Source organism: Comamonas sp. A23, assembly GCF_004522605.1.
Classification (GTDB): domain Bacteria; phylum Pseudomonadota; class Gammaproteobacteria; order Burkholderiales; family Burkholderiaceae_C; genus Comamonas; species Comamonas thiooxydans.
The window spans coordinates 736309-793380 of record NZ_RSDT01000001.1; the positions used below are offsets into that span (position 1 = coordinate 736309).

The 57072-nt window shown below is 62.6% G+C and carries 53 protein-coding genes and 2 riboswitches (1 of these 55 only partly in view); of the genes, 28 read left to right on the top strand and 25 right to left on the bottom strand.

What is annotated here, in order from left to right:
- The first annotated feature begins 11 nt into the window (after window positions 1-11).
- The 19 genes from EIC84_RS03435 (at window position 12) to EIC84_RS03525 (ending at window position 18661) form a co-directional block, all read left to right on the top strand.
- A complete protein-coding gene (locus EIC84_RS03435; RefSeq protein ID WP_003067273.1) occupies window positions 12-1034 on the top strand; it encodes a hypothetical protein in 1023 nt (340 codons plus the stop codon).
- A 32-nt stretch (window positions 1035-1066) separates the two neighbouring features.
- Window positions 1067-2023, top strand: a complete 957-nt coding sequence (locus tag EIC84_RS03440) for a major capsid protein (protein WP_003067275.1) — start codon at window positions 1067-1069, stop codon at window positions 2021-2023.
- A 12-nt stretch (window positions 2024-2035) separates the two neighbouring features.
- Window positions 2036-2578, top strand: a complete 543-nt coding sequence (locus EIC84_RS25925; protein ID WP_003067277.1) for a hypothetical protein — start codon at window positions 2036-2038, stop codon at window positions 2576-2578.
- A 99-nt stretch (window positions 2579-2677) separates the two neighbouring features.
- Entirely contained in the window at window positions 2678-3070 is a 393-nt protein-coding gene (locus tag EIC84_RS03450) for a hypothetical protein (RefSeq protein ID WP_003067279.1), read from the top strand.
- A gap of 20 nt (window positions 3071-3090) precedes the next feature.
- Window positions 3091-3585, top strand: coding sequence for a gp436 family protein (locus EIC84_RS03455; protein WP_003067280.1), 495 nt, complete (start codon window positions 3091-3093; stop codon window positions 3583-3585).
- On the top strand, window positions 3585-4040 hold the full coding sequence (locus EIC84_RS03460) for a hypothetical protein (protein WP_003067283.1): 456 nt from the start codon (window positions 3585-3587) through the stop codon (window positions 4038-4040). The genes EIC84_RS03455 and EIC84_RS03460 overlap by 1 nt, the downstream gene beginning before the upstream one ends.
- A 17-nt stretch (window positions 4041-4057) precedes the next feature.
- Complete coding sequence (locus tag EIC84_RS03465) at window positions 4058-4861, top strand: hypothetical protein (RefSeq protein WP_003067285.1); 804 nt, start codon at window positions 4058-4060, stop codon at window positions 4859-4861.
- Between the two features lie 12 nt (window positions 4862-4873).
- A complete protein-coding gene (locus EIC84_RS03470; RefSeq protein ID WP_003067287.1) occupies window positions 4874-5647 on the top strand; it encodes a hypothetical protein in 774 nt (257 codons plus the stop codon).
- A gap of 14 nt (window positions 5648-5661) precedes the next feature.
- The gene (locus tag EIC84_RS03475) at window positions 5662-8304 is read left to right on the top strand and encodes a GDSL-type esterase/lipase family protein (RefSeq protein ID WP_003067289.1); all 2643 of its coding nucleotides are present in this window, start codon (window positions 5662-5664) and stop codon (window positions 8302-8304) included.
- Window positions 8305-9138 (top strand): hypothetical protein, encoded by an 834-nt coding sequence (locus EIC84_RS03480; protein ID WP_003067290.1) that lies wholly within the window; start codon window positions 8305-8307, stop codon window positions 9136-9138.
- 14 nt (window positions 9139-9152) lie between these two features.
- Window positions 9153-9611 (top strand): hypothetical protein, encoded by a 459-nt coding sequence (locus tag EIC84_RS03485; protein ID WP_003067292.1) that lies wholly within the window; start codon window positions 9153-9155, stop codon window positions 9609-9611.
- A gap of 169 nt (window positions 9612-9780) precedes the next feature.
- On the top strand, window positions 9781-13056 hold the full coding sequence (locus EIC84_RS03490) for a phage tail length tape measure family protein (protein WP_034362502.1): 3276 nt from the start codon (window positions 9781-9783) through the stop codon (window positions 13054-13056).
- Entirely contained in the window at window positions 13056-13430 is a 375-nt protein-coding gene (locus EIC84_RS03495; protein WP_003067296.1) for a hypothetical protein, read from the top strand. Before EIC84_RS03490 ends, EIC84_RS03495 begins: the two co-directional genes overlap by 1 nt.
- Window positions 13427-13903, top strand: a complete 477-nt coding sequence (locus EIC84_RS03500; protein WP_003067297.1) for a DUF1833 family protein — start codon at window positions 13427-13429, stop codon at window positions 13901-13903. The genes EIC84_RS03495 and EIC84_RS03500 overlap by 4 nt, the downstream gene beginning before the upstream one ends.
- On the top strand, window positions 13903-14280 hold the full coding sequence (locus EIC84_RS03505; RefSeq protein WP_003067298.1) for a hypothetical protein: 378 nt from the start codon (window positions 13903-13905) through the stop codon (window positions 14278-14280). Before EIC84_RS03500 ends, EIC84_RS03505 begins: the two co-directional genes overlap by 1 nt.
- A complete protein-coding gene (locus EIC84_RS03510) occupies window positions 14271-15134 on the top strand; it encodes a MoaD/ThiS family protein (protein ID WP_004340632.1) in 864 nt (287 codons plus the stop codon). The genes EIC84_RS03505 and EIC84_RS03510 overlap by 10 nt, the downstream gene beginning before the upstream one ends.
- 1 nt (window position 15135) lies before the next feature.
- Window positions 15136-17388, top strand: coding sequence for a phage tail protein (locus EIC84_RS03515; protein WP_004340635.1), 2253 nt, complete (start codon window positions 15136-15138; stop codon window positions 17386-17388).
- 206 nt (window positions 17389-17594) lie between these two features.
- Window positions 17595-18068, top strand: a complete 474-nt coding sequence (locus EIC84_RS03520) for a hypothetical protein (RefSeq protein WP_004340638.1) — start codon at window positions 17595-17597, stop codon at window positions 18066-18068.
- Between the two features lie 155 nt (window positions 18069-18223).
- The gene (locus EIC84_RS03525) at window positions 18224-18661 is read left to right on the top strand and encodes a universal stress protein (protein WP_003079494.1); all 438 of its coding nucleotides are present in this window, start codon (window positions 18224-18226) and stop codon (window positions 18659-18661) included.
- Window positions 18662-18727: 66 nt separating this feature from the next.
- Here the strand turns inward: EIC84_RS03525 and EIC84_RS03530 are convergent, their stop codons facing one another.
- From EIC84_RS03530 to EIC84_RS03605, 17 genes are all read right to left on the bottom strand, one after another.
- A complete protein-coding gene (locus EIC84_RS03530; protein WP_003079493.1) occupies window positions 18728-19285 on the bottom strand; it encodes a bacteriohemerythrin in 558 nt (185 codons plus the stop codon).
- An 85-nt stretch (window positions 19286-19370) separates the two neighbouring features.
- Window positions 19371-20354, bottom strand: a complete 984-nt coding sequence (locus EIC84_RS03535; protein WP_034362557.1) for a tripartite tricarboxylate transporter substrate binding protein — start codon at window positions 20352-20354, stop codon at window positions 19371-19373.
- 523 nt (window positions 20355-20877) lie between these two features.
- Window positions 20878-21642 carry an SDR family NAD(P)-dependent oxidoreductase gene (locus EIC84_RS03540; RefSeq protein WP_080554185.1) on the bottom strand — a complete coding sequence of 255 codons (765 nt, stop codon included), beginning with the start codon at window positions 21640-21642 and terminating at the stop codon, window positions 20878-20880.
- A 92-nt stretch (window positions 21643-21734) separates the two neighbouring features.
- Window positions 21735-22448 (bottom strand): ABC transporter ATP-binding protein, encoded by a 714-nt coding sequence (locus EIC84_RS03545; RefSeq protein WP_004340648.1) that lies wholly within the window; start codon window positions 22446-22448, stop codon window positions 21735-21737.
- Window positions 22448-23215, bottom strand: a complete 768-nt coding sequence (gene livG / locus EIC84_RS03550) for a high-affinity branched-chain amino acid ABC transporter ATP-binding protein LivG (RefSeq protein WP_003079486.1) — start codon at window positions 23213-23215, stop codon at window positions 22448-22450. The genes EIC84_RS03545 and livG overlap by 1 nt, the downstream gene beginning before the upstream one ends.
- A 55-nt stretch (window positions 23216-23270) precedes the next feature.
- A complete protein-coding gene (locus EIC84_RS03555; RefSeq protein ID WP_004340655.1) occupies window positions 23271-24509 on the bottom strand; it encodes a high-affinity branched-chain amino acid ABC transporter permease LivM in 1239 nt (412 codons plus the stop codon).
- A complete protein-coding gene (livH, locus tag EIC84_RS03560; protein WP_004340658.1) occupies window positions 24509-25432 on the bottom strand; it encodes a high-affinity branched-chain amino acid ABC transporter permease LivH in 924 nt (307 codons plus the stop codon). The genes EIC84_RS03555 and livH overlap by 1 nt, the downstream gene beginning before the upstream one ends.
- A 96-nt stretch (window positions 25433-25528) precedes the next feature.
- A complete protein-coding gene (locus EIC84_RS03565) occupies window positions 25529-26650 on the bottom strand; it encodes a branched-chain amino acid ABC transporter substrate-binding protein (RefSeq protein ID WP_004340660.1) in 1122 nt (373 codons plus the stop codon).
- Window positions 26651-27001: 351 nt separating this feature from the next.
- Entirely contained in the window at window positions 27002-27664 is a 663-nt protein-coding gene (locus tag EIC84_RS03570; RefSeq protein ID WP_034362509.1) for an RluA family pseudouridine synthase, read from the bottom strand.
- Between the two features lie 20 nt (window positions 27665-27684).
- Window positions 27685-29865: a PAS domain-containing sensor histidine kinase gene (locus EIC84_RS03575; RefSeq protein WP_034362511.1), complete on the bottom strand. Its 2181-nt coding sequence runs from the start codon at window positions 29863-29865 to the stop codon at window positions 27685-27687.
- Window positions 29852-30058, bottom strand: coding sequence for a hypothetical protein (locus EIC84_RS25930; protein ID WP_131361350.1), 207 nt, complete (start codon window positions 30056-30058; stop codon window positions 29852-29854). Before EIC84_RS25930 ends, EIC84_RS03575 begins: the two co-directional genes overlap by 14 nt.
- A 49-nt stretch (window positions 30059-30107) precedes the next feature.
- On the bottom strand, window positions 30108-33011 hold the full coding sequence (gene gcvP / locus EIC84_RS03580; protein ID WP_004340667.1) for an aminomethyl-transferring glycine dehydrogenase: 2904 nt from the start codon (window positions 33009-33011) through the stop codon (window positions 30108-30110).
- A 90-nt stretch (window positions 33012-33101) separates the two neighbouring features.
- Window positions 33102-33650 carry a MolR family transcriptional regulator gene (locus EIC84_RS03585; protein ID WP_034362513.1) on the bottom strand — a complete coding sequence of 183 codons (549 nt, stop codon included), beginning with the start codon at window positions 33648-33650 and terminating at the stop codon, window positions 33102-33104.
- Window positions 33651-33697: 47 nt separating this feature from the next.
- Complete coding sequence (gcvH, locus tag EIC84_RS03590) at window positions 33698-34072, bottom strand: glycine cleavage system protein GcvH (RefSeq protein WP_004340670.1); 375 nt, start codon at window positions 34070-34072, stop codon at window positions 33698-33700.
- A gap of 122 nt (window positions 34073-34194) precedes the next feature.
- A complete protein-coding gene (gcvT, locus tag EIC84_RS03595; RefSeq protein ID WP_004340671.1) occupies window positions 34195-35331 on the bottom strand; it encodes a glycine cleavage system aminomethyltransferase GcvT in 1137 nt (378 codons plus the stop codon).
- A 64-nt stretch (window positions 35332-35395) separates the two neighbouring features.
- Window positions 35396-35521: riboswitch (glycine riboswitch) on the bottom strand.
- A gap of 19 nt (window positions 35522-35540) precedes the next feature.
- Window positions 35541-35651, bottom strand: a riboswitch (glycine riboswitch).
- Window positions 35652-35739: 88 nt separating this feature from the next.
- The gene (locus tag EIC84_RS03600; protein ID WP_004340673.1) at window positions 35740-36330 is read right to left on the bottom strand and encodes a hypothetical protein; all 591 of its coding nucleotides are present in this window, start codon (window positions 36328-36330) and stop codon (window positions 35740-35742) included.
- A 13-nt stretch (window positions 36331-36343) separates the two neighbouring features.
- Window positions 36344-37426: an MBL fold metallo-hydrolase gene (locus EIC84_RS03605; RefSeq protein ID WP_004340676.1), complete on the bottom strand. Its 1083-nt coding sequence runs from the start codon at window positions 37424-37426 to the stop codon at window positions 36344-36346.
- Window positions 37427-37576: 150 nt separating this feature from the next.
- On the opposite strand from EIC84_RS03605, the gene EIC84_RS03610 reads away from it, so the two are divergent.
- Window positions 37577-37906, top strand: a complete 330-nt coding sequence (locus EIC84_RS03610) for a hypothetical protein (RefSeq protein ID WP_004340677.1) — start codon at window positions 37577-37579, stop codon at window positions 37904-37906.
- 68 nt (window positions 37907-37974) lie between these two features.
- Here EIC84_RS03610 and EIC84_RS03615 read toward each other — a convergent pair whose 3' ends face one another.
- The 5 genes from EIC84_RS03615 to EIC84_RS03635 all read right to left on the bottom strand — a co-directional run bounded on the left by EIC84_RS03615 (window position 37975) and on the right by EIC84_RS03635 (window position 43847).
- On the bottom strand, window positions 37975-39588 hold the full coding sequence (locus tag EIC84_RS03615; RefSeq protein WP_004340679.1) for a DHA2 family efflux MFS transporter permease subunit: 1614 nt from the start codon (window positions 39586-39588) through the stop codon (window positions 37975-37977).
- Window positions 39589-39603: 15 nt separating this feature from the next.
- The gene (locus EIC84_RS03620) at window positions 39604-40884 is read right to left on the bottom strand and encodes an HlyD family efflux transporter periplasmic adaptor subunit (protein ID WP_004340680.1); all 1281 of its coding nucleotides are present in this window, start codon (window positions 40882-40884) and stop codon (window positions 39604-39606) included.
- A gap of 151 nt (window positions 40885-41035) precedes the next feature.
- A complete protein-coding gene (locus EIC84_RS03625) occupies window positions 41036-42520 on the bottom strand; it encodes an efflux transporter outer membrane subunit (protein ID WP_004340682.1) in 1485 nt (494 codons plus the stop codon).
- A 60-nt stretch (window positions 42521-42580) separates the two neighbouring features.
- Entirely contained in the window at window positions 42581-43156 is a 576-nt protein-coding gene (locus EIC84_RS03630) for a MarR family winged helix-turn-helix transcriptional regulator (RefSeq protein WP_100086419.1), read from the bottom strand.
- 220 nt (window positions 43157-43376) lie between these two features.
- The gene (locus tag EIC84_RS03635) at window positions 43377-43847 is read right to left on the bottom strand and encodes a CopD family protein (RefSeq protein ID WP_004340685.1); all 471 of its coding nucleotides are present in this window, start codon (window positions 43845-43847) and stop codon (window positions 43377-43379) included.
- A 156-nt stretch (window positions 43848-44003) separates the two neighbouring features.
- Between EIC84_RS03635 and EIC84_RS03640 the strand changes: the two genes are divergently transcribed.
- Complete coding sequence (locus EIC84_RS03640; protein ID WP_004340686.1) at window positions 44004-44252, top strand: hypothetical protein; 249 nt, start codon at window positions 44004-44006, stop codon at window positions 44250-44252.
- Between the two features lie 106 nt (window positions 44253-44358).
- Here the strand turns inward: EIC84_RS03640 and katG are convergent, their stop codons facing one another.
- Together katG and EIC84_RS03650 are read right to left on the bottom strand one after the other, a co-directional pair.
- Window positions 44359-46560, bottom strand: a complete 2202-nt coding sequence (katG, locus tag EIC84_RS03645) for a catalase/peroxidase HPI (protein WP_004340688.1) — start codon at window positions 46558-46560, stop codon at window positions 44359-44361.
- Window positions 46561-46903: 343 nt separating this feature from the next.
- The gene (locus EIC84_RS03650; RefSeq protein WP_003055436.1) at window positions 46904-47446 is read right to left on the bottom strand and encodes a PAS and helix-turn-helix domain-containing protein; all 543 of its coding nucleotides are present in this window, start codon (window positions 47444-47446) and stop codon (window positions 46904-46906) included.
- 74 nt (window positions 47447-47520) lie between these two features.
- Here EIC84_RS03650 and EIC84_RS03655 point away from each other — a divergent pair, with 74 nt between their 5' ends.
- The 7 genes from EIC84_RS03655 (at window position 47521) to dnaE (ending at window position 57012) form a co-directional block, all read left to right on the top strand.
- The gene (locus EIC84_RS03655) at window positions 47521-48219 is read left to right on the top strand and encodes a CoA transferase subunit A (protein ID WP_003079441.1); all 699 of its coding nucleotides are present in this window, start codon (window positions 47521-47523) and stop codon (window positions 48217-48219) included.
- A gap of 3 nt (window positions 48220-48222) precedes the next feature.
- Window positions 48223-48699 (top strand): DUF3806 domain-containing protein, encoded by a 477-nt coding sequence (locus EIC84_RS03660; protein ID WP_004340693.1) that lies wholly within the window; start codon window positions 48223-48225, stop codon window positions 48697-48699.
- Between the two features lie 30 nt (window positions 48700-48729).
- Entirely contained in the window at window positions 48730-49368 is a 639-nt protein-coding gene (locus EIC84_RS03665) for a 3-oxoacid CoA-transferase subunit B (RefSeq protein ID WP_003079436.1), read from the top strand.
- A gap of 195 nt (window positions 49369-49563) precedes the next feature.
- The gene (locus EIC84_RS03670) at window positions 49564-50916 is read left to right on the top strand and encodes an HD-GYP domain-containing protein (protein ID WP_004340696.1); all 1353 of its coding nucleotides are present in this window, start codon (window positions 49564-49566) and stop codon (window positions 50914-50916) included.
- Window positions 50917-51199: 283 nt separating this feature from the next.
- Window positions 51200-52123 (top strand): translesion DNA synthesis-associated protein ImuA, encoded by a 924-nt coding sequence (gene imuA, locus EIC84_RS03675; RefSeq protein WP_004340698.1) that lies wholly within the window; start codon window positions 51200-51202, stop codon window positions 52121-52123.
- 1 nt (window position 52124) lies between these two features.
- A complete protein-coding gene (locus EIC84_RS03680; RefSeq protein ID WP_004340699.1) occupies window positions 52125-53609 on the top strand; it encodes a hypothetical protein in 1485 nt (494 codons plus the stop codon).
- Window positions 53602-57012: a DNA polymerase III subunit alpha gene (gene dnaE / locus EIC84_RS03685; protein ID WP_004340702.1), complete on the top strand. Its 3411-nt coding sequence runs from the start codon at window positions 53602-53604 to the stop codon at window positions 57010-57012. Before EIC84_RS03680 ends, dnaE begins: the two co-directional genes overlap by 8 nt.
- Window positions 57013-57048: 36 nt before the next feature.
- Here the strand turns inward: dnaE and EIC84_RS03690 are convergent, their stop codons facing one another.
- Window positions 57049-57072: the 3' portion of a LysR substrate-binding domain-containing protein gene (locus EIC84_RS03690; RefSeq protein ID WP_004340705.1), read on the bottom strand. The gene runs 885 nt beyond the window's last position; 24 of the gene's 909 nt are visible here — the last part of the coding sequence; its start codon lies off the right edge, out of view; the stop codon is at window positions 57049-57051.

The window sequence follows — 57072 nt, forward strand, 5'->3', positions numbered from 1 at the left end:
CCATGCGGGACATGGGCAACAAAACCACCCCCTCCCAATTCCCCGACGGCCTGGAGATCTTTCAAGCCGGATCTCGCACGGCCACCAACGGACAGATCTATGTGATCACCGAGTCCGATGTTGCGGCCACGGCCGCTGCCTACGACCCCGCCGTCCACGAGGCCCCTCTGGTCATTGGCCATCCTGAAGACGACCACCCCGCATGGGGCTGGGTCACCAAGCTGTCGGCCGAAGGCGGAACGCTCAAGTCCAGCCATCAGCAAATCGACCCCTCGTTCGCTGAGTACTACGGCGCCGGTCGCGTCAAGAAGCGCAGCGCCGCCTTCTACCACCCCGAAGACCCGGCCAATCCGAAGCCCGGCGTCTATTACCTGCGCCATGTCGGCTTCCTGGGTGCCCAGCCGCCAGCCGTCAAAGGCCTGCGCGATCCCAAGTTTGCCGAGGGCGGAAACGACACCGCATTCGGACTCATCTTTTTTTCCGAGCAACCCACCCCCAACCAGGAGCACCCATCCATGACCGAAGCCGAACGAATCGAAGCTGAGCGCAAAGCCAAGGAAGAAGCCGAGCGCAAGGCTGCCGAGGAAGCGCAGAAGACCGCCACGGCTGTCGCTGAACGCGACCAGGCGCGCGCCCAACTGGCTCAGTTCGCTGAGCAGCAAAAGCGTGACCGACACACCGCCAACGTTTCGTTTGCGGAAACCCAGGTCAAGGCCGGCCGCCTGATGCCCAAGGACAAAGACATGGCTGTCGCCACGTTGGACCGCCTGGCCGAGGTCGAGCCGGTGGAGTTTTCCGAAGGCGATACCAAACGCAAGGTCAGCCCCTCTGCCTGGCTGCAGGAGCTGATCGCTGGCAGCAAGCCCTCGGTCGATTTCAGCGAGCACGGCGGTGGCCAAGTGCCCGAAGGCGAGCAAGGCAGCGCCAAGGGCAAGAGCGACGCCGAGATCGACAAGGCCGCCAAGGCCTACGCCAACAAGCACAACGTGAGCTACGCCGAGGCGGTGAGCAAGGTTGTGTCGTTCGAGGGCTGATTCCCCCCAACTTCCCAGAAGGAAACCACAACATGATGACGCTCGACGAAATCCGTCTCAAAGCCAATCCGGTGCTCACCAACCTGCTGCTCGGCCGTGGCCAAGGCACTATGGTGGCTGATCGCCTGTTCCCGCGACTGCCGCAGTCGCTGAGCACGGTGACCATTGCCAAGATGGGCGATGCAGCCCGTCGCCGCTACAACCTGCGCCGCGCACCTGGTACTGCCACCAAGCAGATCACTATCAACTTCGAGGGCAAGCTCTACACCGTCAAGCAACACGCGGTGGAAGTGCCTATCCCACGCGAGCTGATCCGCGAATCCGACGAGGCCAAGAAGCTCAATCTCGCGCCCAACATCGGCATCTCCACCGTGGCCATGACCACGGCGCGCGATGTCCTGAATCTGGACTACGAGATCGAAGCGGCCGAGTTCGCCACCGACCCCAGCAGCTTTGCACCCGGTCATTCCAAGGCCCTGGCCGGTGCTGAGAAGTGGTCTGCGCCCACAGGCACGCCTGTGACAGACATCCTGGCGGCCTCCAACGTGATCCGCAAGAAAGTCGGCCGCCGCCCGAACAAGCTGATGCTCTCGGCTGATGCAGAAACCGCTCTGATCTCCAATGCCGAGGTCAAGAGTTACCTGCCATCCACGCAGATGGGCCCAGCGACTCTGGAGCAGCTCAAGACGATCCTGAAGGTCAAGGAGATCGTCGTGGGCGATGCCTCCTATACGGACGAAGACGACGAAGGTCATGACGTATGGGGCAATGCGGCCGTGCTGGCATACGCGCCCGACATCCCGGCCTCCGGCGAATTCAGCCTGGCAGAGCCTGCTTTCGGCTTTACCAACGTCATCGAAGGCCATCCCTTCAGCGAAACGCCCGTATACCGCGAAACGCAAAAGAGCTGGATCTATGGCGGCACCTTCGAGCGCGCGCCCAACATCGCTTACCCCGATGCAGGCTTCCTGTTCCTGAACCCGAACTAAGGAGCAGCCACCATGACTTTGATCGCAAAGATCCTCATCGTGGCCAGTGCCGTGGGTGCTGATGGCAAAGCGGAGCGCAAGGAGTTCAAGCCCGGCGAAGAAGTGACGGGCCTGAGCGACCACGACGAGCGCGAGCTGCTGAAGATGAAGGCGCTGACCGACACGGATCGTGAAGAAGCCAACGGCCAGTACGACGCCATGCGTGCTGAGCACGCGCAACGGGAATTCGAGCGCGAGCGCCAGGCTGTCCTGCAAAAGCGTGGATCCACCGAGATGCCTGCTGGGCCCCTCACCAGCACTGACGGCACAGGCCAGACAGGAACCTTGGCCAACGGCGCCGGCGGCGATGGTTCTGCTGGCGACGGCCAAGGTGCCTTGGGAGGCCAGGACAGCGCCATCGCTGGCGACGGTCAGGGAACCCAGGGCAGCAGCGCTGGCGAGTCCGCAGCACCTGCGCCCGACGCATCTGCAGCTTCCGCTCCCACACCGGCCCCCGCACCTGCTCCTGTTGAGCGGTCCAAGGGCACAGGCAAGGGCGCCCCGAAGCGCAACTGACAACCACCCCGAGAGAGAAGCTGCCCCCGGTCCAGGTCATGAGTACCTGGCCGGGTTGGGCCAGTAGGAAACCCTTTTACATCGACCTGGAGCAAAACCATGGCATCTCAGAACAACCCCGGCCGCCAGTTTGACAAGCAGCACGCGGTCACCATCGTGGCCACGGCCGTCATCGAGAAGTACCGCTTTGTCGGCTACAACGGCCAGCACGCCACCAGCGCAGGCGGCGTACATGATTCCCAGGGAACCAGCGAGTACGGTGCTCCTGAGGGCGAGGCCTTCTCGGCCATCACCAGCTATTCCGGCCTGGTGGAGGTCGCGGCGGGCCAGACCATCGCTTTCGGCGACCCGGTCAAGCCAGCAGCTGATGGCAGCGGCAAGGCTGCTCTGGGCGACTCCGATGACAACTGCGGCCGCGCCCTGGGCGCTGGTACCGAAGGCCATATCATCGAGGTCCAGATCCAGCGCCACGTTCACCCCGCAACGCCTTGATCTGACGGCAGGCCAATCGCATGAGCTACGCCACCGTCGCCGACATGGTTGCCCGTTTTGGTCAGCTGGAGCTGGTCCAGCTCACTGACACGGACAACATTCCGCCCAGCACCGTCGATGAAGCCCGCGTCGGGCTGAAGCTGGAAGACGCCTCGTCTTTCATCGACGGCTATGTGGGACAGGTCTACCGCCTGCCGCTGCAAGGCTGCCGCAAGCCCCTGATCCCTGGTCAGCCGGTGGAATACGCCATGCCGCCCGTCCTGGTGCGCATGGCTTGCGATGTGGCTCGCTACTACCTGCACGACGACCTGGCGCCTGAAAACGAGGTGTACCGCCGCTACAAGGCCGTCATCGCCGAGCTGGATGCCATCGCCATGGGCAAGTCCATGCTGTCCTGCCCCTGGGGCGGATCGCCTGGCGTGCTGGTGGCGGCCGACGCCCAGCAAGGCACTGACGTGCACTTCGATTTCAGCCCACGCGCTGTGACAGACGACACCCTGCGGGGGTTCGGCTGATGCAAACGACCTGGAATTTTCTTGAGGCCCAGACCGGGATCGTCGACCGCATCAAGGTGGCGACGCAGCCGTCAGACGGCAGCGGCTGGGCCCGCCTGGTAGGCACCCGCAAGGAGCTGTCAGCCGTGGCCGAGGAAATGCAGGTCACGCCCGCTGTCTATGTCGTCTACGACGGCTTTGCCGTTCTGGCTGGCTCGGACGAGTACTCGCTGCAACTGAGCCACCGCTGGCTGGTCGTCCTGGCCATCGGCAATGCAGCCAGCCAGCGCGAGGCCGCCGCCCTTGACCAGGAAGCTGGCCCGCACCTGGGAGAACTCATCAAGGCCTTGCATGGCTACAAGCCTCCCCAATGCAACAGCCCGTTGGTGATGTCCACACCGCCGAGGCCTTTCTACAGCCCGGCCAAGTTTGCCTATTACCCGCTGCTGTTCACCGTCAGCAGCGTCCATTGCTAGTTTTATAGGAGAGAAAAATGGCTGAACGCAAATTCTGCTGCTTCAAGGGCCGGGGTGAAATCAGCCTGGTCGATTACCTGGCCCGCCTGGCACGCACTGCAGGCTTCATTCCTGTGGGCAATGCCCCCAGCTTTGTACTCAACGCGACCGAGACCACGGAAAACATCAAGGACTTCACCACGCCTGGCGGAGGTACCGCCTGTGCCTTCCGCGAGATCGACGCCGTTACTGTCGCGCTGCAGCTGCGCTGCCACTCGCCGCGCAACTGGTCTATCGCAACTGGCGGTAGCGGTGAAGGCGCCGAGGTGGCAACTGCTGCCGTCGCCAGCGAGGAGCATGTGCTGTGGCCTGGCACGGTGGAACCGCTTGACCACCTGGCAGACGACACGGTGGCCATAGTGGTCAAGAGCGCAGACGGTCAAACGACCTATGACGTTGGCACCGACTACGAGATCACGCCGGCAGGCTCTATCAAGCTGGTCGAAGGCACCACCATCCCCGCGCCGACAGTGGCGCAGGGCAAGGGCCAGCCCAACATTACGGTCAGCTACACACGACGCGAGCAGCGCCTGATTCAGCTGTACTCGCAGCCTCCAAAGCCTGTGGCGCTGCACTTCGACGGCTACAACGTGGCCGAAAGCCCGGTCCAGCCCATCCATTTCGACCTCTTCAAGGTGGTATTTGGCCCGGCCGCGTCCGTGAACGTCATCAGCGACAACCTGGCCCAGCTTGAGCTGACCGGCACCGTCGAGCGCGATGCAACGCGCCCGATGGGCACCCTGTCCAACCCTTTCAGCCAGTACGGCACGCTGAAGATCTGACGGGCGCACGCGATGTATCTGGGTCAGTACGAGCAGGAGCACAACCCGCATTACCTGGGCCGAGGCATGTTGTATGCCGGCCCGGCCATGCGGGACTGGGCCACGGGCATGCCGCCAGGCCGCCGCCTGGGCAATGCCTCCGGCCTGGTCGTGAATCCCGACGTACGCCGGCTACGCACAAGCCCCTGGGACAGCCGCAGCAATGCCGTGCTCGATGGTGTTGCAGTGTCTGTCCAGCTCTATGGCCATGGTGCGGCCAATCTGGCCATGGCCCTCAACGCGCATCGCCTGGCTACGGCCAGCGCGCCTATCACCACCACGGTCGACGTCTCTGGCCTGCTGCTGCCTGCTGGCGCCATGTTGTGGACGCCTCACCAGGTGGATTGCCGGCAGACCGTCCTGGCCGTGCCGTCCTGGTCTGCATGGACTGAAGGTGTGCAGTGGCGCAGGGCCGACTGGGGGATTGAGCTGCTGCAGGGCATTGCTGCGCCCCAGGGCGCGACTGTGCGCATCACCAGCACAGCCGAAAACAGCGCAGAGCAGCTCGATGCCGGCAGCGGTGGCGACATGGAGATCGGGTTGGCATACGCGGGCATCAACTTGGCCGACCGCAAGGCCGTGCGCCTGCAGTGCTACCGCTGCCGCCCGCTGCTCGATGGCGGCCTGACGTTGCTGGAGCAATCGGCCAGCAGCATCCGGCTGACCCTGCAATTGCGCCCCGTACCCCGTCAAGACCGCCCGGCCGCCTGGTTTGACCTGGCACGCGCGGCATACATAACAAACTGAGAAGAGATAACGGCATGTCCAAGACACAGCTGGCCCGTGGAATTTGGGCGAACTTCGCAAATACCGAGAACCCTTTTGGTGTCCCGAACGGGATGGAAGCGAATCTGCGCCTCATCGACGATCACCTGGCGCTGTATACCCTGGCAGGCCCTGTGCCGCCCACGACCGCTCTACCGACCGATGCTCGGCAAGGTGCAGGTCAGATCTTCAGCAACGGCACGTATGCAGTGCTCAATGTCGGAGTTTGGCAAGCCTACCCAGCCCGTATTGGCCTGCGTGCTATTGAGCTGGGCAGCAAGACCGAATACGTCAACATCGGCACCGGCTGGCAAGTGATCACCCAGAAGTCCGAAAAAAGTTACCTGACGTTGGCTGTCATGCTTGCCGACACGGCTCAGCCTGTGGGCACTCAAGGTGTTGTCACCAATGATCCTGGCCATACTCCAGCGGCCCCTATCAATGGGGTCTACACATGGACTGGGTCTGCCTGGGTGCGTAATGCATTCCAGCCAGCCAATCAGGAGGATGTGGCCGAAATGGGCATGGCCGTGGACCAGCTTACCGTCGACATGAGTAGCGTGACAGAGTCGGCTGCGGAAAGCGCCGGACGTATCGCTCGGGTTGACGGCATTCTGGGCGAAGCAGACCCAAGCAAACAGGTCGTCTATGCCGTCGCAGACGCCGAAGGAAATGCGGTTATCACTGCAGACGTTCTTGGACATGTAGAGATACCAGACCTCGGTACCAATAATCTGAGCTTGAGCGGCAACTATGACCTGGGCGCTGTATCGGCCAATGACTTTGCCTTTGCGATTACAGACGCCTTCGGGCATGTGTCCATTGGCGTGCTGCAGGACGGCACTCCATATCTGGGCGGCGCACCTGTGGCGGGCCAGGAGTGGAGAGAGATCACCATTGGCTCCGATGACACCATCGTTCATATCGGTGACAGCTACACCGCAGCGCACTATGTATTGCGTGACAAGGCTTACATCAGCCAGCTGTCCGCGCTGTCTCCGTACCGGCACATGAATTTTGGCGTGAGTGGTGACGATGCGCTGGACATGCAGTACCGCATCGTCAACCGTTCACCCTTTGACGGCATTGCATTCGATGCCATGAAGGCCCGCTATGCGTTCATCACCTCGCTGACCAATGATGGCCAGTTTCGCAGTGCTGACCTGACTTACTACGCCGAGAATATCCGCCGTCTGATCGAGACAGCCCGAGCAACGGGAGCCGAGCCAGTGGTAACAACTGAGTTCCCAGCCACAAGCGCAGAAAACGCTTTGCTGCGCCGGATCGCCGACGAATATGGCTGCTCGTTCATTGACTGCACGGTACTTGATGCCGAGGTCGGCGGGCTCAAGCTCGGCCCGTTTCACCAGGGGCATCCTGGTACACGCACAGGCGGGGTCTTTTGGCTGCCCATGCTGGATTTCATTGACCGCATGCCCAAGCCAGATCGAGGAATCAAGATCTTTCGGCGTCGATCCACATTTGCAGTGGGCTCTATCGCAGACTTGCTCTACAAAGACCGCGTTGATCGGAACGCCCGCTGGAAGGAGATTTCCGTAGCGCATTACCTCTTGGATGATCCCGGCAAGTTTGAAGAGCTGAGCCAGCTGGGAACCTTTGGCTATCAATGGCAGGCTGACGAATATCAGCGCATTGCTGCCGGTGTAGCGGTGCCATTCGCGGATTACGCGCTGCTGGAGATTACCTTGCCAGGCACGGCAGTGACCCTGGATGCGGTAGAACTGTCGCTGGTGGCCACCGGGATGCCCACGATCCATGTACGCAATTTTCTGGATGTGCCAGCCAGCATGCCAGGCCGCCGTCAAGGGTCGTCCCCAACGAATGCAACCTATCTTTCAAAGTGGGACAAGCCGCGCGGCGCCTGGCGCTCCCTTGGCGTCTACGCAAAACCCGTCCTTCTCGCGCAAGATGACCTCAAATACTCCATGCAGGGTGACAAGCTCATAGTGCTGGTCTCTGGTGCAACAAATCTGAGCGGTCTGAAGGTTCGTTACAAGGGCCGTGCGGTCAAGAGCGACCTGCGACTGCGCAGCAAGCCAGCCGTCATTGGCACAGATCTTCTCGCTCAGCCTCTGTGCGGCACGGTGGAGCAACTGGCGGCGTGGGTTCAAACTGGTGCACCTTCTCTGGTTGTACCAATAGATCGCTCGAATGCACCACGCAAGCCTGGAACAGACACGCCTGCAGACGGTGTTTGTGTAATCTCCAGTTCCAACACCATCGGCCAGGCGATTGCATTGCCAGCCGATGGAGGCCGCGTGCGCAAGTATCTATTGACGGTCTGGGCGCGGTACTTCCCCAAGGCCTTCCTGAATCCATCTCTTTATCCAGGGTTGGACCCGGCTCAAATCATTGACCGAATGGCTGTTCCGGGTGGCGCACCAATCACGCCTGATACCTCGGATCTACGTACTCTCAAAGCCGAAATCTGGTCCGGTGGACCATATCCGGGGCCAGGCGGTGCCGAGTTCTTTGACTTCGCGCCGCTTCAGTGGCGACCCGTGGAATTCGTGTTTGAGGCCGTTCCGTATCGGACCGGCGCAAATATTTCCTTCCGTCTTTCCTGCCCGGATGGCGAGATTCAAGTGGGTAAGGCTTCTTTTTGTGAGGTGATTTAAATGACTGTCGTGGTTCGAGTGAAAGACGCAAACTGGTCTGGCAAGGGCTTTCGCAATCTCAACCCGTTCGTGGCGGCACCGGATATGGAGTTCGGTTTTGACTTCATGGTGCGGGACAACATGCTTTTGGATTTTGCGAGCAAGCACATCGTCACGCCGAAACGGGTGGACATCAAAGCCGGCGTGCTCAATGAAACGGACCCTGCAATCATGGTCCCCGTTGATAGCGGATTGGGTATCCGTTTGGAGCTGGGCTACCTGCAGTGCAATTTGCCGTTGCTGCCCATTCCGCTTGACGGCAGTAAAAAATTTACGTTCTTGCTAGTCGGCCGCCACAGTGGCGTAGATTTCCCGCCCGACAAGGTGGTGACCGCAGCACCCACTCGAATGATTCAGCTGGACTGGGGTTCAGTGGTATCAACCAGAGGCCTGAGCATTGACCGCAACGTGAGCAGCGGCAATGCCGAGTTGCGAGTCGCAAAAGGCTCTCATCAGATGGCAGTTCCACCATCTAGCAAGCTGTCGGCAAATGTGGTGTTTGTGACGTTCAACGGCGCCACATGGGCGCTGCGCAACATGACGACGGGTGTGGCCATCACCATGACAAACGCAGAAATGGGTCTGAGTGGCACCGAAATCCCGATCCAGGCCTCTGCGTTTGAATGGACCAACGGGATGCTGTCCATCGGCGGTAATGCCAACCAGCAAAGCACAATCTACGCGGCATATCCTGTGCTCTATCAGAGCGCTATGTGGAATCGAGTGCTGACTGCAGACGAAATGCTGGATCAATACCAACGGTCTAAAACCTCCCGTCCAAACATTGTCGTTTGAGGGCGTCACATCACATGTCCATATTTCATACGCCCACCGTCCGCGAGATCGCTGGCCACTCCTTCCAGGTCAGCCAGGTTCCTTTCGAGGTCTTCAACGAGGCATTCGAGTTCGGCGACTGGCTGATCAGCATGCAGGGTGGCAAGTTCGACATGGCCAGCCTCAAGGCGCTGCACGGTGATTCGACTTTGCGCCTGGCCCTGGAGAAGCTGCTCGCGGCCTGCCTGGCGCCTGTGCAGGATGGCCAGGCCAAGCCCATGTCGGTGGCTGACGTGCGCTCGATGCCGATAGCCATGGTGCTCGAAGCGGTCTATGTGCTGCTGGAGGAAAACCTCAGTTTTTTTACCGAGCGCCTGCAGGCGATCAAGGAGATCCAGGCGAAGCTGATGTCGATTGGTTCGCCGTTGCTCAGCAGCTCATCGCAGCAGGCCACGACCGCCAGCAACTCAGGCGCTACAGCATCGACGAGCTGAAAGGCTATCTGCAGGCCATCGGCGACCAGGCCGAACGCCACGCACAACACCAGGCGGCCCACACGGCCGTCGCACTCGCAGGGGGCTCAATCTGAGCCCCTTTTTTCATGGGCAAACTGTAAAGCGTTTTACTTAGTACCGAGGGCTGTGGCACGAGACCATGCAGCCCATGGGAAACAACCTCGAAATCGGACTGCGGGTCCAGGCCGCACTGGATGAAGCGCGCAAGGAAGTCCGTGCGCTCACTGGCGACCTGCAAGAGCTGAGTGCTGCAGGCAAAAAAGCTTCGTCAGAAATGTCGACCGTGCCGGCGCCCGCGTCTGGCTCGGCTCCGGCGACTCCCAGCTCCGACCAGGCCGCCACGGCCAGGCAGGCGACAACGGCGACGCAAGAGCAAGCCACTGCAACGGCCGCGCTTTCAGCCGCCCAAAAGGAACAGGCTGAAGCATCTGACCGTGCAACCAAGTCTGAGCAGGAACTGACCAAGCAGCGCGAATCCCAGGGGCAGCAAAGCAGGAAGAACGAGGAGCAGCAGCAACGCCAGGCCAAAGGCTCCGACGAAGCCGCCAAGGCCACCGACCGTGAAAAGCTGGCCGTTGACCGCCTGATTGCCAGCCTGGACCCCGCCGCCACTGAGGCCTTCCGCCTGGCACAAGCTCAGAACGAACTGAATACGGCCCTGGCCCGTGGTCTCATCACCCAGGACCAGCACACGCGCCTCATGGGCCTGGCGCAGCAGCGATTTGCCGGCCTTGGCGTATCTGCAGGGCAAACCGCAGCTGCAATGCGCATGTTGCCCGCCCAGATCACTGACATCACGACCAGCATCGCCAGCGGCATGCCCATCTGGCTTGTGGCCATTCAACAGGGCGGCCAGATTAAAGACTCTTTTGGAGGCGTCGGGCCCGCTTTCAACGCCATCACCTCTGCAATCACGCCAGCGAGGGCTGCCGTCGGTGGCCTGGCGCTGGGTGTGGGCGCGTTGGCTCTGCTGTTCCTTGAGGCCGAGAAAAAGGCCTATGCCTTCAATGTCGCTGTGCAGACCACCGGGAATGCGGCCGGCGCGACGCAGGGCCGCATCGAAGCCCTGGCCGAGGCGGCCAACAAAGTCAGCGGCATCAGCAAGAGCGCCGCCGAGTCCGCGGCCGTGGCCATGGTGCAGTCCGGCCGCCTCGGCATCGACGTCATCGGCAATCTGACCAAGGCCATCAACGGTTATGCAGCCGCCACCGGGCAGTCCACTGATGCGGCGGCCAGCTCCTTGGCCAAGCTGTTTGCGGAGCCTGCCAAGGCGGCAAAGCAGCTGGATGATCAGTTCAACTTCCTTTCGGCAACGCAGCGCCGGCATATTGCCGACCTGGTCGAGCAAGGCAGGGTTGAGGAAGCCCAGCTCGAGCTGAGCCGACAGGCCGCTGACCACTTCGGCCGCGTTGTGCCAGAAAACCTCGGCGTGCTGATGCGGTCCTTGAATACAGCGGCAGAGGTCGCCCGCAGATTCTGGGATGCAATTCTCAATATCGACAAGAAGCAGACCCTTCAGGACCAGATCAACGATCAGGAGAAGCTTGTCACGCAGATGGCAGCCGATCTGACCCGGCGCGGCACCAATCTGGCAGGTAATCAGCAGATGCCTCAACGCCTGATTGATGAGACGGCAAAGCTGAGCCAGCTCTACAAAGATCGAGATGCCGAGGAGAAGAAGGCAGACGATGAAGCTGCAGCAAATCGCAAAGACCGCCGTAAAAAAGCCGTCCAGGAGGAATATGCGGCGGCCATGAAGGCCACTGAAACCGAAGAAAAGCGCCTGGCCGAAAACAAGAAGAAATGGCAAGGATGGCGCGATGCTGGCGATATCACTCAGGCCGAGCTGGACGAGCTGGTCAAGCAGGCCGACGAGAAAGCCAAGAAAAATCCGCGCACTCCCAAGGGCAACACCCCAGAGCAAGAGGCCATCCAGCAGATCCGCTCAAATCTGCGCGCTCTGCAAGCATCAATCAAGAGCAGCGATGCCTTCCTGGTCAACCAGTTGGAAGAAGGCCGTGTCAGCATCGACGAGGCCTACAAGAAGCGCCTGGCTGGCATCAATGAGGATATCGACGCTCAGCGCGAGGCCTTGGAGCGGGAGCTGAATGCCAAGGGTACGACCAGGACCCGAGCGGTCGAGCTGCGCGCCTCACTCAAGGTGCTGGACCAGTCTAAGGAAGACGCGACGCGTGAGCTGGGCAAATGGCGGCGCGCTGAAGAGCTGAAGCTGGCCAACATCGTCGTGCGCCTGCGCGTGGATACGGCCGCACTGACAGGCCAGTTTGACAGGGAAGCCATTCGCAAGCAGCTGGAGCAGCAGTATGCGGAGGACTTGCGCGCCGCTGGACGCCAAGAAGACCCTGCAAAGGCAGAGAAGTCCCGTCAACAGATCCAGCTTCTGATCGATGCGGGAGCAGCCCAAGCCGAGTTCAACAACAAGCTGGCCGAGGCGCAGCGCCTTCAGAGCCAGCTCGGTGTCATCGAGCAGGCCGTGCAGACGCAGGCCGCCCAGGGAACGATCAGCCAGATCGAGGCCGAGGCCCGCATCAGGCAGGCCCGCGCGGCCCAGGTGCCTGTGCTGCAATCCATCGTCCAGGAGTTGGAGCGGGTTCGCAATAGCCTGCCACTTGAAGCACAGGTCGCCATCGACAACATGAGCACCAGCATCGGTCAGCTCAAGAATGAGGTGGCAAGTGCCACGCCTGTGATCGTCAACCTCGGCACACGCTTGCGCAACACCGTCATCGATGGCGTGGCAGATGCGACGGGCCAGGCTGTGACGAACTTCAAGAGTCTCAGCGAGGTCGCCAGTGCGACCCTGCGCCAGATTGCCGGTGACATCCTGCGCAGCGACATCAAGCGGTTGTTAACCAACCTGTTTACGCCTGAAGTGAGTGGCGGCGGTACTGTCATCGGCGGTATTTTTGGGAGCATCGGCAAGGTTTTCGGTTTCGCCGAGGGCGGATCTCCCTCTACGGGCGGGGGGCGCATCGTGGGCCCAGGCACTGGCACCAGCGACAGCATTGCCGCTCTGGTCGACGGCACGCGCCCCATTGCTGTGAGCAATAACGAGTTCATCCAGCCAGAAAAGGCGGTCAATCACTACGGTCTGCCGTTCATGGAGGCAGTGCGCACCCTGCGGCTGCCAAAGCCTCGCTTCGCCTTGGGCGGCCTGGTATCGGCTAGCCAGCGCGTGAGCTTTGCCACGGGCGGCTCTGTGTCGTCTGCCGGTGGCGCCTTGCCTGGCCAGAATCAGCCGGTGGAGGTCCGCTTCAACAACCAGGGCACTCCCAAACAGCAGGTCGGCCAGCCGATTACCAAACAGGAATTGGGCCGCCTGGTCGTCGAAATCATGATCGCAGATGCAAGCAATGGCGGGAAAGCCTCAAGCGCAATCAACGCGGCAGGGAGGCGCAACTGATGGCATACACCCGTTTCCCCGATTACGCCCAGCTCGTCTTCGAGACGGATTACACCCTGCGCCCCGTGGGTGGTGTTGAGCGCACAGAGATGGAGGACGGCTTTATCGAGCAGGCTCCTGTGCAGTCTCTGGCCCGCTATGAGCTGCCGCTGACCTACCGCCTAGATAGCCTGGCGCGCAAGCAGCAGTTCGAGATCTGGCGCAAGACCGACCTGGCCCAGGGCGCCCGGTTCTTCGCCTGGCCAGATGTCGAAGACCCCAGCGGCGCCACGCTGCGCCGGGCCCGGATCGTGGGTGGCTCGGTTGATTACAAGGCGATCACCGACCGCCTGGATGAGTTCATGGTCTCTTTCACCCTGGAGTACTGGGCATGAGCACGCGCAAGTCTTCCCGATATCGCCGCGCAGCCCAGCAACTGGCCCCGGCCGAGCGCCCCCTGGTGCTGCTGGAGCTGGCCCATGCGCTGCTGCCCGAGCCCATGCGATTCGTCAATGACAACCAGGACGTGGTCTCTCGCACTCATCTATACGTGGCCACGACTTTCGAGTTCACCTGGCCAGACGACCAGGAGGGCCGCACGCCGGCAGCGGCACTGAGCATCGGCAACGTGTCTGGCGGTGTGGGCGTCTTCTTCGAGCGCACCCACGGTGGCCGTGGTGCCGTCATCACGGCTCTGCAGATCATGCGTAGCTCCCCCGATTTCATCGAAGACGAGCTGACGCTGGATCTACGAAACGTCGAAGTCACCACCAAGGCCGTGACCGGACAGCTCGGCTATGACGACATCCTTAACAAAGCGGCCGTGGCATACACCTATCGGCCGGAAACCGCTCCGGGGCTTTTCTGATGCACTGGTCTGACTCTTATATAGACATCCCGCACGAGGTGCTGGACTGCGCCCAACTCGTCGAACGTGCCCTGCATGAGCAGTTCGGCCGCACCGACATCCACTTCCCAAGGCGTCAGGCAGACGACCTGGCTCACCGGTCGACCTTGATCACTGGCCACCAGGCTGACTTCGCCGCGCGGATCGAGGAGCCAGTCGATGGGTGCGGCGTGCTAATGATGGCGCGAGGCCGTCAGGCTCACATTGGGCTGTATTGCCTGATTCAGGGCGTGCCCTATGTGCTGCACAGCGATGCACTTTTCGGGTCGAGCATGCGCCAACCCCTGGCTCGGCTGCCCCGCTGCTACCGTGTGGAGGGCTTCTATCAATGGCTCTGATGCCCACGCTCTCCGTCATCTGGTGCCCAAACCCCCTTCGACCAGCCAGTGACCGCAAGGTGTTACCGGTGGCCCTGGCCGGTAGCGAAACGCTGCATGACATAGTCGAGCGTCTGGGCTTGGCCGACACGCCCCTGGCCATCATGTCGAATGGGCGGCCAGTGGCGGCCGAGGATTGGGCTGCCACACCCGTGAGTGTGTCTGATCTGATCGTCATTCACCAAGTAGCCAAGGGCATCGTCGAGGGCAGCACGGTCGCAGCCAAGCTGGTCATGTATGGCGAGATCGGATGGACTGCCGCCTTCGCCCTGGGCACTGTGGCCGCATTTGCTGCCAATGCCGTGATCGCCTTTGCGATTTCCGCCTTGGCCGGCAGCTTGTCCGCCCGAAGCGCCACCTCTGCCAAGGGCGATGACGCACCCACGGCATACAGCATTGAGGGCGGCTCCAACTCGGCCCGCAACTATGAACCGCTGCAACTGGTACTGGGTGAACACCGTGTATTCCCAGACTACGCTGGCCGTCCCTTTGGCGAATTCGTCCCGGACCCCAGCACGGCCACCGAGGTGATCAACAACACCCCGGTCTATGAAACGCGTACCCATCCGCCATTCGGCTTCGAGGGCACAGCAGTCATTGCCCCATGGGTGCTCATTCGTACAGATGTTTGGGAAAGCGGAACGATTGAGTACTACGGAGACCAGGCCAGCCGCACCTATACCAGCAGCAGCGGCGGAACGGTCACCCAGCCGCATACCTTTGTAGTTAGCCACCAAGGGTTGTTCGACTCGGTGACTACCTATGAGGACTACCTGGTGCAGATCACCCCACCAGAAAGTGGTGGAGGAGACTGATATGGCCTGGAATCCTTTGGGCACGCCGCTGCCCGTCCTGGTGCGCTACGGCTACACCATCATTTACAACACCGAGCGCGTGACCAGTGTGTTCAACCTCGGATTCGGCGACCTGACAGCCACCGACGAGCGCATTGGAGCCAACGCAGTCAGCCAGTTCAATTCCATCGAGCTGCACAGCAGCCAGGTGCCGCCTGGCCAGGCAGATCGCACAGTCCTGCGTGGCTATACCAGCGCCGGCTGGCCCTCCGATGTTTACCCTGGCAATGTGCAGACTGTCGATGGCGGTGCTCTGGAGCAGAACTCCAATGTCGAAAACGGCGGCTGGATTGAGCGCCAGGGCTCTCAGGCAGGAAGGTTTGTCCAGATTGACATTTCCGGGCGGCTGCTGCGCCAGGCGGGCGGCGGCTTCGAGAACCTGACCTGTCAGGTTGCGGCCGAGTACCAGTTGCCTGGATCTAGCGTCTGGCAGCCTATGCCTTTCTCTCCGATGACGCTCAGCAACGGCAGCACCAGGCCCCTGCGTCAAACGTTTTCGGCCATGCTGCCTCAGGCGGCGGCCAAGTTCCGCGTGCGACGCACCACACCAGATTTCACCGATGCCAGCAACGTGGCTGAGATCGAATGGACGCGCCTCAAGATATTCCGCGACAACGACGCGCTTTACCCGGCCCAATTACGCCGGGGGATGATGATTAAGGCGACCGGCCAGCTCAACGGCCGAATCGACCGTTATTCCACGCTGGTTCGCCATAAATGCTGGGTCTGGAATTCATCGGCTCCCTGGGATGGCTCCATGCCGGCAGTCGGCGCGGGTGCTTGGCAGTGGACGTACAGCACGAATCCAGCCTGGCTGTTCCTGTATTTCTCGCGCGGTGGCTTCCTCAACCCCACGGCCGCGCCGGCTCACCTGGGCCAAGCCGGATGGCTGGATGAACCATCAGCCAGCAATGGCGAGCGGCTCTTCGGTGCAGGCCTGCCCAATGCCCGGATAGACTACGGCACGTTGGTGGCCTGGGGACAGTACTGCGCGGCAGCCCAACTGACCTGCCGCATGCTGCTCAGCGGCGCACGCAGCGCTGGCACCGTACTCGATGACATCGCCGCAGCAGGCCGGGCCCGGAAAACCTGGGCGCCTGGCAAGCTGTCGGTCTGGTGGGAGCGAGATGGCCAGCCCTGGGTTGCGGCCTTCGGCGCGAGCAACATCATCGCGGGCACGTTCAAAATCGCCTATATCACCGACGACACGGTCGACGAGTTTGGGCTCTCATACAGTCAGTCAGACAACGACTTTGAGGCAGACACGGTCTATGCCAAGGTGCCAGGCGTCACGCTGCCCGTCAATCAGCAGGTCAGCCAGGCCACATACAGCATGCCCAAGGCCCAGGCCCAGCGCCTGGTCAACCTGCTGGCCGCCTCAAAGTACTACCACCGCCGCACGATCACCTGGGAGAGTTCCATCATGGGGCTGACCGTGGCCACGGGTGACATCATCCAGCTCGCCCACGACCTGACCCGCTGGGCCTTCAGCGGTCGACTTATTGGCCTGGGCCTGACTGGCGCCCGAGTGGCTTGGGTGGACCTGTCCGCCGAGGTGGAGCTGCAAGACGGCAACGACTTCTATCTGATGGTCACGCCGCCAGGCGGTGACCCTTTCAGTGTGCGCTGTGCAAAGCCTGTCGGCCGCACACGCCGGCTGACCCTGGTGGGCAACTGGCCCGCCTCGGCGGCGCCAGGCTGGCTGGATGCAGCCACCCCCAATGCGCAGGCCAGCGCTGATTTAGAAGATACCGTCCCAGAGGATTGGACGTTCCTCGGCGGCCCGCAGCAGACGCCCGGCAAGCGCGTGCGCATCATCAGCATGGAGCCAAGCAGCTCCAGGCGCGTGCGCATGACGGTCCGAGACGAATATGAGCAGTACTACCCGCTGGAGTGGGGCATGGGTGTGGTACCCGAGATGGCCAGCGGCGAACGACGTGTGGCCAGGGCCTTCAACCTGTCGGCCGCACCACTGCCGGATGGCGGAACCCGCCTGGCCTGGGAGCTGGAAGCTGCCCATGGCGCCGATGTCCGCGTCTCAGTGAACGATGGGCCCAGCCAGCAGGTTCCCGTCGCTGGCCACATCACCGTCCTCGGCCGCGAGCTGCTGCTGCCTCCTTATCCGACGGGAACGCGGCTGGCAGTGTCACTCCTGCCTGTAACTGCAGGTGCACCTATTTCCATTGAGGGTGACACTTTGGAAGTGCAGCTGTGATCTCTGCTCCAAACATGTCTTGAGTCTGGATTTCGTACAGCGCAATTCCTTTTAGCTCTGCAAAAGTACACTGCAGAGCGCTTATCTCATCGCTGCGGCGTCAAATATCGCGCCGCGCTTCAGCTTTCGCCCCTTCAAGTCTTTCCTGCATCCAACAAGCCAGAACAGCTGGCCGACACCACGCCCTGCAGGGCGTGGTTTTTTATATGAATCGCTTTTACGCCCTTAGTATTTCAGTGCTGACCGCTCTTGTCACAGTAGCGGCCTGCAAGCCTTCGCAAGACCGTCCGGCACAGGCGGCCTACACCAAGGAGCCCACGATCTACTTTCGCAATGGCCTTGAGATTACCCTCGGCGATGCCTCGGTGCCGGTTCACGGGGTGGAGGAATGCCCTTATGGTCTGGCCGCGCCGGCCGGTGCCGTGGTCGAGCTCAATGATGCCAAGTGCATCAGGCTGTCGGACGATACCGAGCAGATCGTCGTGATGCTGGACCTGCCGGGCGGCATCGTCCAGGAGGAATGGACCGTGCGCCGCGATGCACCGAGCAAGCCTCATGAGCCGGCTTTCAAGAACGTCTCCCTGCTGCGTCCCGACGGCACGCGCATCACTATCACCGACAAGTCCGACACTCTGCTGGACAAGTGCTACGAGTACCAGGCGGCCCATGTCTGCATCTGAGGCAGATGGCTTGGAGTGAACTTTAGGGTTGATTCATGTCAACACGCTGAGGCATGATGAAGGCAGACTGCATGCTATTCCAAGAGCGGCATTTGCCCTGGGTCCCTGGTCCGGGTTCCGTGTCGCCTGCAACCTAGAAGGAGAAACATATGTCCATGTTCAATCACATCCTGGTTCCGGTCGACGGCTCCAAGCCCTCCATGCTGGCCGCACGCAAGGCCGCTGAACTCTCCAAGGTTTTCGGCAGCGCCGTGACGGCGGTGTATGTGGTCGATCCCTATCCTTTCACCGGCGTGGGCGCCGACTTTGCCTATGGCCAGTCCCAGTATCTGAGCGCGGCCACCGCCGAAGCCAACACCGCCCTGGATGCGGTCAAGGCCATCATGGATGAGGCGGGTGTGCCCGTGAAGACCCTGGTGGGTGAGGGTCATGCAGTGCATGAAGGCATCGTTCGCACCATGGAGAGCGTGGGCGCAGACCTTGTCGTCATGGGCTCGCAGGGGCGACGCGGCCTTGAGAAGCTGATGCTGGGCAGCGTCACGCAACGTGTGCTGGGCGCAGTCAAAATCCCGGTTCTTGTGGTGCGCGAGTGAGCGTAAGGCGGCTGCCCACGAAGCAACGGCTCCTCAGGGAGCCGTTTTTCTGATGAGCCAGAGTGCTCAGCGATTGAGCAGCCGGGCCAGCCAGCCTTTTTTCTTGCGCTGCAATTCCAGCTCCTGAAGCACCTCGGCCTTGAGCTGTTCCTTCTGTGCAGCTTGTCCGCTCTCTTTGGACATCATGCGCAGATAGACCTTGGCCGAGTCCACATAGCCATGGTCTTCGTTGCGGATGTGGTTGAACAGCCAGCGCGAAAGCATGCCGTGTAGTTCGGCGGCCACATCCTCACCCGCATCGAAGCGGGTCTGCATCTCGATCACGCGGCGCGTGAACAGCTCGTGCACTTTTTTGTGCGGGCCGGCGAACATATAGCCGGCGCTCTCGATCAGGCTTTCCTCGAAGACGAAGTGCGAGACGGTGTAGTCGATCATCTCGCCGATGACATCGCCCAGCCCTTCGCGATCTGGCGAGCTGCGCAACTCATAAAGCCGGTTGATGTAATCGACGATGCGGCGGTGCTGCCGGTCGATCTCCGCAATCCCGGTGTCCAGTTCGGGGACCCAGACCAGCAATGCCATGATGTTCTCCAGAAATTCAGGGGTTTCCGCAGAAGTATTCACGAGCCTGTCATATGCCGCATTGATGCAGATCAGGCCTATCCGCGCCAGGCAGGGCGGCGCGAATCCTGCGCGCCGCGTCGGGATGTCACTCGATCTTGGCGCCCGAGGATTCGACGACCTGCTTGGACTGCTTGAAGTCGGCCTGGAACATCTTGTCGAAGTTGGTCACGCTCATGGACTGAGGCTCGGCGCCCTGGGTCAGAATGGCCTCGCGCACCTCGGGCATGGCCAGCAGCTTGTTCACTTCGACATTGACCTTGGTCACGATGGCTGCGGGTGTGCCCTTGGGCATGAACAGGCCGTACCAGGTGCTCACATCAAAGCCCTTGAGACCGGACTCGGCCAGTGTCGGGGTGTCTGGCAGCGAGGACGAGCGCTTTGCCGAGGTCACGGCGATGGCGCGCAGCTTGCCGGCCTTGATCTGGGCTATGGCCGAGGGTACGGAGGACACCAGCAGATCCACATTGCCGGCCAGTGCATCCATCATCGCGGGGTTGGAGCCTTTGTAGGGCACGTGGGTCAGATGAATGTCCGAGGCCTTTTCCAGCATCACGCCGGCCAGATGGATGCTGGTGCCGTTGCCGGGCGAGCCGTAGGTGATCTTGGACGGGTTCTTCTTGGCTGCAGCCACCACGTCGGCCAGCGTCTTGTACGGCGAGTTGGCGGCGGTGGCGATCACGATGGGGGTGTATGCCACATGAGCCACGGGGGTCAGATCCTTGCTGGGGTTCCAGGGCAGGTTCTTGTAGAGGTAGGGGCCAAGGACCACGTTGTCCTTCTGGCCCATCACCATGTCATAGCCCGTGGGCGCCGCCTTGACCGCTTCGGTGATGCCGATGGTGCCGCCTGCACCAGCACGGTTGTCGGGCACCACGGTCCATTTGCTGACTTCGGTGAGCTTGCTGGCAATCACGCGCGAGAGGATGTCGGTGCCGCCGCCAGGTGGGAACGGCACGATCATGCGCACGGGCTTGTTGGGGTAGTCGGCTGCGGGGTCTTGTGCAGCGGCTGAAAAGCTCAGGCCCGAGCTTGCGATCACGGCTGTGCTGATGAGAATTTGGCGAATCATGAAAAAGAAGCTCCAGAGACGAACGGGGGAGCGCTGGCCCGCAAACAAGGGCGGCGCAGTCGCGGCTGGTGCCTGAGCCTTGAGCTCGGCAGCCAGAGTCACGGAAGGTGGGCTTTTCGATGATCGGGGACGGTGGTTCCGCCATCAATGGGTATTTGTCTTTACCGGGGAGCGCGAGCCATGCCGTACGGACATGATCGCCATCCGCACGCGCTGCACGACAGGGTTGCTGCCGTTGCTAGCACGGAGGCAGCGTACCGATCGGGTGTCGCTGTCTATGTGGCCCACGGGTGCGGATTGTGGTTCTGCGCACAGCCACGGAGGCTGCTGCAGACCAGTGGAAACATTCTGCCACGCATGAAAGACTTGCCAGGGCTTGGTTCGAGAATAGGCTGCGCCTGTTTCCAGATTTTTTGCTTGGTCCGGCAGTTCACGGCAACAAGAGCTGCAGGCGCCTTTAGTCATTGGTTTGGATAAGGCGGCTGCAGCCATGTTTTGGAGTCCAGCCGTTCTGAGTGCTATCTCAAGCCTGGCGTACGTCGGCAACCACCTGGTCGCCGAAGTCCGGTCGTGCCAGCCAGGCCAGCACGCGGGCTGCGGCGTCGTCGGCCGAGGTCAGCTGCCCGTTGCTGTGCAGACCAGCAAAACGCCCCACGTCAGGGAAGTCGGTTGAAGCTGCGCTGCGCAGTTGTACCTGCATATCGGTGTCGATGACGCCTGGCGCCAGAGACACAATGCGTGCGCCGTTGGGCTTGGCAGCCTCTTCCAGCGCCACGCAACTGCTGAACTGGTCCATGCCGGCCTTGGCCGTGCAATAGCTGGCTTGCGAGGCCATTGCGCGGCGGCCCAGGCCCGAGGAGATATTGAGCACCTTGCGGGGAATCCTCCAGCTCTCGGTTGCACCGAGAAAGGCTCCGGTCAGGGCCATGGGGGCCTCAAGACCCACGCGCAGGGCATTGATCATGTCGGCTGAAGGCACCTGAGACAGCGGCGCAATCTGCGGGATGACGCCCGCATTGTTGATCAGGGTGATGCTGGCCCATTCACGCGGATCTATCGTGCCTAGCCAGGTCGCCAGGCGCTGCGCAGCAGCAGCGCTTTGTGCCAGGTCCTGCTCCCATTGCAATAGCTGTGCAGGCTTGCTGGCGCTGGAGGCTAGGGTGGCGCTGGTCTTGCGGGCAATGCTCAGCAACTGATGGCCTTGCTGCAGCAGTTGCTGTCCCATGGACAGGCCCATGCCGCGAGAGCCACCGGTCAGAATCGTTAAGTGCTTTGTCATGCGAAGCATCTTACGGTTGATTGAAGACCGAAAAGAGCAAGCCCCGCAAGACTTGCGTCCGGCGGGGCCTGGCGATGACCTCAGATGAGGTCAGCGAGCTGTCAATGACCCAGATAGGCCTTGCGCACCTCGTCATTGCTCAGCAGGTTGACACCGCTGTCCTCCAGCACCACCTTGCCGGTTTCCAGCACATAGCCTCGGTCGGCAATCTGCAGGGCGCGGTTGGCATTCTGCTCGACCAGGAACACCGTCACACCCGCTGTGCGGATGGTCTGAATGATCTCGAAGATCTGCGCAATGATGAGCGGCGCCAGGCCCAGTGTGGGTTCGTCCAGCAGCAGCAGGCGCGGCTTGCTCATCAGTGCGCGGCCTATGGCCAGCATCTGCTGCTCGCCACCCGACATGGTGCCCGAGCGTTGCGCTGCGCGTTCCTTCAAACGAGGAAAGAGCTTGAACACATGCTCGACGCCGTCGGCGATCTCGGCCTTGCTCAGGAAAAAGCCGCCCATCTGCAGGTTCTCGGTCACCGTCAGGTCCTTGAAGACACGACGGCCTTCGGGCGAGATGGCAATGCCGCGGCGCATGATGTGATGGGTGGACATCTGGGTGATGTCCTCGCCCTCGAACAGAATGCGTCCGCCGCTGGCACGGGGGTTGCCGCAGACCGTCATCAGAAGCGATGTCTTGCCAGCACCATTGCTGCCGATGAGGGTGACGATCTCGCCCTGATCGACATGCAGGCTGACATGATTGACCGCGCAGATCGCGCCGTAATGGGTGGAGACCTGCTCCAGTTGCAACATATGCTGGCTCATCAGGCCTCTCCCAGATAGGCCTTGATGACCCGTTCATCATTGCGAATCGCCTCGGGCAGGCCCATGGCGATGGGCTTGCCGTATTCCATGACCAGAATGCGCTCGGACACTCCCATGACCAGACCCATATCGTGCTCGATCAGCAGCACGGCCACGCCGTACTGTTTGCGCAGATCGTCGATCAGATGCTGCAGGTCTTTCTTCTCCTGCGGGTTCAGGCCGGCGGCGGGTTCGTCCAGCATCAGCACGCGAGGCTTGGTGATCATGCAGCGCGCAATCTCCAGCCGGCGCTGGTGACCGTAGGCCAGATTGCCGGCCTCGCGGTTGGCGAACTGGCGCAGGCCCATCACGTCCAGCCATTGGAGCGCGTTGTCGATCTTTTCCTGTTCGGCACGGCGATAGCCTGGCGTGTTGAACAGGCCGCCGAGCAGCGTGGCGCGCGACTGGCGGTGCTGTGCGACCAGCAGGTTTTCCAGCGCCGTCATGCTCTTGAACAGGCGCACGTTCTGGAATGTGCGCACCACACCGTGGTTGGCGACCTGGTGGCTGCTGTGGCCTGCAATGCTCTGGCCGTCCAGAACGACCGAGCCGCCCGAGGGCTGGTAGAAACCGCTGATGCAGTTGAATACCGTGGTCTTGCCCGCGCCGTTGGGGCCGATGATGGCAAACACTTCCTGAGGGCGTACGTTAAAGCCCACGTTGTCCACGGCCAGCAGGCCGCCGAAGCGCATGCACAGGTCTTTGACTTCCAGCAAATACTCGCTCATGCGTTTGCCCTGCCTGTGGTTGTAGTTATTGAAATAATAGCGTTCAGGTGCAGCTTCATGACTTCACCTCCACTTGGTGTCGCTTCATGGGCAGCAGGCCCTGAGGGCGCCAGACCATCATCAAAATCATGACCAGACCGAAGATCAGCATGCGGTATTCGGAGAATTCGCGTGCCAGCTCGGGCAGCACGGTCAGGATGATGGCGGCCACGATCACGCCCAGCTGAGAGCCCATGCCGCCCAGCACCACAATGGCCAGAATCAGGGCCGACTCGATGAAGGTGAAGGACTCGGGATTGACGATGCCCTGGCGAGCGGCGAAGAAGGCGCCGCCAAAACCCGCGAACATGGCGCCCAGCGTGAAGGCCGAGAGCTTGATCTTCATGGGGTTGAGGCCCAGCGAACGGCAGGCGATTTCATCCTCGCGCAGCGCTTCCCAGGCGCGGCCTATGGGCATGCGGATCAGGCGGTTGCTGATGAACAGCGTCACCATGGCCAGCAGCAAGGCCATCAGGTAGACGAAGATCACCATGTGCATGGAGTTGAACTCCATGCCGAAGAACTGATGAAATGTCGTACCGTCCTCGGTCAGGGGCGAGCGGGTCATGGGCAGGCCCAGCACCGTAGGCTTGGGAATGCTGGAGATGCCGTCGGGACCGCCCGTGAAGCTGGTCAGATTGGTCAGCAGCAGGCGGATGATCTCACCGAAACCCAGCGTCACGATGGCCAGATAGTCACCGCGCAGGCGCAGCACGGGAAAGCCCAGCACGAAGCCGAACAGAGCCGAGGCTGCGCCGGCCAGCGGCAGCGCTTCCCAGAACGTCCAGCCAGCCCAGTGGAACAGCAGCGCATAGGTGTAGGCACCCACGGCATAGAAGCCCACAAAGCCCAGGTCCAGCAGGCCGGCAAAGCCGACCACAACGTTCAGACCCAGGCCCAGCATGACGTAAATCATGGCCAGAGTCGCGATGTCGACGGCATTGCGGCCCGCGAAGAATGGCCAGGAGGCGGCCATCATCAGCACCACGAAGATGACGACGTTGCGCGTGCCCGACTTCATCTGCGGGACAGCCGGCAGATTGACCTTGGGCAGCTTGCCAGCGAGCAGGGGCTTGAGCATCTGCACGACGAAGATGGCAAGGCAGGCCCAGCCGGTCATGCTCCAGTCGGGGGTGATGATGGTGCGCACGCCGGCGCGCTCCAGGTGCAGGCTGAAGATGGGGGTGACGACGATGGCCGTCATCACGGTGGCGATCAGCGCATCGCGCAAAGCGGCGGAAAAGCTGTACTTCATCAGACTTTCTCCACTTCAGGTTTGCCCAGCAGGCCCGAGGGGCGGAACATCAATATGGTCACCAGCAGGCCGAAAGCCACGATGTCCTTGTATTCCGACGAGATGTAGGCGGCGGCAAAGGTCTCGGCTACGCCCAGAATCACACCGCCCAGCATGGCGCCGGGGATGGAGCCTATGCCGCCCAGCACGGCGGCCGTGAAGGCCTTGATGCCGGCGAGGAAGCCGATGAAGGGATTGAGCTTGCCCACGGCCAGCGCAATCAGCACGCCGCCCACGGCGGCCAGCACGGCGCCCAGCACAAAGGTGAAGGAGATGACCTTGTTGGTATCTATGCCCAGCAGATTGGCCATATGCATATCCTGAGCGCAGGCGCGCGAGGCACGGCCCATGCGCGAATGCTTGATGTACATGGTCAGTGCAATCATCAGCACCACGGTTACCGCGATGATGAGCACGCGGGTATAGGGGATGAAGACCTCGAAATTGCCCATGTGGAAATTGATGGCGCCCGGCAACAGCGAAGGCACGGCCATATCGCGCGCGCCCTGGCCCAGAGCCACCCAGTTCTGGAGGAATATGGACATGCCGATGGCCGAGATCAGCGCAACCAGACGCGGGCTCTGGCGCACGGGCTTGTAGGCCACCTGTTCGACAACCAGGCCGTAGACGCCGGTTACGAATACCGCCACCACCAGCATCAGGCCGATGATGGCCCATATGGGCAGACCGCTTTGCGTGCCAATCGCCGAAAGCGTCACGAGGCCTATATAGGCCCCGATCATGTAGATGTCACCGTGTGCGAAATTGATCATGCCGATGATGCCGTAGACCATGGTGTAGCCAATGGCGATCAGGGCGTAAATGGCTCCGAGTGAGAGCCCGTTGAATAGCTGTTGTATCAGCTGGGGGAGAAAGTCTGACATGTAACGCCACCCTTGAAACAGGAAAAGGCCCGAGGGCCAGATAACAAACATCCGGAGGCATGGCCCCTGCCATTGCCTCCGGAGAGAGTGGTGGAATTACTTGGCGAGCGATTTGCTGCCGTCCTTGTGCCACTGGAAGACCTGGAAATCGAAGGAGTTCAGGTCACCCTGCTTGTTCCAGGACACAGGGCCTAGCACGGTGTCCACGCCCGTGGTCTTGTGCATCCAGTCGGCCACCTTGGCGGGGCTGTCGCCAGCGGCCTTGATGGCGGCCAGCAGAGACTGGGTGGCGGCAAACGAGGTCAGCTGGAAGGCGCCCGAAGCATTGCGCTTCTTGTCCTGGAAGGCCTTGACCACGGCGGCGTTCTTGGGATTGGCGGCAAAGTCGGCGGGCAGGGTTACCAGCATGCCTTCGACGGCAGGGCCGGCAATGGCGTTGACTTCGGGGTTGCCCACGCCTTCAGGACCCATCATCTTGACCTTCAGACCTTGCTCGGCAGCCTGACGCAGCAGCAGACCCATTTCGGGGTGGTAGCCGCCGTAATAGACAAAGTCCACGCCTGCACCCTTGAGCTTGGTGATGACGGCGGAGTAGTCGCTGTCGCCTGCGTTGATGCCCTCAAACAGTGCCACGTCGATCTTGGCCTTCTTCAGGTCGTCACGCACGGAAGAGGCAATGCCCTGGCCGTAGGACTGCTTGTCGTGCAGCACGGCAACCTTTTTGGGCTTGAGCTTCTCGGCAATGAACTTGGCGGCTGCCGGGCCCTGCTGGTCGTCACGGCCAATGGTGCGGAAGATGAAGTGGTAGTTCTTGCCGTCGGTCAGAGCGGGCGAGGTGGCAGAAGGAGTGACGACCACCACGCCTTCGTTGTTGTAGATGGGCGCTGCGGCAATCGAGGCACCCGAGCAGACGGGGCCGACTACGTAGCCGATCTTGCTGTTGACCACGCGGTTGGCAGCGACGGGGCCTTGCTTGGGTTCGCAGGCATCGTCCACGGGTACCAACTCGATCTTCTTGCCATTGACACCGCCAGCGGCATTGGCCATTTCAACGGCGGTGGTGGCACCTTCCTTGACCATGTCGCCGTATTGGGTCAGCGCACCGGTGGTGGGGATGACCAGGGCGATCTTGATTTGGGCATGCGCGGTGGAGACCAGGGCGGCACCAGCCAGGCCCAGGGCGGCAACAACGGTTTGCATGCGGAACGGAATGCTCATGAGGACTTCCTTAATCTCGAGAGATGTTCGAAAAGCGCGATTGCTGCCATAGCAGTTCGCGCAAAGAAGCTCAGATTAATCGAGTGGTCAACGAAGGCAACAGGGTATGCAGGGGCTGGTGCAGGCTTTCGGTTTTTGCTATGTCGTGCATAGCAGCTAGTACGCAAGGGCTATGGCGCAGCCTGCATTTGTGATGTATATGCGCAGTCCATGCCTGAACTGTGCGGCAAGTGTCTGCATCAGCGGTCTTTTTGCGCAGATTTCTGTCCTGCCTCAGAGCTGTACCGAAGGGTTTTCTGTTGCGGCGTGGCAACTTTGAGAGCTTGACGGTTGCTGCCGATTTGAGGGGGATTAAAAAAGTGGATCGCTTTTTAGCTGCAGCAGTCCGCCGGTGACCGGATGCACCAGCTCCAGTGCTGCCGCATGCAGCAACAGGCGTGGGCTGGCGCAGGCCACGGCTTCGCTGGCATATAGCGCATCGCCCAGCATGGGGTGGCCTATGGCCGCCATATGCAGGCGCAATTGATGGGTGCGGCCCGTCAGCGGGCTCAGCAAAACCCGGGTGCGGGGTATTCCTGGTTGGTCGGTGTGCTCGATCACCTGCCACAGCGTCTGGCTGCTTTTGCCGGTTTCGTGGTTGATGACACGCAGCGGCCGACGCTCCCAGTCGGCCGCAATCGGCAGGTCTATCAGTTGCCAGCCCCTGTCATCCGCTGCTTCGCTGTGCGCCTGCAACTCGCCGGCCACTACGGCGATATAGCGCTTGTCGACCTTGCGTTCGGCAAAGGCCTGGCTGAGCTGGCGTTGGACGGCCGGATTGCGAGCCATGACAACCAGGCCCGATGTGGCCTGATCGAGCCGGTGCACGACCAGTGCATCGCCGAAATGCCGGAGGGCACGCAGGCTCAGGCAGTCTTGCTTGTCGGGGCCGCGACCGGGCACGCACAGCAGGCCCGAGGGCTTGTCGAGTACCAGCAGGTGCTCGTCTTCATACACACAGTTCAACGCACTCATTCAAACAGCTATCGATTGTTTCAGGGGTTGAGCAGTTCATGCACCGTGGCGCAGAACTCCTGCACATCGTTGGGCTTGTGGATCAAGGCTCTGGCTCCGGCTGCGATCGCAGCTTGCTCGATTTCGGCCGTCACATAGCCGGAGGCCAGTGCAACCGGCAGTTGAGGGTTGATCTGCAGAGCCTGTCTGAGCAAGTCCAGTCCGCTGAAACCGGGCATGTTGTAGTCGGTGACTATGAGGTCAAAACGCTGCGGCTCCTGATGCAGGGCGGCCATGGCCTCATGGGGATCGGTAAAGCCCGAGACTTCATAGCCGCGACGGCGCAGCAGGCGCTGAAACAGAAAGACCAGGGCCTGATCGTCGTCCACATACATGACATGGCTGGCGCGCGTGGCCAGGACAGGTTCGGGCAGCGGGGCTTCGGGCTTGTCCATGCGCATGGGCGGCAGCGCAGAGTGGCTGGAAGTCGGGTCGCTGAGAGGAAAGTACAGCGTGAAGCAACTGCCCTGGCCCAGTTCGCTGTGCACATCGACAGCGCCGCCATGGGTGCGCATCACGCCATGTACGACCGAGAGGCCCAGGCCTGTGCCCTGGCCGACCGGTTTGGTGGTGAAAAAAGGCTCGAAGATGCGTCGCTGAGTCGCGACGTCCATGCCTGGACCAGAGTCCTGCACCATAAAGACCAGGTATTCGGCCACGGCCAGACCCAGGCGTTCGCATTGGTAGCTGTCGGGAGCAATGCGCATGGCCCGCATCTGGATGATGCCGCGCTGACTGCCAATGGCCTGCATGGCGTTGTTGCAGAGATTGAACAGCGCCTGTTCCACCTGAGTGGGGTCGGCCAGCAGCGGCGGCAGATCGTTGGACTCCTGCACCTGCAGCTCTATGGAGGGAGGCAGGGTCACGCGCAGCAGGCGAGCCGTGTCGGACATGACTTCCTGCACCTGAACCGGACGGCGTTCGGGCAGGTCATTGCGGCTGAAGGTCAGAATCTGGCGCACCAGATCGCGGGCGCGGCGACCGGCTTTTTCGATCTCGCGCAGGCTTTCCATGGCAGCCGGGTTGCCGCAGCTATCGGCCTTGGCCAGCTCCACATTACCCAGGATTGCGCCCACGATGTTGTTGAAGTCGTGGGCAATCCCGCCGGCCATGGTGCCTACGGCCTGCATCTTGTGGGATTCGCGCAGCTGGGTTTCCAGCGCATTGCGCTGGGCTTCGGCGCGATTGCGGCTGGTCAGGTCGCGCGCAAAGATGGTGGTGGTGTCGCCGCTGCTGTGGTGTTCGAAGGAGACGCTGATTTCCATGGGAATCTCGCGCCCCGACAGGGTCAGCCCCGTCATCTCGCCCAGCACGGCCTGTGTGGTCAGCGAGGAAAAAGCCAGTGCCCGAGCGGCATCGGGTAAAAAGCGCTCCAGCGGGCTGCCCAGGGCATCCTGAGGCGAGCACAGAAACAGGGCTGCCGCTGTGGGGTTGAAGACAGTGATGCGCTGATGCTGATCGACGCAGATGATGGCGTCCAGCGCAGAGTTGATGACCGATTCCAGCCGTCTCTCGCTGGCATAAAGCTGCTGGTTGCGCTCTTGCAGCGCCTTGCGCTCGGCAAGCAGCGGGCCCTGGTTGACAACGGCACACAAATACTGCCAGGTGGCCGGACCGTTTTGCTGGGGCACGACCACGCCGGCCACATGCAGGTCGCCGCAGAGCTCGAATTCTTCGGTGATCTGGAACAGAACCTCGTGCACCTCGGCGCGTCCCATCGCCTTGGCCTGCTCGAAGGCCGTAGTCACGCGCTCTGCGTCGTTGACATGCACAAAGGGCTTGAAGTTGATCAGCAGCCGGTCTTTTTCGGTGGGCTGAAATGCGCGGTGAGCCATGGCATTGGCCTGGACCACCATATCGTATTCATCAACCACCAGCAGCGGCAGCGGAATGCTTGCAAACAGCGTTTCAAACCGCTCCGATGCGCTCTCGGCCACGGCCTGGCTGTAATTGAGTACCTCGTTTTGCAGCTCCAGCTCGTGCTGGTAGTTGCGCAACTCCGCCACCAGGGCCTGCAGCGGGTCTTCATCCTCCGGCACCAATGGCTGGGTGTTGGCGCTCAGGCCCAGCGGCGCAGCACCGGGGGCCAGCAGGGCATGCAGAGGCAGGCCGCCATCAATGACAGGCAGCAAGGGAGGGGGAGTGGGTTCAGAGGAGCTCATGAGACAGGCAGAAGACCTCGGCAGTGTAAGCCGGTCCCTGCACCTGCCCTTGAAAAAGGCGGGCAGTCAACCGGTATTCAGGCAACTCGATGCTCGGTTTGACGGCAGCAACGCCGATTGCATTGATGTCGTGAATGCATTCACTGCGGGCGAACAGCAACGGGCGGGCTGGTGTTCGACATTGATTGAGCATAAAAAAGCCAGTGCGGCGGAGCGCACTGGCTTGGGGGAGACCCTGGCTATCAGTCTTCGTAAGCGTCCATGGGGACGCAGCTGCAAAACAGATTGCGGTCACCATAGACGTTGTCCACGCGGCCCACGGGGCTCCAATACTTGGCGCGGCGCAGGGCAGGCACGGGATAGGCGGCGGTTTCGCGGCTGTAGCTATGTTGCCAGTCTGCGGCCAGCAAGGCCTCTGCCGTATGGGGCGCGTTCTTGAGCGGGTTGTCGTCCCTGGGCAGTCTGCCGGCCTCCACTTCGGCAATCTCGGCACGGATGGCGATCATGGCTTCGATGAAGCGGTCCAGCTCAGACAGGCTTTCACTCTCGGTCGGCTCCACCATCAGCGTGTTGGGCACGGGAAAGGACAGCGTCGGTGCGTGGAAGCCGTAGTCGATCAGGCGCTTGGCCACGTCCTCGGCCATCACGCCGCAGCTGTCCTTGAAGTGGCGCAGATCCACGATGCACTCATGGGCCACGTGACCATACTCGCCCGCATACAGCGTGGGGAAGTGCTCCTTGAGCCGCGCGCTGATGTAGTTGGCGTTGAGGATGGCGGTCTCGGTCGCCAGCTTCAGGCCCGGCTCGCCCATCATGCGGATATACATCCAGCTGATCGGAAGAACGGCTGCATTGCCCAAAGGCGCTGCGCTGACAGCGCCCACCCGGCGGACGTCGCCTGCGGTGGCATGCCCTGGCAGAAAGGGCACCAGATCCTCGACCACGCACACGGGGCCGACGCCGGGGCCGCCGCCGCCGTGAGGAATGCAGAAGGTCTTGTGCAAGTTCAGATGGCTGACATCGCCGCCGAACTCGCCGGGAGCGGCAAGACCTACCAGGGCGTTCATATTGGCGCCGTCCACATAGACGCGGCCGCCATGGCTGTGCACCAGCTGGCACAGTTCCTTGACCTGGGTCTCGAACACGCCGTGCGTGCTGGGGTAGGTGATCATGATGCAGGCCAGATTGGCGCTGTGCTTCTCGCAGGCCAGCTTCAGATCCGCCATGTCCACGTTGCCGTTGTCGTCGCACTTGGTGACCACGACCTGCAGGCCCACCATTTGCGCGCTGGCCGGGTTGGTGCCGTGGGCGCTGCTGGGAATCAGGCAGATATTGCGGTGTGCCTCGCCGCGTGATTCATGGAAGGCCTTGATAGCCAGCAGACCTGCGTATTCGCCCTGGCTGCCTGCATTGGGCTGCAGGCTGATGCCCGCGTAGCCCGTGGCCTGGCACAGCCAGTCGCGCAACTGCCGGTCCAGCTCGGCATAGCCTTGCAGCTGGTTGGCGGGCGCAAACGGGTGGATGTCGGCGAACTCTGGCCAGGTGATGGGAATCATCTCGCTGGTGGCATTGAGCTTCATGGTGCAACTGCCCAGCGGGATCATGCTGCGGTCCAGCGCCAGGTCCTTGTCGCTGAGGCTGCGTATATAGCGCAGCATGGCGGTTTCGGAGTGGTGGGTGTTGAAGACCGGGTGGGTCAGATAGGCCGTGCTGCGCTGCAGGGATTCGGGGATCAGCGAGGTCGGGCCTTCGTCCATGGCTTCGATGGTGGGCAGGGCCTGGCCCCCCTGGGCAAAGATGCTCCAGAGCAGCTCGACATCGGCCCGGGTCGTGGTTTCGTCCAGGCTGATGCAGAGATATTCATCCCAGGCTTTGCGCAGGTTGACGCCTCGGGAGACGGCGCGAGCCGCCAGGGCGTCGGTGGCCTCCCGGGTGTGCAGGCTCACGGTGTCGAAGGCTGTGTCGTGGTGATGGGCGTTGAAGCCCAACTGGGCCAGGCCACGGCTCAGAATCGCTGTGAAGCGTGCCACACGCTGGGCAATGCGCCTCAACCCCTGGGGGCCGTGGTAGACGGCATACATGCTGGCAATCACGGCCGGCAGGACCTGGGCCGTACAGATATTGGACGTCGCCTTTTCGCGGCGGATATGCTGTTCACGTGTCTGCAGCGCGAGGCGGTAGGCGGGCTTGCCATGCGCATCGACGCTGACACCCACCAGACGGCCGGGCAGGCTGCGCTTGTATTCGTCGCGGCAGGCCATGAAGGCCGCGTGTGGACCGCCTGCGCCCATGGGCATGCCGAAGCGCTGGCTGTTGCCCACGACAATATCGGCATCCCATTCGCCGGGCGGTGTCAGCAGGGTCAGAGCCAGCAGGTCGGTGGCCACGATGGCGGCGGCCTGCTTGGCGTGAATGGCTTGCACATCGGCCTTCCAGTCCACGATCCAGCCGCTGGACGCGGGGTACTGGATGACGGCAGCAAACAGATCTCCTGCCAGCGCAGCCTCCCACTCTTGCTGGCTGTTGGCGATCACCACTTCGATGCCAATTGGCCGGGCACGGGTCTCGATGACTTCAATCGTTTGCGGGTGCAGATCGCCGGCCAGCACGATGCGATGGCTTCTGGATTTGACGGAGCGCCTGGCCAGCGTCATGGCCTCGGCGGCTGCCGTGGCCTCGTCCAGCATGGATGCATTGGCAATCGGCATGCCGGTCAGGTCGGTCACCATGGTCTGGAAGTTAACCAGCGCCTCCATGCGGCCTTGTGAGATTTCTGCCTGGTAGGGGGTATAGGCCGTATACCAGGCTGGATTCTCGAGGATGTTGCGCAGGATGACGCCCGGCGTGTGCGTACCGTAGTAGCCCTGGCCGATAAAGCTCTTCAGAACCTGATTCTTGCTGGCGATGGCCTTGAGTTCGGCCAGCGCAGCGGCTTCGGTAATCGGCGCCGGAAGATCCATGGGCCTGGCGCGTGCGATGGAGTCGGGCATCACATCGCGAATCAAGGCATCCAGCGAGGGCTTGCCGATGGCGGCCAGCATTTTTTGCTGCTCATCGGCGTCCGGGCCTATATGACGGGGGATGAATTCGTGGCTGTTTTCCAGCGCTTGCAGGGAAGCGACGGGGGCGGGAGGCGACATCAGCATGGGAGGGACCTATTCTCAAATACTGTGACTGACGGTTTGCATGCCAGGCATGCGTGAATGCCGTATGCCTGAAGGCATGCGGCCGGTGCTTCAAGCAGCGCTGGCTTGTTCCAGCGCGGTGTTCATCAGAGCCAGGCGTTCGCTTTCCTGGTCGGCATATTCCCAATCGGGATATTCGCCGCGTGCCACGGTGTTCAGCCATTGCTGGCAGGCCAGGGCGAGCAGGGCCTGCTTGTGCAGATCGGCATCGATGCTGCCTGTGATCTTGAGCTGACCAAAGGCGGTGGCCACGTGTGCGCGGCAGACCGAGCGCAGATAGATCTGGTTCATGTCATCGCTGGCCAGCCACTGGGCCTTGGCCGCATCGTCATGAGCCAGCATGCCCTGGGGCACGGGCAGATCCCAGTCGCTCAGTTGCTGCTGTAAAAAGCGCAGGGCCTTGGCGTTGCCGCCTGTTTGCTCCTGGTACCACTCTTGAAGAGCGGCCAGTGTGTCGCTGCCATCATCGCTGCCGAAGGGGCTGAAGTCGTCACCGCCGTCGTAATAGAAGTCCTGGGCTGCGATGCGCGCAAAGGTCGGGTGGCTGGTCTCGCGGGCGAGACCGACGTCCGGATCGTCGAAATACAGAATGGTGCTCATGGCTGCATGCAAAAACGGCCTTCGCAATGCGAGGGCCGTTGATACGCTTAGTTGTCCTTGGCGAAGTCGTTGTAGGCGGTCTCTTCCATCAGAGCTTCGAGTTCGCCCACATTGCTCATCTTGACCTTGAAGAACCAGCCTGCGGCCAGGGGGTCGCTGTTGGCGAGCGACGGGTCATCGCGCAGGGCTTCGTTGACTTCGACGATCTCGCCGGTCACGGGCATGTAGACATCGGCAGCGGCCTTGACGGACTCGACCACGCCAGCCACATCGCCGGCCTTGAAGGTGGAGCCCACGGCAGGCAGGTCCACAAACACCACATCGCCCAGTGCATCCTGTGCGTGTACGGTGATGCCGACGATGGCGGCATTGCTGTCAGCGGCGTTGATCCATTCGTGTTCTTTGGAATACTTGATGCTCATGGAAAGCTCCAGATGGGGGATTCAGGGGAATCGGGTGTTGTTTGAGAAAGGTCCAGCTCGCACTTTAGCGGTGTTCTGGCCGCTGTTTGGCAAACTGGCCCGTCTCATGCGCGGCGGCAGACCTAGCCGCGGTAGTAGCGGGTGGGAACGAAGGGCGTGGCGACTACCTTCATGGGCACGGGCTTGCCGCGCACCATGGCGAAGATTTCCGTATCGATGGCGGCGTAGTCGGGCTCGACATAGGCCAGCGCCACAGGCTGGTTGAGCGTGGGACTGAGCAGGCCGCTGGTGATGTGGCCGATATGCTGTCCGTCCATGTTTTCCAGCACGGCAGGCTCGCGTACGGGAATGCGTTCCAGCGCGATCAGGCCCACGCGCTTGCGGCGCAGCGACTGAGGGTTCTGCAATTGCTCCAGCACGATGGCCGCACCGGGAAAACCGCCCTCGCGCTCGCCGCCGGTGCGGCGAACCTTCTGCATGGCCCAGTTCAGCGCGGCTTCGACCGGCGTGGTGCTGGTGTCTATGTCGTTGCCGTACAGGCAAAGTCCGGCTTCTAGGCGCAGCGAGTTGCGTGCGCCCAGACCGATGGGGGCCACCTCGGGCTGTGCCAGCAGCGCTTCGGCAAAGGCTTCGGCAGCTTCGCCGGGCAGGGAGATTTCAAAGCCGTCCTCGCCCGTATAGCCGCTGCGCGTGATGTAGAGCGCATGGCCTTGCCAGTCGAAGTAATTGCCGGTCATGAAGAGCAGTTGCGTCACACCGGGAATCAGACGCGAGAGGGCAGTGACGGCTTGCGGGCCTTGCAGGGCCAGCAGGGCGCGCTCGGGCAGTGGGACGACCTCGCAGCGGCTGGCGATGCGGCTCTGGATATGAGCGATATCGGCCTCTTTGCAGGCACCGTTGACGATGAGGAACAGATCATCGCCGCGGTTGACGAACATCAGGTCGTCGAGAATTCCGCCTTGTTCATCGAGCAGCAGGCCGTAGCGCTGCTTGTGCAGGCCCAGGTCCATGACATCGACGGGCATCAGCGATTCGAGCGCGGCGGCGGCATCGGGGCCGCGCAACAGCAACTGGCCCATGTGCGAGACATCGAACAGGCCGGCAGCCTTGCGCGTGTGCAGATGCTCGGCCATCAGGCCTTGAGGGTATTGCACGGGCATGGCGTAGCCGGCAAACGGCACCATGCGGGCACCCAGTTTCTGGTGCAGTGCAAACAGCGGTGTGGAACGCAGATCGGAAGAGGTGTCAGCAGCAGTCACAGGCAAGCGCTCCGGTGGTCAAACCAAAATGAGTGGCCATGCATGGCTGGGCCATGCGTGGCGGGCTTGCCCTGCTGTCCGCTTTACCTGAGAGATTCACTGCACGCATTGCATCGGGCAGTTTGCTCCTTCGGTGGATGCCGGCGCACATACGAAATGACGGCCTGCATCTCTCTCCAGCAAGGGACGCTGCAGGTTTGCACACCTTGCAGCGCTTGTCAGTCCTTTTGCCTGAGCGTTTTGACACCGGGTTGGGGGTCTGCGCCTTCGGCGGTGCGAGGCAGCTTCAAGCTGCAGGCACTCTCTCCTGACCTTGGCGATTCTAGCGGTGGGCAAGGGGCTTGCACCACCGAATCGGATGGATTCTGGGGTTTTCGAGCACAGATCGCTGGAATTGAGCTTGCGGTCTCACTGCGGTTCTGTGTTCATGGCGGGCGTTCGAGGAGCATCGATCTCCTGGCGCGGAAACACCAGTTGGTAGGGCTGCTCGAAGCAGGACGTCACGGACTGGCCCTGGCGCATGCCGGGCTTGAACTTCCAGCGTTCGAGCGAGCGCATGATGGACTTCACGATGCGGGGATCGGTATCGGCGGGCTGGTAGGCTACACGGCCGAGTTCGCCCTGGGCCGTGACTTCCAGGCGGAAGACCACCGTGGTCTCCAGCCCGTTCGGAAACCAGTGGGCGCTGATGAAAGGCGTGGTGTGGCGGCGTGGCTGCGGTTGCCGATCGAGCTGGGCGGGGGGTGTGCAGTCTGCCTTGATCCAGGCAGGCCATTCCATGCTCTGTGGCCGCCTGTGCTGCGTGTCCAATGGCGGAGCCGGCGTCGGCTCCGGCTGCCCGGAAACTGTGATCGAGATGCCGGCATTCGGTGGTTGCTTGGGCTGGCTGCCATCGGAGAGGTGGGAGCAGGCTCCGAGCAGCAAGGCGGTCAGAGACGCGGCGCAGGCGGCGGCAAGGTGTGAGGTGCGCGAAATGTCCATGAGGACATTGTCGGCCATGCGGGTTGCACCTTCAGGGTTGCGCGGGGCGCAGATCCAGTCCCTTGCTGTCGGCCTCGGCGCAGGCGCGCCACCAGGGCGATCCGGCATGGGGGGCATCCAGGTCCAGGCGCTCACCCATCATGGGCGTGGCGATCTCTATGCCGTGCTGCCTGCCCAGGCTCAGGATCTGCTCGAAGGGGTCCCACCAGGCATGCATGGCGAGGTTGAAAGTGCCGTTGTGTATGGGCAGCAGCCATTGGCCGCCGAGATCCCTGTGTGCCTGCACGGTCTGCGCCGGATGCATATGGACATAGGGCCAGTGGGCGTCGTAGGCGCCGGTCTCCATCAACGTGACATCGAAGGGGCCGAAGCGCCTGCCGATTTCGGCAAAACCGTCGAAGTAGCCGCCATCGCCGCTGAAGAAGACGCGCAGCGGCCTGTCGGCCTGGCGATCTTCTATGGTCCAGGACGCCCAGAGCGTGCGGTTGCCGTCGCGCAGGCTGCGTCCCGAGAAATGCTGGGCCGGCGTGGCCGTGAAGCGCAGGCCGTCGACCTCGCTGCCCTGCCACCAGTCGTGCTGCACGATCTTGTCGGCCGGCACGCCCCAGGCCACCAGTCTGTCTCCCACTCCCAAGGGGCAGAGAAAAACTCCCACCTTGGGCGCGAGCACGCGAATGGTGGCGCGGTCCAGGTGATCGTAGTGGTCATGCGAGAGCAGCACGCCGCGCAAGGCAGGCAACTCGTCCAGGGCAATCGGCGGGGCATGAAAGCGCTTGGGGCCGGCAAACGATAGCGGCGAGGCGCGCTCGGAAAACACGGGGTCCGTCAACCACCAGCCGCCGCGCAGCTTCATCAGCAAGGTCGAATGGCCCAGGCGATACAGGCTGCGTTCGGGCGCGAGGTTCAGCTCGGTCGTGCTCAGCGGCAAAACGGGCAGCGCCTTGCCCGGCTGGGAATCGGCCGGCTTGTTGAAGAAGAACTTCCATAGCGTCCCGGCATCTGGCTTGGGGCTGTTGAGCGGGCGCGGATGCGTGTTGCGAAAACGCCCGCCCGAATACTGGGGCGAGTCCTCGTAGTCGGTGATGGAGGTGGAGAGACTTGGTTTGCGAAACAAGATCAGGCGCCTTATTGAGACATTGGCCGCAGTTTGGGACGGTTTGCAGCGCTGCAAGAGCCGGCTTGCAAGAGGCCGTAACACAGGCACGGCCATTCAGCTGCTTTCTCGGGGCGGATGCGACACTCGCTGTCTGAGGAGCAAATGCACATGAATCCCATGGTTCACAATTTGGAGAGCATGCTGGCGGCCGGCAAGGATGGTGCGCTGCTGCGCTATACCCTGGGCAAGGCCTATGCCGACGACGAGCAGATGGCCGTGGCGCGCGAGCATCTGCGCAAGGCCACGGCACTGGATGCCGAATACTCCGTCGCCTGGAAGCAACTGGGCAAGGTGGAGCTGGCGCTGGGCGATGCGCAGGCGGCGCGAGCCGCCTGGCAGCAAGGGCTGAGCTGCGCCCAGGCCAAGGGCGATGCCCAGGTCGTCAAGGAGCTGCAGGTTTTTTTGCGGCGCCTGGACAAGCAGGCTGCCGGCGCCTAGAAACTATCAAAAAATAGCTGGCAGCGATTGTGGGTCAATCGCTTCCAGCCAATTCTGTCTGAAGTTCGTCAGTGTGCGCCAGCGGCCGCGTCGGAGGCTCCTGCGGCAGAAGCCGGGCGCTTGGTGAACCAGATCAGCACGATCAGGCTCAGGAACAGAAAGGACGATGCCAGAAAGATGTCGTCGGCGGCCCGCGTGAAGGCCTGCTGATCGATCAGCCGGTTGATCTGGGCATAGGCCTGCTCGGCACTCATGCCCGCTGCCTGCAGATTTCTGACCGTGCTGGCAAACGTGCCCTGGCCTTGCACCAGCAACTCGGTCAGATGGGCATGGTGCATGGAAGCCCGGCTTTCCCAGAGCGTGGTGGCAATCGAGGTGCCCATGGCGCCGGCCGTGATCCGCACGAAGTTGGACAGGCCTGCGGCGGCCGGAATGCGGTCCGGCGTCAGTCCGCTCAGCGTGATGGTGGTCAGCGGAATGAAGAAGAAGGCCATGGCGCCGCCCTGGATCAGCGTGGGAATCAGGATATGGGCGAAGTCGGTCTCCACGGTGAACTTCGAGCGCATCCACAGCACCATGGCAAACACGATGAAGGCAATCGTGGCCATCTTGCGCGGATCCCAGACACCGACCTTGCGGCCCACCATGGGCGTGAGCAGGATGGCCAGCAGGCCCACCGGCGCCAGGGCCAGGCCGGCCGAGGTGGAGGTGTAGCCCATCCATTGCTGCAGCCACAGCGGCAGCAGCACCACATTGCCGAAGAACAGGCCGTAGGCGATGGACAGCGCGATCGAGCCGGCCGCGAAGTTGCGCCTCTTGAACAGGCGCAGATCGACGACGGGATGGGCGTCGGTCAGCTCCCAGACCACGAACACGGCAAAGGCCACGACGGCGATCACCGCAAAGGCGATGATTTCATTGGAGGCAAACCAGTCCAGCTCCTTGCCCTTGTCCAGCATCAGCTGCAGCGCCGCCACCCAGAGCACAAGCAGGGACAGGCCCACGGTGTCGATAGGCAGCTTGCGCGTGGGCGTTTCGCGGTTGCGGTAGATGCTCCAGGTCATGAGGGCCGAGAGCAGGCCCACGGGCACATTGATGTAGAAGATCCAGGGCCAGGAAATATTGTCCGTGATCCAGCCGCCCAGCAGCGGCCCCACCACGGGTGCGACCAGCGTGGTCACGCCCCATAGCGATAGCGCCACACCGGCCTTGGCGGGCGGATAGCTGGACAGCAGCAGGGTCTGCGACAGCGGAATCATGGGGCCGGCCACGGCGCCTTGCAGCACGCGGAACAGCACCAGCATCTCCAGCGAGGAGGCAAAGCCGCAGAGCCAGGAGGTCAGCACGAACAGCAGCACGCTCATGGTGAACAGGCGCACGGCACCGAAGCGCTGGGTGAGCCAGCCCGTCAGCGGCACGGAGATGGCATTGGCCACGCCGAAGCTGGTGATGACCCAGGTGCCCTGGCTGGGGCTGACGCCCACATCGCCCGAGATGGCTGGAATGGCCACGTTGGCGATGGAGGAGTCCAGCACGTTCATGAAGGTGGCCAGCGAGAGCGCCAGCGTGCCCAGGGCGAGCTGCGCGCCCTTGAGCGGGGCGATGGCTGGCGGCATGGGGCGGGCCGCCGGAGCCGGTGGCGAGGCACCCGCTCCGGGATTGGCAGAAGTCGAGGAAGTCATGGCTGATTCCGCGTCTTATTGCGCAGGCTGGGCTGCGGGCAGATCGGCCAGCTGGGTCAGTGCCGGCAGCTTGTCGCCCGCGATGATGTGCTGGATGCGCTGCTCGGCCTGGGCCAGGCTGCCGTCATAGACCGTGGTCTGGGCCACGGGCTCGCTGCGCGGCGTGCTGGCAAGGGCCTGGCCGTCCTTGTCGCGGATATCGACCTTCGCGTCCATGGACAGGCCCACACGCAGCGGGTGCTGCTTGAGCGCTTCGGGCTCCAGGCTGATGCGCACGGGAACGCGCTGCACCACCTTGATCCAGTTGCCGGTCGCGTTCTGCGCGGGCAGCAGTGCAAACGCCGCACCCGTGCCCGCACCCAGGCCCACGACCTTGCCTTCGTACGTGGTCTTGTCGCCGTAGACGTCGGCGGTCAGCTCCACCTTCTGGCCCATGCGCAGATCGGCCAGCTGGCTTTCCTTGAAGTTGGCATCCACCCAGAGCTTGTGCAGATCGACCACGGTCAGCAGCGGCGAGCCGGCGGCCACGCGCTGGCCCAGTTGCACGCCGCGCTTGGCCACAAAACCGTCCACGGGCGCGATCAGCCGCGTGCGCTGCAGGGCCAGATAGGCCTCGCGCACCTTGGCTGCGGCCGCCATGACGGCGGGGAAGTCCTCGGCCGTCGTGCCCTTGGTCTGGGCTTCGGCGGCCGTCAGCTGGGCCTTGGCAGCACGCACGGCGGCTTCTGCGGCCGCCACGGCGTTGCCGGCGGCCGTGGCCAGGGCCTTGGCATGGTCAAACTCTTCCTTGCCCACGGCACCGGTGGCCGTGAGCGGGCGGCGGCGCGCCACATCGTCGTTGGCCTTGGCGGCATCGGCCTTGAGGCGCAGCAGATCGGCTTCGCGCTGGGCCACCTGGGCGGCCAGCGGGGCGTTGTTGGCATACAGGGTGCGGGTCTGGCGCGCAGTCTGGGCCAGCTGCGACTCGGCCTGGGCCAGTTGCACCAGATAGTCGGCAGGGTCCAGCTGCACCAGTAACTGGCCGGCCCGGACATAGTCGGTATCGTCGGCACCGATGCTGATCACGGTGCCGCCGACCTGGGGCGTGATCTGCACCACGTTGCCGGCCACATAGGCGTTGTCCGTGGTCTGGTAGTTGCGGGCCACCATCCAGTGCCAGCCGCCCCAGGCGATGGCGGCCACGGCGACAGCGGCCGCCACGATGGTCAGGCCCTTGCGGCGGCCCGCAGGGTTGGCGCTGGGCGTAGCTGCCGCAGGAGCTTGGGGAGCGTTCTGAGTAGGCTTGGTGTCGGTCATGATGTTGGCGCTTTGTTATCTGTGAAGCGGTTTTGCGCTATTGAAAAAGAGGAGCTGCTAGCGCTTATCAATAAAAGAATTGAGAGTGTTTTTGCCTTGAATTCAATGGCAGTAAAGCGGTAGCAGCTATTGATTTTGTTGAGTTCGATGTCTATTGCAGTGCAACAGCCGGGGTGTCGTCGCTCCAGCCGCCGCCCAGGGCTGCGGCCAGGGCCACGCGGGTGTCGAGCTCGCGCGCCTGCAGGTCCACGGCCAGACGGCGCTGGTTGATGAGCTGGGTTTCGGTGTTGAGCACGGTGATCTGGCTGCCCAGGCCGGCCTGATAGCGCTGCACGGCAAAGTCATAGGCCCGCTCGGCCTTGGACAGCGACTCGGTTTGCAGCTGCTGCTGGCGCTGCAGCGATTGCACGGAGGCAATGGCGTCGCCCGCCTGTTTGACGGCATCGAGCACGGCTCCGTTGTACTGGGCAATGGCGGTGTCGAGATCGGCCTGTTTGCCGCGCAGCTGGGCGCGCAGGCGCTTGCCGTCGAAGATAGGCAGGCGCAGCGCAGGCGTGATGCCCATCTGGCGCGAGCTGCCCTGCAGCAGATTGTCCAGGCCCAGCGCGTTGAGGCCCACAAAGGCGGTCAGATTCACATCAGGGTAGAAGTCGGCCCTGGCCGATTCAATGCCTTGCGTGGCCGCTTCCACGCGCCAGCGCGCGGCCACCACATCGGGGCGACGGCCCAGCAGATCCGCGCCCAGAGCCTGCGGCACGGGCTGGATGCGCAGCACCGACAGTCTGGGCGAGAGCGCATTTTGCGCATCGGGCGCCTGGGCGCAGAGCACGGCAATCGTGCGGCGCGCCAGCGTGATCTGCTCGCCGAGCATCTCGATCTGGGTCTGGGCATCGGGCATGCCGGCCTGGGCCTGGGTCAGTTCCACCTGGCTGTCCAGGCCCGCTCGGGTGCGCTGCTCGCTCAGGCTCAGCAAGGACTGGCGCTGGCTCAGCGTGCGCTCTGCGACTTCCTTCTGGGCAATCAGCCGGGCCAGGGCGATATAGCTGCGCGCCACCTGTGCGGCCAGCTGGTTGGCGGCAGCAGCGCTGTCGGCCCTGGCGGCGCGCGCCTGGCCCAGCGCGGCCTGCAGGTCCGCGCCATGCTTGCCGAAGAAGTCGGGCGACCAGGACAGGCCGGCCTGCAGATTGCCGCTGTTGTAGATATTGCCCGCGATGGGGGCGGGAATCATGCCGTTGGCCGTGTAGCGCTGGCGTGTGGCGTCGGCACTCAGCGTTCCGCGCACATCGCTGGCCGTGCTGCTGGCCGTGGCCAGGGCTGCGGCTTTTTCAAAGCGGGCGTTGCTGGCGGCCAGGCTGGGGCTGCCGGCCAGGGCCTGACCGATGAGCTGATCGAGCTGGGCATCGCCCAGACCTGTCCACCATTGGGAGGAGGCGAGTGCCGTGGCATCTGCAGTGCTGAGGCTGGCGGAGTCGTTCAGGCCGACATCGGCCGAGCCCAGTCGTGCCAGCGGCTGGTGCGCCGGCCCTTGCGAGGCACAGCCAGCCAGCGCGAGCACGGCGGCCAGTGCTGCGGTTGCCAGCAGCGGGCGACCAGGGGCTTGCTCTGCGGCGGGTTTGCGTGAAGGTCTAGAGGTCATGGAAAAGTGCCAGTGGTTTTTATTGAAATAGGGCGGTAAAAAAGTAGGCAGCAGGCCAGCCTAGTGCCTGGGATCGCGGCCTGCCTCGTTCGTTTGGATGGGGGGCTTGCCTGGCTCCTGGGTCAGGGCCTCGCGAAGCGCATCGCCGTTGACCAGCATGCGCTGCAGCATGGACAGCATCAGCGTGCATTCGCTGTGGCTGAAGCCGCGCAAATGGCCGTTGAGCACCTTGGTCAGAACCTTGGGCACCTGGGTGGCGACGCTGCGTCCCTCCTCGGTGAGCACCAGGTGCACCACGCGTCGGTCGGTGGTGGAGCGCTCGCGGCGCAGCAGCCCCTTGGCCTCGATGCGGTCCAGCGCGCGCGTCACCGAAGCCGGGTCCATGCCCAGGTCCTTGGCCAGCGTGCTGCTATTGGTGTCGGCGCAGATCAGCAGCTTGTACAGCGGCAGCCATTGCACATAGGTCAGTCCTTGCTCGGCCAGCTGGGCGTCGGCCAGCTGCAGGATGGAGCTGAGCACGCGCCGCATGAGAAAGCCAATGCTTTTGTCCGGCGCGTAGACCCCTGCCTGGTAGAAGAAGCTGGATTCGTCCTGCGGGTCGATGATGGGGTCGGTCTGGTTTTGCAATGGCGCCACCAATATTTGCTTGGTCAATGATTGAGTCGGCAATTATTGTGCAGCTGCAAAAAAATGTCAGCAAGGTTTTGAATGGAGCCGGACCTGCCTGCGCAGTCTCTGTTTTTGTTGCTATGAAAACAAAAGCAGTTTGAGCATTGTTGGTATGCGCTAGAGCCTTGCCGGACTCATAAAAAAAGCCCGGCCATGAAGACCGGGCTTGCTGAAGGCTGCTTCAGGCTCAGAGCGGCACGCGCAGCACGACCACGATCACCAGACCCAGGGCCAGATTGAGGGAAACCCATTTGCGGATGCTCTCCAGCGCCTTGCCGCCTGCGGGCCAGTCCTTGAGCTGCACGGCCGCATCCAGGCGCTTGAACAGCGCAAAGCGGATATGACCGAACACGGCCATCATCACCAGGCCCAGAATGCTCATCACGATCCAGTTGACCGGCATATTGAACTGGCCGCCAGCCTGGGCGGCCATGGCGTGAATGCTGCCAATCATGCCGATGCCGGTGGCCAGCACGACGACCACCAGCACGAGGACCCAGGCAAAAAAGCGCTGCAGCACGCCATGCATCAGCGTCACGCGCTCGGGTGGTTGCAGGCCCTGGACGGCAGGACGCAGAAAGAAATGTGCGAAGAACATGCCGCCCACCCAGATGATGATGGCCAGAAGGTGCAGAAGTTTGAACAGAATGAAAAGCATGGTTTGTGGGGCTTGATTGGGGGAGACATCGCAAGCCTAACGGAGATCGTCCTACGGGTGGAACACACAGGCCGAAATAGCAGGACTTTCGCTTTGCCCAGGTCTGATTAGACTTGGCTGTAATCCACAACAGCCAGCAATGGCACAGGAGTCCTTATGTCAGAACAAGCTACCGTCGTCGCCTTCAAGCAGTCTTCCGGACGGGTCGCCTTGCGCACCGGCACCGGCCGCTTTGTGCTGGCCGAGCAGACCGATTCCAGCGCGCTGCGTGAAGGACAGAGTCTGAACGGCAATATGAGCGAGTTCGGCCCGGAGGTCTGGAGCGATGACAGCGGGCAAAATCATTACGAAGTCTTTGTGCTGGGCTGGGATCTGTCGCAGGAAGCGGTCGAGCTGGAGATGTGATGTGTTGATCCTGAAAAAACAGCTGCCAGCGCTTGATTGACAGGCGCTGGCAGCTTTTTCTTTTTGGATTTTCCTGGAGCCGGGGCTTTCACCCCGGCGCGCCCTGTTACTTCTTCAGGTCGAAGCGGTCCAGTTCCATGACCTTGACCCAGGCAGCGACGAAGTCCCGGTAGAACTTCTGCTCGTTGCCCTTTTCGGCATAGACCTCGGCCACGGCACGCAGAACGGCGTTGGAGCCGAAGACCAGGTCCACACGGGTGCCGGTCCACTTCTTGGCGCCGCTCTTGCGGTCCACGCCTTCGTAGTTGCCATCCTCCAGAGGCTGCCACTGTGTGCCCATGTCCAGCAGGTTGACGAAGAAGTCGTTCGTCAGCTTGCCCGGAGTCTGGGTCAGCACGCCGTGGTTGCCGGCGGTGTTGATGTTGATGGCGCGCAGGCCGCCGATCAGAACGGTCATCTCGGGGGCCGTGAGCGTCAGCAGCTGGGCCTTGTCGATCAGCAGGGCTTCGGCAGGTGCCGGGAAACGTCCTTGCAGATGGTTGCGGAAGCCGTCGGCCTTGGGCTCCAGCGGCGCGAAGGATTCGGCATCGGTCTGCTCGTCGCTGGCGTCGCCGCGGCCGGGAGTGAAGGGCACGTTGATCTTCACGCCAGCGTCTGCCGCTGCTTTTTCAACGCCCGCGCTGCCGGCCAGCACGATCAGATCGGCCAGCGAGATGCGCTTGTCGCCGTCGGCAGCCTTGTTGAATTCGCGCTGGATTTCCTCGAGCTTGCCCAGTACCTTGGCCAGTTGCGCAGGGTTGTTGGCGGCCCAGTCCTTTTGCGGAGCCAGTCGGATGCGGGCACCGTTGGCACCGCCGCGCTTGTCCGAACCGCGGAAGGTGGAGGCCGAGGCCCAGGCCGTGGCCACCAGCTCCTGCACCGACAGGCCCGATGCCAGCAGCCTGGCCTTGAGGGCGGCCACATCGGCGTCGTTGACCAGTTCATGCTTGGCGGCGGGGATGGGGTCTTGCCAGATCAGCTCTTCCCGGGGGACTTCTGGGCCCAGATAGCGTGCACGCGGGCCCATGTCGCGGTGGGTCAGCTTGAACCAGGCGCGGGCAAAGGCTTCAGCAAAAGCCTGCGGGTTTTCGAGGAAGCGGCGCGAGATCTTCTCGTAGGCCGGGTCCATGCGCAGCGACAGGTCGGTGGTCAGCATGGTGGGCTTCTTGTTGGGGCCGCCATGCGCGTCGGGGATGACATCGCCAGCGTCCTTGGCAACCCACTGAATGGCACCCGCAGGGCTTTTTTCCTGCACCCATTCGTACTTGAACAGGTTCTCGAAGAAGAAGTTGCTCCACTGTGCAGGAGTCTGGGTCCAGGTCACTTCCAGGCCCGAGGTGATGGCATCGCCGGCCTTGCCGGACTTGTAGCTGCTGGCCCAGCCCAGGCCCTGGGCTTCCAGGCCGGCGGCTTCGGGCTCGGCGCCCACATGGCTGGCGGGGCCCGCACCATGGGTCTTGCCGAAGGTGTGGCCGCCGGCGATCAGCGCCACGGTTTCCTCGTCATCCATGGCCATGCGGGCAAAGGTGTCGCGGATGTCATGCGCGGCCGAGAGGGGGTCGCCATTGCCGTCCGGGCCTTCGGGGTTGACATAGATCAGACCCATCTGCACGGCGGCCAGCGGGTTCTCGAGGTCGCGCTCGCCGCTGTAGCGGCTGTGCGGGTTCTGGGTGGGGGCCAGCCATTCCTTCTCTGCACCCCAGTACACGTCCTGATCGGGTTCCCAGGTGTCCACGCGACCGCCACCGAAGCCGAAGGTGCGAAAGCCCATGGTTTCCAGTGCGACGTTGCCGCACAGCATCATCAGGTCGCCCCAGGAAATCTGGTTGCCGTACTTTTGCTTGATCGGCCACAGCAGGCGGCGCGACTTGTCGATGTTGACGTTGTCAGGCCAGCTGTTGAGCGGCGCAAAGCGCTGCTGGGCGCGACCCGCGCCGCCGCGACCGTCCTGAATGCGATAGGTGCCGGCTGCGTGCCAGGCCATGCGGATGAACTGGGGGCCGTAGTGGCCGAAGTCTGCAGGCCACCAGTCCTGCGAGTCGGTCATCAGGGCACGCAGGTCGCGTTTGACGGCTTCATAGTCCAGCTTCTGGAAAGCCTGGGCGTAGTTGAAGTCTTCGCCCAAGGGGTTGCTTTTGGCGGAGTGCTGGCTCAGCAAATCCACGCGCAGCTGATTGGGCCACCAGTCCTTGTTGCTGGTGGCGTTGCCTGCGGCGGCGGTTTCGCTGTTCTGTCCTTGGTGGAAGGGGCACTTGGATTCAGTAGTCATGGGGCTCTCCGTTTCAACGATCCGACAGGTCGGTAGGTCCAGGAAACAGATATCAATCAATGATTGATATCAATCAATTCAACTCAATAGCTATTTGCGATTGGTTGAGATGAATTATCGGTGCGCGGCTGGCTTGAAGGGCGTGTTGTGCTATTGAAATTACTAAGCAGCGCCATAGGAAGAAATATGGGTCGAGTCTTGAGCCGACGCAAAGTCGGGTTCAGATACTTCGCAAAGTGACTGAGACTGTGACTTTTTGAGCGTATGCGAGCCTGCCTGTTTACACAAGCATGAGCCATCAAATTAGGTCGTTGACCTACCTGGCCTCAGCTGTGGCAGCGGCTCAGCCGGCTACCAGCTTGTGCACCAGATCGGCTGCGGTGGAGGCGCCGTATTTGCGCATCAGCCGGGCGCGGTAGATTTCCACGGTGCGATGACTGATGGCCAGTGCCTTGCCGATTTCCTTGCTGGTCATGCCTTCGAGAAGGCGCGCAGCGACTTCGCGTTCGCGGCCTGTGAGCTCGGCCTTGACGGGGCGATGGGCCGAGAGGTCCTCGAAGCTCCAGATGCCCGAGGCATGGGGATCGTTTCGGTCCAGCGTGCGGCCGCTGACATGACACCAGAACACCTCGCCATTGGCGCGCTTCATGATGCGGTTGTCGGAATAGATGCCTGTGGTGTTGAGAATCGGGGCAATGCGCGCGCCCAGGCGCTCGTATTCGTCAACGCTGGGATAAAGCACCTGAAAGGTCTGTCCTATGAGTACTTCGCGCGATGCATGGAACATTTCACACAATTGCCGATTACAGTCAATCATGATGCGGTTGCGCGAGATGACGAGACCTACAGGGGCGGCGTCGAACGCCAGCCGGTAATCCACAACCATGGTACTGCTCTTTACGAAAAACTACTTACTCAAGTACGTAGTATCGTAGCGCATCCAATTTCAAGGAGACATGTGTGAAAAAGCTCTACCCATCCGCAGAAGCGGCGCTGCAGGGCGTGGTGTCCGACGGGCAATTGCTGGCCGTTGGCGGCTTCGGCCTGTGCGGCATTCCCGAGGCCCTGATCGATGCGGTTTGCGCCAGCGGCGTCAAGAACCTCACGGTGGCATCCAACAACGCCGGCGTGGACGGCTTTGGTCTGGGCAAGCTGCTGGACACCCGCCAGGTCAAGAAGATGATCTCCAGCTATGTGGGCGAGAACAAGGAGTTCGAGCGCCAGTACCTGGCCGGTGAGCTGGAGCTGGAGTTCACGCCTCAGGGCACGCTGGCCGAGAAGATGCGCGCCGGCGGCGCCGGTATTCCCGCCTTCTTCACCAAGACCGGTGTGGGCACGCTGGTGGCCGAGGGCAAGGAATTGCGCGAATTCGATGGCGAGACCTATGTGATGGAGCACGCGATCGTGGCCGATGTGTCCCTGGTCAAGGCCTGGCGCGCGGACAAGAGCGGCAATCTGCAGTTCCGCCTGACGGCGCGCAACTTCAACCCTGCGGCAGCCACCTGCGGCAAGGTCTGCGTGGTGGAGGTCGAGGAGTTGGTGGAAGTGGGCGAGATCGCTCCCGACGACATCCATCTGCCCGGCATCTATGTGCACCGCATCGTGCACAACGCCAATCCCGAAAAGCGCATCGAAAAGCGCACCGTGCGCGAAGCCTGAAACATGGCGGATACGTCCTATTCGCCCGAGGCTGCCGCCCAGGCCGACGTACCGGTCTTTCGTGCGCTGGCTGCGCAGGAGCTGGAGCAACTGGAGCGCGAACGCTTGCTGTTGTGCCAGGTCGCGGCCCGTGAACTGGGGCTGAGCGACTGGAGCATGGACCGCTCGGGCCTGGGTCAGTTGCAGCCGCTGCTCGATCGAGGCCTGGTGTCGGCCGACAACCTGTTGCTGGCCCGAGGATTGGGCGTGGTGCTGGGGGACGCGCTGAGCTGCGAAATGGACGATATGGACTGGCATATGGTGAGCGACAACTGGGGAACCGACCCCGTTGTGCGCTACCGCGAAACCAGCATCCAGGTGGGGGCTCGCGACATGGTCCTCAAACGGCTCGAAGACGGCCAGAGCGTCGATCTGCTGCACTTGCTCGATGGTGTGATTTCGCACCTGCAGCCCATGATCGACTCCGGCGACTACCAATAACGTCAATCAAGATTTATTCAGGAGGCTCTTATGCCCTGGACCCAAGACCAGATGGCCGCGCGCGCGGCCCAAGAACTCGAAGACGGCTTCTACGTCAACCTCGGTATCGGCATTCCCACGCTGGTGGCCAACCACACGGGCGACAAGGAAGTGTGGCTGCAGTCCGAGAACGGCATGCTGGGCATCGGCCCCTTCCCGACCGAAGACCAGGTCGACGCCGATCTGATCAACGCCGGCAAGCAGACCGTGACCACGCTTCCCGGTTCGGCCATTTTCGGCTCTGATCAGTCATTTGCCATGATTCGCGGCGGCAAGATCAATCTGTCCATTCTGGGCGCCATGCAGGTGTCCGAAAAAGGCGATCTGGCCAACTGGATGATTCCCGGCAAGATGGTCAAGGGCATGGGCGGAGCCATGGACCTGGTGGCGGGCGTCAAGCGCGTCATCGTGCTCATGGAACATGTGGCCAAGAAAAAGGACGGCACGACCGACCTGAAGATTCTGCCCAGCTGCACCCTGCCGCTGACGGGTCTGGGCGTGGTGGATCGCATCATCACCGATCTGGGTGTGATGGACGTGACACCCGAGGGCCTGAAGCTGGTGGAGCTGGCCGAGGGCGTGAGCTTTGACGAGATCCAGTCCAAGACCGGTGTGACGCTGCTGAAATAAGCGGCGCTGCGCTCCCGGGCAAGAACCGCTGCGGCGGTTCTTTTTTATGCTTTTTCTGCGGAATCAGCAGAATTAATAGCTACCGGAGTTGATAGAACAAGCGATGTAAGCTGTTTTTGCTTTAATTGTGGCCCACAAATTATTGCAATCTGCAACAATCGAGTTTGATTGAGCAGACAGAAAAAGAGCGCTTTGATGAGTGAGAACGCTGGTGCGCAGGGGCACGAGACCGATGTACATTTTTTGCGCGCAGTCACCGATATGGCCGAGCATACGGAGGTCATGACAGGCGATGCAATCTATACCGACAAGGGCATGAAATTGGTGGACAAAGGCACACGTGTTGACAGTCGTCTCTATGACCGTCTGGTCATGCACAAGCTGCGTGACCCCATCGATGCCAACCTGATCACGGGCGACCTGGTCGACGTGGCATCCCTGGTCGCTCTGGCGCGCCAGCAATGCGAGCAGGTCGATCTGCTGCATCGCATGGTGGCGTCCATCGGTGATGTCGAGCGTCTGCTGGCACCGCTCAAGAGCTTGCTGCTGCCTCAGGCCATTGCCTTCAAGCTCACCGTCATGCGCGAGCAGCGCTCCGACCTCTACCAGCACAGCCTGCAGATGACGCTGGTGGCGATCTTTCTGGCACTCAAGAACGGCTGGACCGAGCGCGAATGCGTGCCGTTGGCCACGGCCGCGCTGCTGCACGATGTAGGCATGCTCTATATGGACCCGGTCTGGACCGACCCGGACCACCGCTTGAGCGGCGAGGAACGCAAGCATTTGGTCGCGCATTCCGTCACGGCCATGCTGGTGGTGCGCAGCACCGAACTGTATTCGCGCGCCGTGGAAATCGCCGTGCTTGAGCACCATGAACGCATGGATGGCTCCGGCTATCCGCGCGGCATCAAGGGCAACGCCATTTCGCCCATGGGGCAGGTGCTGCTGCTGGCCGAGGTGGTCTCGGCCTTCTTCGAGAAATTCACGGATATGCCTGGCCAGCGCCTGTCGCTCATGCTGCGCATGAACCACAAGAGCTATCCGGCCGATCTGGTGCACCTGATTTTGCCGCTGCTCTACGACGAAATCAGTCCCGGCAAGCCGCTGGCGCCGCTGCAGGCCGAGTTCTCGCACAGCATCGCGGCGCTGGAGGCCGCGCTGCGCAAATGGAGCGAGCTCAGGCGCGAGTTTCCCGAGCATTGGCAGCAAATGCCTGATGCGCAGGCGGCGGTGCTTGTGGAGACTAATCTTGCACAACTGCAGAAGCAGCTGGCCGAAGCGGGCTCCCACCCCAGTCAGCAGCTGGATGTGCTGAGCTATTTCAAGGATGACGCCCTGGGCATGAGTGAGCTGGCCCTGGTCAACCGTGAGGCCCTGTGGCTGTTGCAGGCCATCATGAACGACTGCCTGCGCCGCTGGCCCACGCTGGGGCAGGGCGGCTCCACGCTGGAAGTCGCCGTGGCCGAATGGTGCGAGGCCTGCGCTCAGCTGATGCCGCAGGCCGGCCGCAGCTCGGCCATGAATGCCGACAGGCAGTCGCTGAATTGAAGGCATCGACCACGAGTTCCGCCCGGGACGGCCGGCCTCAAGTTTGATAGCTGCAGGCGCTTGATTGACAGGCGCTAAACCGGTATTTCTTCAAAACTCTGTGCATCACGTCGCAGCGCGGCGTGCTTTGCTGCGTCTGCTTGCGCCATCCTGAAGAAGTATTTTTGATAGCGCACGACGTCCAATCTACAAGAGTCGACCGTATCTGCTGCCGATATTAAGGCCTTGTTTTGCGCGGAAACTTGAATAACTGTATATTTGTACAGTATTCAAGAGCTTTCGCATGTACACCCAGCCCCTGACATCCTTGGCCCATCCTGGCTCACCGCCCGGCATGACGGAGTCTGTCCGGCAGCAAACAGGTGCAGGGCAGGGCGTGCGGCCGGGTCTGCCCGTTGCGGGCAGCCCGCCTTTGTCCGCCATACGGATTCCAGGTGTCTGGCGCGGCACGGACTGGCAGGCCGGCGCCGGCCCTCAGGTCTGGCCCAGCGGCCATGCTGCGCTGGATGCCGAGCTGCCGGGCGGCGGCTGGCCCGGCAATGCCTTGATTGAGCTGCAGCAACCTGCGCACTGTCATGCGGAGTGGGCCTTGCTGTTGCCCGCGCTGGCCGCCCGTGTCCGGCAGCATGCGGCTTCACTCGGGGATTCGCGGATGGGGCAACTGGTGCTGGTGGCGCCACCCTATCTGCCTTTTGCCCCGGCCTTGCAGGCCGCCGGTATTGACGCGAAGCGACTGTGCGCGGTGCAGCCGGGGCGCAGTGCCCAGGATCTGGCCTGGGCCTGCGAGCAGGCTCTGCATTGCCGGGATGTGCTGGCGGTGCTGGCCTGGTTGCCCGAACTTCCCGCGTCCACGCTGCGCCGCTTGCAGCTGGCCGCCGCTTCGCAGGGCCGGCCTCTGTGGTTATGGCAGGAGCTGCAGGCCGAGCCGCACAGCTCCCCCGTCGCATTGCGGTTGAGACTGGAGAGAGTTACGGCAGACTCCGCTGCCCAGCAGGCGCCGGGTTTGCGGATACAGATACTGAAGCGCCGTGGACCTTTGCTGGAGCGCCCCATACAGCTCGCGCTTTCGCAGTGGGCCTGGCAGCCCGTGCTGCAGGCGCAGGCCCAAAGACATGCGCGCCAGAGCGAGGAGGCTGCCATGCTCATGCAAGGACGCATGACAGCCGCCGCTCCTGCAACGGCCTCGCCTTGGATGACGGAGGCATGAGATGGGCAGTGCAGAGCACTGGATGGCCTGGCCTCTGGCCTGCCTGAGCGAGTCAAGCCCGCCGCCCGAGAGTGCCTGCTGGTGGGCGCTGGAGTTTTCGCCGCGTGTGGCCTTGCTCGAAGATGCCTTGCTCATGGAGACCAGCATGGTGCAGCGTCTTTGGGGCGGAGCCGAGGTCTTGCTGGCGCGGCTGGACAATGCTTTTGCGCAAGCCCGCCAAGCCGGCTTCCATGAGTCAGAGGGCGGGGATGGGGCATTGCAGCCGCTGCGCGGACAAGGCGGCACGGCCTGGCAGGCTTTGGCACGGCTGCGGCTGCAGCAGGGCCGGCCTTGCGGCTCCATCCCTGTTTCCCTGTCCATGTCCGAGTCATCGCTGCATGCCGATGCGCTGCCGCTATGGACGCTGAGCTCCCTGGAGCAGCACAGCTCCGTGTTGCTGCGCCTGGGCTGCCGTAGCTGGGGCGATGTGCGCGCACTGCCGCGCGCGGGACTGTCGCGCCGCATTGGAGCCAAGGCCTTGCGTGCGCTCGACGAGGCCTATGGTCTGCGGCCCCAGCCGCTTGAGTGGCTGCAACTGCCCCAGCAATTCCTGCTGCGCCACGACCTGGGTTATCCGGCTCACCATGCCGATGCCGTGCTCCATGCCGCGCAGCCGCTGTTGCGCGCGCTGCAGTCCTGGTTGCAGGCCCGTCACCATGCGGTGCTGGCGCTGCGATTGCGCTGGCACCATGATCTGCGTCGTATCGACGGCCAGGAGCTTCCGGCCTGGGAAGCGCTTGTCATCCGCACGGCCCAGCCCACGCAGGGCATGGCGCATTTGCAGCGCCTGTTGCGTGAGCACCTGGGTCAGCAGCGCTGGCGCGCCCCCGTGGACATGCTGGAGTTGCAGGCGCTGGAGACGGTTGCCTGGGCGGCAGAGCCGCTGAGCTGTCTGCCTGCCGTCCAGGGCCAGAGCCCGTCGGACAGCCTGGCCTGGCATGAATGGGTGGAGCGCCTGAGCGCCCGCTGGGGCGAGGAAGCCGTGCAAATGGTGCGGCCGCTGGCCGATCACCGGCCCGAGCAGATGCAGTGCTGGCAAGCTGCGGCGAAGCTGCTGCAGAGCCAGAAGCCAGGCGGCACCAGGGCCGAGGTGGGAGCCGGCTTCGGGCCACGCCGTCAGACCGGCTGTGCCGACCCCTGGCAAGCCCTGTGGCCGCCCTGGCTGTTGTCCAAGCCCCAGGCCTTGCCCGTGCAGGGCAATCGTCCCCAATGGCATGGGCCGCTGCAGCTCAGGGCCGGGCCCTACAGGCTGGAGTCCGGCTGGTGGGATGCGGCTGGCGATGCCCAGGCCGGCGCGCCGGCCGGCCTGGCCGTGCGTGACTATTTCGTGGCCTATAACGCCGTGGTCGGCCATGTCTGGATTTACCGCGAGCGCGCCCGTAGCGAACACCTGATGAGCATGACAGCCAGCCCCGCCAGCTGGTTTGCGCAAGGCGTGTATGGCTGAGCAGATCACGGCCGAGCTGCCCGCTCCCGCACTGCGTCTCGCAGGGCCGCCGCCTGCCGCTGTACCGGCCAGCCCCGTGGCCCAGGGCATGGACAGAGGGCCGCTGGCCTATGCCGAGCTGCACTGTCTCTCGCACTTCAGCTTCCTGCGCGGTGCTTCATCACCGGCCGAGCTGGTGCACCGGGCCAAAAGCCTGGGCTATGCGGCGCTGGCGCTGACCGATGAATGCTCGGTAGCCGGTGCCGTGCGCGCTCATGAGGCGGCGCGGGACAGCGACCTGCACCTGATCCATGGCAGCGAATTCGCCTGGGGCCCGCTCAGGATCGTGGTGCTGGTGCGTGATCTGCAAGGCTGGGGCAATCTCTGTGAATTCATCACCGTTGCACGCAGCCGGGCTGCCAAAGGGGAGTATCTGGTCGATGAATCCAGTCCCTGGCAACTGCTGCAGCAAGGCTGCGAATGTCTGCTGCTGCCGCAGCGCGAGCAGCTCGATGCATCGGATTTGATAGCTGTAACCGCTTGTCTGGAAAACGTTGCAGCGCATTTTTCGACAAATATCCTGTGGCTGGGTGTGGAGCTGCATCTGGCGCCCGACGACAGCCTGTGGCTGCAGACCCTGCAGCAGGCTGGCGTGGTGCTGGGCCTGCCGCTGCTGGCCTGCGGCGATGTCCATATGCATGCGCGCTCGCGCAAGCCGCTGCAGGATGTGGTCACGGCAATACGCCTGGGGCGCACCGTGGCCGAATGCGGCTTTGCGCTGCAGCCCAATGCCGAGCGGCATCTGCGCTCGCGTCTGCGGCTGGCTTCGCTCTATCCCAGGGTCATGCTGGAGGCGACGCTGGAGCTGGCCGGGCGCTGCAGCTTCAGCCTGGACGAGATCCGCTACCACTATCCTCAGGAGAGCGTGCTGCCCGGCATGACGGCCACGCAGACCCTGGCCTGGCTGACCTGGGATGGCGCGGCGGGACGCTATCCCCAGGGCATTCCCGAGGACGTGCACGATCAATTGCACAAAGAGCTGGCGCTGATCGAGGATCAGAAGTACGAGATGTACTTTCTCACCGTGCATGACATCGTGCGCTATGCGCGCAGCGTCGGCATTCTGTGCCAGGGGCGCGGATCGGCGGCCAATTCTGCGGTCTGCTACTGCCTGGGCATTACGGCGGTAGATCCGGAAAACAACAATCTGCTGTTCGAGCGCTTTATCAGCAAGGAGCGCAGCGAGCCACCCGACATCGATGTCGACTTCGAGCACGCGCGGCGCGAAGAGGTCATCCAGTACATCTACGGCAAATATGGCCGCGACCGCGCCGCGCTCACGGCCGTGGTCAGTTGCTGGCGCAGCCGTAGCGCGCTGCGCGATGTGGGCAAGGTGCTGGGCCTGCCTGCCGATCTGATCGATGCCCTGGCCAAGGGGCAGTACTGGTTCAGCGAGCATGCCCAGGCGCAAGCACAGACGCATGCAGAGGCGGCCGATTCGGCAGAGGAGGACCAGGCGCCCGAAGCTTTGCCCGAAGACTGGGTGCAGCGCAAGCTCCAGGAAGCCGAGGTGCTGGCGAGCGAAATGAATTGTGCTGTGGGCGCGCATCGGCTGCGCCTCTGGATAGAGCTGGCCTGGCAGCTCAGGGACAGCCCGCGCCACCTCAGCCAGCATGTGGGCGGCTTTGTGCTGACCGAGGGTAAGCTCACGCGCCTGGTGCCCGTGGAGCCCGCCACGATGGCCAAGCGCTCCGTCATTCAGTGGGACAAGGACGATCTCGATGTCGTGGGCTTGCTCAAGGTCGATGTGCTGGCCCTGGGCATGCTCACCATGTTGCGCAATGCCTTGAACGAGCGCGCCCGCTGGCGTGGCGAACCATGGGGGCTGCACCAGATTCCGCAGGAGGATGCCGCGACCTACGAGATGATCTGCCAGGCCGATACCGTGGGTACTTTCCAGATCGAAAGCCGCGCCCAGATGAGCATGCTGCCGCGCCTGCAGCCGCGCACTTTCTATGACTTGGTGGTTGAGGTTGCCATCGTGCGGCCCGGCCCGATTCAAGGCGGCATGGTCCATCCCTATTTGCTGGCACGTGAGCGCGCGCGCCGCAAGCTGCCGCTCAAGCTTGAGAAGCCGGAGCTTGCAAATGCGCTCAAGCGCACCTTGGGCGTGCCCATTTTCCAGGAGCAGGTGATGCAGATCGCCATGGATGCTGCCAAGTTTTCGGCCGGCAAGGCTGATGAGCTGCGCCGCTCCATGGCGGCCTGGAAGCGCAAGGGCGGCGTACACAAGTTCGAGCGCCCATTGATCGACGGTATGGTGGCGCGTGGTTACAAGCTGGAATTCGCTCAGGCCATCTTTGCGCAGATGCTGGGCTTTGGCGAATATGGCTTCCCCGAAAGTCATGCCTACAGCTTTGCGCTGCTGGCCTATGCGAGCGCCTGGCTCAAGCGCCATGAGCCGGCCATCTTTCTGCAGGCGCTGCTCAATGCCCAGCCCATGGGTTTTTATTCGCCGTCCCAACTGGTGCAGGATGCGCGCCGACACGGAGTGCGCGTGCTGCCCGTCGATGTCTGTCATAGCCACTGGCATTGCACGCTCGAAGCTCCTTTGCAAGCCATGCGCGGCGTGGCCCAGCCCCAGCCGGCCGTGCGCCTGGGGCTGAACCGGGTTGCCAGGCTGGGCAAGGCCGCAGCGCTGCGAATCGAGGGTGAAGCTGCGCAGGCTCCGTGGAAGGACGTGAGCGATCTGGCCATGCGAGCCCGGTTGGACAAGGCGGATATGGAAGCCCTGGCCGCAGCGGATGCGCTGCGTAGCCTGGCCGGTCACCGTCGCCAGCAGATGTGGGATGCTGCTGCGCAGGCCAGCCTGCCGCCCATTTTTGCGCAGGCCGCGATTCATGAGCCAGGACTTGAGCTGCCCCAGGCCGCCGAGGGCGAGGAAATCATGTTCGACTATGCCGCCACCGGCCTGAGCCTGCGCCGCCACCCGCTGGCCTTGCTGCGTCCCAGGCTGGCACGCCATGGGCTGAAGACCGCAGCCGAGCTGCGTCATATGCTGCCAGGCCAGAAGGTCCGCGCCTGCGGCATCGTTACCGTGCGCCAGCGCCCGCCTACCGCCAACGGCACGCTGTTCATCACGCTGGAAGACGAAACCGGCGTCATCAACCTGGTGGTCTGGAGCCAGACCTTTGCCCGCTGGCGCTCTGCGTTGCTTGCCTCGCGTCTGCTGGCCGTGGAGGGCATCTGGCAGCGCAGCACGGCCCCGCAACTGGAGGCGCCGGAATCAGCAGGGAATATGCCTGCAGCCAAGAAAGTGGATGAGCCTGCGGTTTGCCATCTGGTCGTGATGAAGGCCAGGGATGTGACCCGCTGGCTGGGGCGGTTTGCCGAGGTCGGGCTGAACAGCCGGGATTTTCATTGAGCCTGCCGAGGCTGGTGCGCGCTGGCCGCTGCGAATTCAGGACGCTGCCGGCAGCTTGGC

What these genes read in the sequence shown, in the direction of transcription:
- EIC84_RS03515 (WP_004340635.1), top strand. Translation starts at nt 15,136, where the DNA reads ATGGCCTGGAATCCTTTGGGCACGCCGCTGCCCGTCCTGGTGCGCTAC.
- EIC84_RS03620 (WP_004340680.1), bottom strand. Translation starts at nt 40,884, where the DNA reads ATGACCGACACCAAGCCTACTCAGAACGCTCCCCAAGCTCCTGCGGCA.
- EIC84_RS03610 (WP_004340677.1), top strand. Translation starts at nt 37,577, where the DNA reads ATGAATCCCATGGTTCACAATTTGGAGAGCATGCTGGCGGCCGGCAAG.
- gcvH (WP_004340670.1), bottom strand. Translation starts at nt 34,072, where the DNA reads ATGAGCATCAAGTATTCCAAAGAACACGAATGGATCAACGCCGCTGAC.
- EIC84_RS03480 (WP_003067290.1), top strand. Translation starts at nt 8,305, where the DNA reads ATGACTGTCGTGGTTCGAGTGAAAGACGCAAACTGGTCTGGCAAGGGC.
- EIC84_RS03565 (WP_004340660.1), bottom strand. Translation starts at nt 26,650, where the DNA reads ATGAGCATTCCGTTCCGCATGCAAACCGTTGTTGCCGCCCTGGGCCTG.
- EIC84_RS03570 (WP_034362509.1), bottom strand. Translation starts at nt 27,664, where the DNA reads ATGAGTGCGTTGAACTGTGTGTATGAAGACGAGCACCTGCTGGTACTC.
- EIC84_RS03465 (WP_003067285.1), top strand. Translation starts at nt 4,058, where the DNA reads ATGGCTGAACGCAAATTCTGCTGCTTCAAGGGCCGGGGTGAAATCAGC.
- EIC84_RS03585 (WP_034362513.1), bottom strand. Translation starts at nt 33,650, where the DNA reads ATGAGCACCATTCTGTATTTCGACGATCCGGACGTCGGTCTCGCCCGC.
- EIC84_RS03665 (WP_003079436.1), top strand. Translation starts at nt 48,730, where the DNA reads ATGCCCTGGACCCAAGACCAGATGGCCGCGCGCGCGGCCCAAGAACTC.
- imuA (WP_004340698.1), top strand. Translation starts at nt 51,200, where the DNA reads ATGTACACCCAGCCCCTGACATCCTTGGCCCATCCTGGCTCACCGCCC.
- EIC84_RS03625 (WP_004340682.1), bottom strand. Translation starts at nt 42,520, where the DNA reads ATGACCTCTAGACCTTCACGCAAACCCGCCGCAGAGCAAGCCCCTGGT.
- EIC84_RS03450 (WP_003067279.1), top strand. Translation starts at nt 2,678, where the DNA reads ATGGCATCTCAGAACAACCCCGGCCGCCAGTTTGACAAGCAGCACGCG.
- EIC84_RS03575 (WP_034362511.1), bottom strand. Translation starts at nt 29,865, where the DNA reads ATGAGCTCCTCTGAACCCACTCCCCCTCCCTTGCTGCCTGTCATTGAT.
- EIC84_RS03495 (WP_003067296.1), top strand. Translation starts at nt 13,056, where the DNA reads ATGGCATACACCCGTTTCCCCGATTACGCCCAGCTCGTCTTCGAGACG.
- EIC84_RS25930 (WP_131361350.1), bottom strand. Translation starts at nt 30,058, where the DNA reads ATGCTCAATCAATGTCGAACACCAGCCCGCCCGTTGCTGTTCGCCCGC.
- EIC84_RS03640 (WP_004340686.1), top strand. Translation starts at nt 44,004, where the DNA reads ATGTCAGAACAAGCTACCGTCGTCGCCTTCAAGCAGTCTTCCGGACGG.
- EIC84_RS03660 (WP_004340693.1), top strand. Translation starts at nt 48,223, where the DNA reads ATGGCGGATACGTCCTATTCGCCCGAGGCTGCCGCCCAGGCCGACGTA.
- EIC84_RS03635 (WP_004340685.1), bottom strand. Translation starts at nt 43,847, where the DNA reads ATGCTTTTCATTCTGTTCAAACTTCTGCACCTTCTGGCCATCATCATC.
- dnaE (WP_004340702.1), top strand. Translation starts at nt 53,602, where the DNA reads ATGGCTGAGCAGATCACGGCCGAGCTGCCCGCTCCCGCACTGCGTCTC.
- EIC84_RS03460 (WP_003067283.1), top strand. Translation starts at nt 3,585, where the DNA reads ATGCAAACGACCTGGAATTTTCTTGAGGCCCAGACCGGGATCGTCGAC.
- EIC84_RS03545 (WP_004340648.1), bottom strand. Translation starts at nt 22,448, where the DNA reads ATGAGCCAGCATATGTTGCAACTGGAGCAGGTCTCCACCCATTACGGC.
- EIC84_RS03650 (WP_003055436.1), bottom strand. Translation starts at nt 47,446, where the DNA reads ATGGTTGTGGATTACCGGCTGGCGTTCGACGCCGCCCCTGTAGGTCTC.
- EIC84_RS03555 (WP_004340655.1), bottom strand. Translation starts at nt 24,509, where the DNA reads ATGAAGTACAGCTTTTCCGCCGCTTTGCGCGATGCGCTGATCGCCACC.
- EIC84_RS03435 (WP_003067273.1), top strand. Translation starts at nt 12, where the DNA reads ATGGGCAACAAAACCACCCCCTCCCAATTCCCCGACGGCCTGGAGATC.
- EIC84_RS03670 (WP_004340696.1), top strand. Translation starts at nt 49,564, where the DNA reads ATGAGTGAGAACGCTGGTGCGCAGGGGCACGAGACCGATGTACATTTT.
- EIC84_RS03470 (WP_003067287.1), top strand. Translation starts at nt 4,874, where the DNA reads ATGTATCTGGGTCAGTACGAGCAGGAGCACAACCCGCATTACCTGGGC.
- livG (WP_003079486.1), bottom strand. Translation starts at nt 23,215, where the DNA reads ATGAGCGAGTATTTGCTGGAAGTCAAAGACCTGTGCATGCGCTTCGGC.
- EIC84_RS03455 (WP_003067280.1), top strand. Translation starts at nt 3,091, where the DNA reads ATGAGCTACGCCACCGTCGCCGACATGGTTGCCCGTTTTGGTCAGCTG.
- gcvP (WP_004340667.1), bottom strand. Translation starts at nt 33,011, where the DNA reads ATGCTGATGTCGCCTCCCGCCCCCGTCGCTTCCCTGCAAGCGCTGGAA.
- EIC84_RS03490 (WP_034362502.1), top strand. Translation starts at nt 9,781, where the DNA reads ATGGGAAACAACCTCGAAATCGGACTGCGGGTCCAGGCCGCACTGGAT.
- EIC84_RS03540 (WP_080554185.1), bottom strand. Translation starts at nt 21,642, where the DNA reads ATGCTTCGCATGACAAAGCACTTAACGATTCTGACCGGTGGCTCTCGC.
- EIC84_RS03600 (WP_004340673.1), bottom strand. Translation starts at nt 36,330, where the DNA reads ATGGCCGACAATGTCCTCATGGACATTTCGCGCACCTCACACCTTGCC.
- EIC84_RS03615 (WP_004340679.1), bottom strand. Translation starts at nt 39,588, where the DNA reads ATGACTTCCTCGACTTCTGCCAATCCCGGAGCGGGTGCCTCGCCACCG.
- EIC84_RS25925 (WP_003067277.1), top strand. Translation starts at nt 2,036, where the DNA reads ATGACTTTGATCGCAAAGATCCTCATCGTGGCCAGTGCCGTGGGTGCT.
- EIC84_RS03500 (WP_003067297.1), top strand. Translation starts at nt 13,427, where the DNA reads ATGAGCACGCGCAAGTCTTCCCGATATCGCCGCGCAGCCCAGCAACTG.
- EIC84_RS03505 (WP_003067298.1), top strand. Translation starts at nt 13,903, where the DNA reads ATGCACTGGTCTGACTCTTATATAGACATCCCGCACGAGGTGCTGGAC.
- EIC84_RS03520 (WP_004340638.1), top strand. Translation starts at nt 17,595, where the DNA reads ATGAATCGCTTTTACGCCCTTAGTATTTCAGTGCTGACCGCTCTTGTC.
- katG (WP_004340688.1), bottom strand. Translation starts at nt 46,560, where the DNA reads ATGACTACTGAATCCAAGTGCCCCTTCCACCAAGGACAGAACAGCGAA.
- EIC84_RS03535 (WP_034362557.1), bottom strand. Translation starts at nt 20,354, where the DNA reads ATGATTCGCCAAATTCTCATCAGCACAGCCGTGATCGCAAGCTCGGGC.
- EIC84_RS03440 (WP_003067275.1), top strand. Translation starts at nt 1,067, where the DNA reads ATGATGACGCTCGACGAAATCCGTCTCAAAGCCAATCCGGTGCTCACC.
- EIC84_RS03475 (WP_003067289.1), top strand. Translation starts at nt 5,662, where the DNA reads ATGTCCAAGACACAGCTGGCCCGTGGAATTTGGGCGAACTTCGCAAAT.
- EIC84_RS03525 (WP_003079494.1), top strand. Translation starts at nt 18,224, where the DNA reads ATGTTCAATCACATCCTGGTTCCGGTCGACGGCTCCAAGCCCTCCATG.
- EIC84_RS03510 (WP_004340632.1), top strand. Translation starts at nt 14,271, where the DNA reads ATGGCTCTGATGCCCACGCTCTCCGTCATCTGGTGCCCAAACCCCCTT.
- livH (WP_004340658.1), bottom strand. Translation starts at nt 25,432, where the DNA reads ATGTCAGACTTTCTCCCCCAGCTGATACAACAGCTATTCAACGGGCTC.
- EIC84_RS03680 (WP_004340699.1), top strand. Translation starts at nt 52,125, where the DNA reads ATGGGCAGTGCAGAGCACTGGATGGCCTGGCCTCTGGCCTGCCTGAGC.
- EIC84_RS03485 (WP_003067292.1), top strand. Translation starts at nt 9,153, where the DNA reads ATGTCCATATTTCATACGCCCACCGTCCGCGAGATCGCTGGCCACTCC.